We start from the raw sequence: 57671 nt of genomic DNA, 5'->3' as shown, positions 1-57671 counted from the left end.
CCAAGCGGACCGGCGATCGGCCTAAATCGTGTTCTGGGGCTGGACGCTGTCTCGGACGAGGTGAGAAACTGGATCCAGACCAAGGAGCTGCCCGAGCACAGTCCCGGATGGGCAAAGCTTACCCGCAGCGCGCCTTTTAGCAACCTCGATGCGCCGGTCAGTGAGCGCACCCGAAAAGTTCAAGGCGACGAAGCCCTGCTCTTCGGATCGATGATGTGCAAGGGTTTCAACTTCCCGCCAAGCTTGACCGCCCTCTGGTCCGCCATTGTGGGTAAAGAGGGCTGGTCGTGTTTTTTCGCTCTTGATGATGAAACGCCTATCGGCACCGGCGCCATGTACGTCTCGGGTTCATATGCGTGGCTCGGTGGCGGTACCACAGCCCCCGAGTTTCGGAATCGGGGCGTTCAAAAGGCGCTCATCCAGGCTCGCACCGACTACGGTATCGAACAGGGCGTTTTGACGTTCGTCGTCGAAACAGAAGTACCCTCGGCTGGCAAGCTCAATATCTCCTATGACAACCTCAGAAAAATAGGCTTCCAGCACGCGTACAACCGGAAGAACTTCAAGCTTTAGCACATCTGGCGATCTTCTTTCAGGCCAGCGGGTGATTTTCTGGATCGTCACACAAAAGCCTGTTCCTCAACGGTTTGAGGGCAACTACACCGCGTCCTGATCATCGCAGGTGATGATGCCTGGAGGTCTTCCCCGACGACATAGTGAACCGCCATCTCTCTTATGTTGCGCCTCAAGCCTCTATGCAGCACTCCGCTGGCCTCCCGCTTAGGGCGTAAGAGCGGAATAGTTACCGCTTCGCGCCCCCATGTCGGTCGTCACGTCAAATTCGATCGTTTCCTCGAAGCAGACGTAGATCAGGCACTTGAAATGCGCACTCTCTGATGCTCCTAGCCGATATTTGCGTCGATCCAAGCGCGCGTCTGCTCAAGAACCTCGTCAGACAAGTCAGGATCGTCAACTGCCCTAGCGAGGATGACGGCTCCGATCATGGCCGCCCAGCTCCCGATCGCCGCGCGGCGGGCACCGGCCGAACCCCCGTCCGGAAGCGCCTGCTCAATACGTGCGACTTGGGAGCGCAGTCCCTCGGCCATAACGGCTTTCGCCGCGGGCGTCTGGTGACGAATGGCAGCCGCCAGGCCTGCCGTCGGGCATCCATTACCGGGATTATCCCGGTGACGCGGCGCCAGATAGGAGCGGACGAAATCGCTGAACCCGCCACCTTCAAAACTGTCTGCGCCGAGGGCGTGCGCAAGGGTCTGCGCCACCAGATCGTCTTTTGAGGTGAAGTGGCCGTAAAAGCCACCATGGGTCATGCCGGCTGCTTTCATGACCTCCGCGACGCTTACAGCCTCGAACCCCTTGTCCTTAAACAACCGGCTGGCGACATCCAGAATTCGGCGTCGGTTTTCCGCCATCTGTTCTCGGCTGACCTTCATTTCAAAATTCTCCACGACGGCTGTTGACATTTACATGATGGTCATCATATTTAACTCAATCATGATGATTATCATGAATATAAGGTCAGTTAGAGAAAAGAGCAATCCAATGAGCCAAATTCCTACAGTCCTGATCACCGGCGCCTCCACGGGCATTGGCGCAACCTATGCCGAACGCTTTGCACGCCGCGGACACGATCTGGTGCTGGTCGCCCGAGACGTGGTGCGTATGGAGACGCTTGCGAGCCGTCTGCGCCAGGAAACCGGTGTGACGGTCGTTACCCTCCAGGCGGATCTCACCCAGGCGACGGATCTCGCCAAGGTCGAGACCAGGCTGCGTGACGATGCGCGCATCGGCATTCTCGTCAACAATGCCGGAACGGCGATCGGCGGGACCTTCATCGATCAGAGCATCGATGACATGACCAAGCTCGTTGCGCTCAACGCGACCGCACTTGTCCGGCTTGCCAGGGCCATCGCTCCGCGTCTTGCCGAGGCCGGTGAGGGTGCGATCGTCAATATCGGTTCGGTCGTTGGCCTTGCACCGGAATTCGGCATGACGGTCTACGGCGCGACCAAGGCTTTCGTTCTTTTCCTGTCACAGGGACTTGCGCAAGAACTTGGGCCGAAGGGTGTCTACATCCAGGCCGTTCTTCCTGCCACGACCCGGACCGAAATATGGGACCATGTCGGCGCTGACGTCAGCAAAATGAACAACGTGATGGAAGTGGGCGATCTGGTCGATGCGGCCTTGGTCGGGTTCGACCGCCGTGAGCCGGTTACTATCCCGCCGCTTCCTGACGCCGGCCAGTGGGACGCATTCGACCTCGCCCGCAAGACCATGATGGCCAACTTCGGTAATGCACTGCCTGGCGAACGTTACCGTAACCTTGCCTAAAGTGCGTGCGCCCATCCCGATAGATGGCCGTTTCTGCGGCAACAATATAGGTAAATCATGATCGACAAGACACTTTTCGAACCCTACGCTCTCGGCGGCATCACCCTTGCAAACCGTGTCGTTATGGCGCCTCTCACGCGCAATCGCGCCGCAGCGGGCCTCGTGCCGAGCGATCTCGCCACGGAATATTATGCCCAGCGCGCAAGCGCCGGACTGATTATCACCGAAGCGACGCAGGTTTCCAGGCAGGCCCAAGGCTACCAGGATACGCCCGGCCTCTACACGCCTGAGCAGATTGAGGGTTGGCGCAAGGTTACCGACGCGGTTCATGCCAAGGGCGGACGGATCTTCGTTCAGCTCTGGCATGTCGGTCGCGTCAGCCATGTTGATCTTCTTGGCGGTGACGCACCGGCCGCACCCTCGGCGATCCGTGCCGGGACCAAAACGTTCGTGAACAACGGTTTCGCCGACGTATCGGAGCCGCGTGCCCTTGAGCTTGATGAGCTTCCCGGCATCGTCAGCGATTTCCGCAAGGCCGCAGCCAATGCCATCGAGGCGGGCTTCGATGGCGTCGAGGTTCACGGGGCCAATGGCTATCTGCTGGAGCAGTTCGCAAAGGACGGCGCCAATGTCCGCACCGATGCCTATGGCGGTTCCGTCGAAAACCGCGCGCGCCTGATGCTCGAAGTCACCGCTGCGGTGGCGCAGGAAATCGGCGCTGAGCGCACCGGCATCCGGATTTCGCCAGTCTCACCCGCCAACGGTATCTCCTCCAGCGATCCCCAGACGCAATACAACTATATCGTTGATCAGCTCGATGCGCTCGGCATCGCCTACATTCATGTCGTTGAAGGTGCCACCGGTGGGCCGCGCGACGTCGCACCCTTCGATTACGGATCGCTGCGCGGCCGCTTCAGCAAGACTTATATCGCCAACAATGGCTATGATCTCGACCTTGCGACTTCGCATCTGGCCGATGACAAGGCGGATCTCATCGCCTTCGGTCGTCCCTTCATTGCCAATCCCGATCTCGTGGAGCGACTGCAAAGCGGCGCGCCGCTGGCTGAGATCAATCCGACGACGATCTACGGCGGAGGTGCTGCGGGTTATACCGACTATCCGCGCTTTACCGACACTTCGGGCATTTGAGCGATCAGGGGCCTCATTTCGGTGCGGCCCCTGTGATGCCGATCATCATTACCAATCCCTGACAATCAAAAGCAGCGCGGCCGGATGTCGCGCGCCAGATCGAGAAGAACGCTATGGCGGCCGTTGCATCGAAAGAACAGAAGACTGCATTCGTGACCGGCGCCTCCAGCGGTATCGGCAAGGCGGCGGCATTGGCGCTTAGCCGCGCGGGCTACCGGGTGATCGGCACAAGCCGCAAGGCGGCACCCGGCGAGATCCGCGATGGCATCAGAATGATCGCTTGCGACGTGACCTCGGTCGCTTCCGTTGCCGCCGCCGTGGCTCTGGCACATGTGGAACTCGGCCGCATCGACCTACTCGTCAACAATGCCGGCTACGCCGTATCCGGGGCCGCGGAGGAAAGTTCGATCGAGCAGGTTCGCGCGCTGTTCGACACCAACTTTCTGGGCGTCGTGCGGGTGACGAACGCAGTCCTTCCGATCATGCGTCAGCAGGGTGCTGGACGGATTCTGAACATCGGTTCGGTCGTTGGGCTTATTCCTGGCCCCTTCGGCGCGTATTACACGGCAAGCAAACACGCAATCGAGGGCTATTCCGAATCCCTGGACCATGAGGCGCGACCGTTCGGTATCCGGGTCGCCGTCATCGAGCCATGGGCGACGAAGACCTCCATCGAAGCCAACTCACCGCAGGGCGACCACCCGGTTGCCGCCTATCGCGAGGTATTCGCCCGCTACCAGGCCGCGTTCAATGCAGCGATGGCGGCTGGCGACACGGCGGAGGATGTCGCAGCGACCATCCTTGCGGCAGCGCAGGCCCGGAAGCCGCGGCTGCGCTACCCCTCTGGCAAGGCTGCCCGACAGACCTCGTTTGCCCGGCGTTTCCTGCCGCGTGCGCTGTTCGATCGCATCCTGCGCAAGCAGTTCAACATCGCCTGAGATTATCCATTCACGTACCGGCCCGCGTGCGGGCAAGGCAGAGCCATCATGACCTACGCATCGATCAAGACTGCATCGACATATCGCTACCGCGACGCTCCCAACCGCTTCATCATGGCAGGCAACATCCGCTTTGCCTATCGCGAGCTTGGCCCGCGCGGCGGCGTTCCGCTGGTTCTTCTCAATCACTGGGGCGCCGTGCTGGATAATTTCGACCCGCGCATTGTCGATGGGCTTGCTGTCTCTCACCATATCATTGCGCTGGACTATCAGGGGATCGGCCTTTCCAGCGGAACGGCGCCAGTCACGATCGATGAAATGGCCCGCGATGTCATCGCCGTCATCAGTGAGCTGGGCTTCACCACGGTTGACCTCATGGGCTTCTCACTTGGCGGCTTCGTCGCCCAGGATATTGTGCTGAAAACGCCCGACCTGGTGCGCAAGCTGATCCTCACCGGCACGGGACCTGCCGGCGGAACGGGTATTGCAAGGGTCGGAGCCGTCTCCTGGCCTTTGATCATCAAGGGCATGCTGACCTTGCAGGACCCCAAGACCTACCTGTTCTTCACGTCGTCAACCAATGGCCGCCGGGCAGCGAAGGACTTTCTGGCACGCCTCAAAGAGCGCCAGATCGATCGCGACGAGGAGCCGACACCACGCGCATTCCTGCGCCAGCTTAGCGCCATCAAGACCTGGGGCCGTCAGACACCGCAGGATCTGGGACGCATCCACATTCCCGTTCTTGTGGCCAACGGGGACAATGACATCATGGTGCCAACATCCAACAGCCGCGATATGGCGCGGCGCATCCCCAACGCCAAACTCGTGATATACGAGGATGCCAGCCACGGCGGGATCTTCCAATACCATGCCCAGTTCGTGCCGAAAGCCCTGGCTTTCCTGGCTGCCTGACCGAACACTCGTTTCACACTGGAGAAAGCCCGTGAAAGCCTTCGTTGTCGATAAATACAAGAAGAAGGGCGCGCTACGTCTGGCCGACATGCCCGAACCTCAGATCGGTGCCAATGATGTGCTGGTTCGCATCGAGGCCACCGCGATCAACCTTCTGGATTCCAAGGTGCGCGATGGCGAGTTCAAGCTCTTCCTGCCCTATCGACCGCCCTTCATTCTCGGTCATGATCTGGCCGGCACGGTCCTCCGTGTCGGTGCCAACGTCCGGCAGTTCAAGTCGGGCGACGAGGTCTACGCCCGTCCGCGCGATCTCAGGGCAGGCACCTTTGCAGAGTTGATTGCGGTCGATGCCGCAGACCTCGCGCTGAAACCGACAAGCCTCTCCATGGAGGAGGCCGCCTCGATCCCGCTGGTCGGACTGACCGCCTGGCAGGCGCTGGTCGAAGTGGGCAAGGTCAAGCCAGGCCAGAAGGTCTTCCTTCAGGCCGGTTCCGGCGGTGTCGGCACGTTTGCCATCCAGCTTGCAAAACATCTTGGCGCCACCGTGGCAACCACCACCAGTGCCGCCAATGCCGAGCTTGTCAAAAGCCTCGGTGCGGATGTGATCATCGACTACAAGACGCAGGATTTCGAGCAGTTGCTGTCCGGTTACGATCTGGTGCTGAACAGCCAGGATGCCAAGACGCTGGAAAAGTCGGTGAATGTGCTGAAGCCCGGCGGGAAGCTGATTTCGATCTCTGGACCCCCGGACGTTCCCTTCGCCAAATCCCTGAAACTGAACCTGTTCTTGCGCTTAGTTGTGCGAATGTTGAGCCGAGGCATTCTGAAAAAGGCAAAGAGCCGCAGCGTCGACTACTCCTTCCTGTTCATGCGCGCGCAAGGGCAGCAATTGAGCGAGATCGCCAAGCTGATCGACGCCGGCGCCATCCGTCCGGTCGTCGACAAGGTGTTCCCTTTTGCGCAGACGGCTGACGCCTTGGCTTATGTCGAAACCGGGCGTGCCAAGGGGAAGGTTGTTGTTGCCGTTGCACAATGACCGTCTCGCAAGCAGGCAGGTCGTTCTTTTCGAAGGATGATGTCCGCTTCGATGGCTCATGGTGTTGGTTTCCACGCGGAACTGAGCCGGTGGGGGGGCGGATAAAAAGTTGGACTGTTTTAAATACTCAGGCCGAGGCTCTTACGATATTCGACCGGGCTAAGTGATCCCAGTGATATTTTGATGCGCGTTTCATTGTACCATCGGATGTAGGCGTCCACCTCTGCCACGAACTGCTCGATCGTGATGACCTTCCAGTCTCGTGGATAGAAGAGCTCGGTTTTCAACCGACCGAAGAACCCTTCGCACGCGGCGTTGTCTTGCGAGCAACCCTTTCGAGACATCGAGCGAACCAGTCTTGCTTCGCTGATACGGGTTAACCAGCCGGGCCATCGATAATGGGCTCCGCGATCAGAATGGATGATTGGCCGTTCCTCGTCGTTGGCGACGGTTCCGATGGCTGCATCCTGTCAATCGGCATGGAATGTTGGCTCTGACTCAGTTTTGATGCAGTTGTAACGATGCTGCTTTGCTGGTTTCCACAAAGGAATCAGCCTGATGAGCACCAAGTTTCGCCCCTCTGATTTGGTACCGGCTGGTTTCATCGCCGAACGCATCACCCACATTGACGATGAGACCTGCATCTTGCTTTCCCGAGCCGGCGCTACCGCGTCATGTCCGGCATGCGGACGAATCTCGCGGACGGTTCGAAGCCGTTATTGCCGCCAGGTCGCGGACCTCCCTCTGTCGGGAAGGCGTGTCCGACTTCTCGTCCGCACACGTAGGTTCACCTGTGACGCGGTGCTCTGCGGCAGGCAAATATTCTCCGAGCGGTTCGGCGATGTGCTCCCTCCCTACGCCAGACGAACCGGGCGTCTCGAGCATCTCGTCCACCATTTAGCGCTTGCACTTGGAGGACGCCCGGCGGCGCGTTTTGCCCAGCGGTTGATGCTTCCCGTCAGTAACGACACCTTGCTACGAGTTATCCGCAGGCAAGGGTTACCGCCGTCGATCCCGCCGTCGGTGATCGGCATCGATGACTGGGCCTGGCGGCGCAATCATCGCTATGGCACGATCGTGTGTGACCTGGAGCGTCGGCGGCCGATCCGTCTGCTACCGGACCGTGAGCCAGCGACGGCAGAGGCCTGGTTGCGGGGAAATCCCCAAATCCAGATTATAGCGCGTGACCGCGGCGGCGCTTACGGGCTGGCGGCAGCAAAGGCGTTGCCCGATGCAGTGCAGGTCGCTGATCGATGGCATCTGATGGAGAATGCCAGCCGTGCATTCCTGGACACCGTTCGCAAATCTATGCGGCAAATCCGCAAGACGCTCGGTGCAACGCGCATCAATCCCAAGCTGCTGACCGCGGCCGAACGCCTTCAATACCAGGGCTATCTCCGGCGAGAACAGACCAACACGGTCATCATGGCGTTCGCAAAGGACGGTGCGACGATAAAGGAAATTGTGCGCCGTACCGGTCATAGCCGCGGCTTGGTCCGCCAAGTGCTCAGGGGACAACGCAACGACGTCTTTCGGTCAAGAGAGAGCTCGTTGGAGACCTATCTCGAATGGCTCGATGCTCAATGGACTGCTGGCAAGCGGAATGCTACTGAGCTGTGGCGGCGGTTGAGAACACGGGGCTTTCGTGGTTCGCGCCGGGTCGTAAGTGAATGGGCAACACGACGGAAGCGGGCCGACAAGGCGGATGCGGAAACGTTGAACCGCATTCCCTCTGCCCGAACGATTGCCCGCCTTTTGACAACCAGCAGAGACTATCTGACGAAATCCGAGACCGTCACCATCGCTGCAATAGAAGGCGGTGTTCCCTTGCTGGTTAAAGCTCGCGACATCATCGCCGACTTCCATCGCATGATCCGGCGCAAGGCGGAAAACGAGCTCGCGCCGTGGATAGACCGCGCTCGCGAAAGTCTGGTTGCCTCCTTTGGCAATGGCGTTGCGAAAGACATAGAGGCAGTCCGAGCAGCGATCATCTCACCGTGGTCCAATGGACAAACCGAGGGGCAGATCACCAAGCTCAAGCTGGTGAAGCGCCAGATGTACGGTCGCGGAAAGCTTGATCTGCTTCAAGCTCGCCTGATCGGCGCGACATGAGCGAATTGCACCAAATCTGCGTCAGAGCCAATATTCCACGCCGAAACACACCTTGCTCGCAAAGCGCTCAGGGCCACCAGGGTCGCGACGATCGAGTTTTTTAGCCGGCGAAGTCGCAGCGTTTATGTCGAGCTTCGAACGACAAGCTTTCCCCGGAGAGTTACGGTCTTCAAATCCGAGCGCTTCTTGATCATGCTCAAAATCGCATCAACCATTTCATCGCGCGGTTGCTCGTAGGTGGTAATGCCGTATCCGAATGAGCCCGATAATTCGTAATTGTCGAAGCCCACTATCGCGATATCTCCTGGTACCTCAAGGTGAAAGTTTCCCCTGATCTCATCCAACGCGCCCATCGCCAGAATGTCATTTTCGCACATCAGAACATCCACGCGCTCTAGCGGCGACGTCTCGCTTAAGTACTTCCTAACCGAGGTGGCGCCGGCGTCCAGGCTATATTTTTCGGCACTCATGTGGACGATGTTTTGCACGCCTCTTTCCTTCCAAAACTCCGTGAAGTAGTGGCCTCTCTTTAAAGCGGTGGACAAAGCGGCAGCACCGCTCATGAAGCCCGGGCGTTTGTATCCCTGTTCGTGAAGGTGAGCGACAATCTCCCTGAGAGCGTGTTCCGCGTCGCAAACAACTGCTGGAACGCCGTCGATCTGACTGTCGCGTGCAAGCACGAACATGGGAGGCATGCCGTGGCCGTGCTGCAGATCCGCAAGTTCTCGTCTCTGAACGCGGTTCCAAATAGAACTATGGCGTCGACCTGGCGCTGGTCGGCGTGGAGGAGGGCGTTAACATGGTCAAAATGATTATTGATGTTGATCAGCATCACCACCAGACCCGCGGCTTGCAGCTTCTCGGTCAGAGCTTCAAGAAATGGAAGTTTTTGGGGATTTGAGAAGTCGTCGACAAAAACCGCCACCTGTCCCGTTGAGCTTGTGGCAAGGCTTCGTGCAAGCAGGTTTGGCGTGTAGTTCAAAGCTGCAGCAGTCTCAAGAACCTTCCGCTTGCTTTCCTCGGTGATTGAAGCCCCGGGCGTAAAAGCTCTGATGACAGTCCACTTGGAGACGCCAGCAGCCTCCGCTACCTGTTTTGCCGTTGATCTCTTGCGCATGACTTCTCCTGCAAATGGAATATTCATTCCAATCTGAGATTCCAGTGAAATGAACGCTTGCTTTTATCGCATTCTGACATAACATGCACCCGCTTGCACCCGGTAGCAAACCAATTTGCACCCGGTAGCATTCGAATTGGTCGCCCAGAGGAGTGGGCGACATCGAGGAGGAAAAAATGAAATCCATTTGGAAGAAGTTCGCTTCTGCGGTTTTTGCTGTGTCACTGGCTGGCGCGTGGTCGGTTGGCGTCAAAGCCGACGAACAGCCCAGCATCATTGCTGTCACTCATGGACAAGCGTCTGACCCCTTCTGGTCGATCGTGAAAAACGGAATGATGCAGGCCGGCAAGGACATCAATGCCAAGGTCGACTATCGGGCGCCGGAGACCTTCGACATGGTCGCCATGGCACAGCTCATTGAAGCAGCGGTCAATCAGAACCCGGCGGGTATCGTGATTTCCAATCCCGATCCGGATGCGCTGGGCCCGGCGATTGCTAAGGCCATCGCGGCCGGTATCCCCGTCATTTCCATGAACTCCGGCATTGCAGCAACTGAAAAGCTTGGCATCAAGCTCCATGTTGGCCAGGACGAACTGACGGCAGGTGTCAAGGTCGGCGAAAAACTCAAGTCGCTCGGCATGAAGCACGTGCTTTGCGTAAACCAGGAGGTCGGAAATGCCGCCCTTGACCAGCGCTGCGCGGGTACCGAGAAGGGTTTCGAAGGTGGAAAGGTTACGATCCTGCCGACGACCGCCGACCCGGCGGAAATTGAATCAAAGATTCAGGCTGCCTTGACCTCTGATCCTTCCGTCGATGTCATACTTGGCCTATCGGCACCCCTCGTTGGTGAGCGGGCTGTCGTTGTTGTCGATAAGATGGGCAACGGCGAAAAGGTCAAGGTCGCTTCTTTTGATCTTTCGGCCAATTTCCTGAAGGCTGTTTCGGAAGGCAAGGCACTTTTGCCGTGGATCAGCAACCCTATCTCCAAGGTTATCTGCCAGTCACTTTCCTTGCACTGAATGCAAGATATGGCACGATTCCTGCTGGAAACGTCGCCTCGGGTCCGAGCTTCGTCGAGAAGGATACCGCAGCTTCGGTGATTGAGAAATCCTCCCAGGGTATCCGCTGAGCGGTACCCATCCAGCAGCTTCCGCACCTCCAGCGGGGGCTGCCCTCATCGCCAGACATCCGATCCGCAGGACGCGTGAACGGCAGCCGATGGCGCACGTAAAACAACTTACATCTGAGGTACGACCATGACGCTGGCAAACGAACAGAACGGGTCGCCGACTCGATCCGACGAGCGCCTGAAAAAGGTTTCGACTCTGACCGCGCTCGCGCGACGTCCGGAACTCGGCGCAGTCGCAGGACTGGTGCTCGTCACAATATTTTTCATACTGACCGCCAACCCCGCCATGTTCACACTTGCAGGCGTTGTAAACTTCATGGCGCCAGCTGCTCAGCTGGGGATTCTTGCGGTTGGCGCGGCACTCTTGATGATCGGCGGCGAGTTCGATCTGTCGATCGGCTCGATGGTCGCGTTCGCGGGGCTGGTTTTCGGCACGGCCCTCGTCGTCCTTAATCTTCCGCTCAGCGTCGCGATCTTGATCGCGCTTGCTTTCGCCGTGGTCATCGGTGTCACCAATGCCCAACTCACCATGCGCACCGGGCTTCCATCGTTCATAGTAACGCTCGCGTTTCTCTTTATTCTTCGCGGCCTTACACTCGTCGGGCTGAAATGGGCGAGCGGTGGTTCAACCCAGCTTCGTGGGATGAGGGAAGCTGTGGCGGACAGTCCCCTTGCGCCGCTGTTTTCGGGTGATGCATTCCCGGGCCTGTTTACATGGCTCGGAAATGCCGGGATTATTGAGACCTTCCCGAACGGAACGCCGAAAGTTCCCGGTATCCCCGTAGAAATCCTCTGGTTTGTGCTGATTGCACTCGTCGCGACCTGGGTTCTGCTTCGCACGAGGTTTGGAAACTGGATCTTTGCATCCGGAGGCGACCCGAAGGCAGCGCGCAAGTCGGGTGTTCCTGTCGCGCGCGTAAAGACCACCCTTTTTATCATCACCGCCATGTGCGCCACGCTTGTCGCGATTCTTACCGTGCTCGATGCGGGTTCAACGGACGCCTGACGGGGATTTCAGAAGGAATTCGAAGCCATCATCGCGGCCGTCATCGGCGGATGTCTCCTGACTGGCGGATATGGTTCGGCAATCGGTGCGTTCTTCGGATCGATCGTCTTCGGCATGGTTTTGATCGGCCTCACCTATACGTCAATCGACCAGGATTGGTACCTCGTCTTCCTCGGAGGCATGCTGCTGACTGCCGTTATTTTCAACAACATCATTCGCAAGCGTGTGACGGGAGAACGCTGATGAGCACGACCCAGACACCACTCGTCGAGGTCAAGAACCTCGTAAAGCACTTCGGCTCGATTATCGCACTCAACGGCGTTTCGCTGAGTGTTCACGCAGGAGAGGTTCTGTGCCTCCTCGGAGATAACGGAGCCGGAAAATCAACTCTGATTAATACTCTTGCCGGCGTTCACAGACCGACATCCGGCGACTTCCTCGTCGAGGGGAAACAACATCTCTTTACGGGGCCAAGAGACGCGCTCGATGCCGGGATTGCTACCGTCTACCAGGATCTGGCGATGATCCCGCTGATGTCTGTCACTAGAAACTTCTTCATGGGTCGCGAGCCGTTGAAGGGCTTCGGTCCGTTCAAATACATGGACATGGAATTCGCGGATCGCGTGACCAGCGAAGAAATGAAGAGAATCGGCATCGATGTTCGTGAACCCGGGCAGGCCGTCGGCACGCTCTCCGGTGGCGAACGTCAATGCGTGGCGATCGCACGCGCCGTGTATTTCGGGGCGAAAGTCCTCATTCTCGATGAACCGACATCTGCACTCGGTGTTGCGCAAACCTCGATGGTCCTGAAGTACATCGATCAGGTTCGTCGCAAAGGTCTGGGCGTGATTTTCATTACCCACAACGTCCGACACGCTTTTGCCGTCGGCAACCGTTTTACAGCTCTGAACAGGGGAAAGACGCTTGGCACATTTGCCAAACATGAAATCAGCCTCGATGGCCTGCAGAACCTGATGGCCGGCGGCAAAGAGCTCCAGTCGATCTCCGCGGAGCTGGGCGGCACCATCTGAAGACACTTGGAAACATGAATTTTGGCCCGGCGCGTTCGCCGGGCCTTGGGACAGTCATATCCAAAATCCAGGGAACCACCCCAAATGAGCAGTACGAATAACACCCCGTTTCCGTTAGCCGCCTGCGCGGAGATGCTGTGGCGGGACAAGCCTATCGAATGGCGCGCTTCCCGATTGAAGGAGCAGGGATTTGGCGTGGGCCTCTGGAATTGGCCAGAGCACGACATCGCCAAGCTCGAAGCCACAGGTGCGACCTTCACAATTATGAACGGTTACCTGACCGGGCGCCTTACGGATGAAGAAGGTGCAGCCGAACTTTTGAGAACCGCGCGCGAAACAGCTCAGATCGGTAAACGTCTTGGCGTGCAGCGCCTCAACCTTCACGGCACTGGCCTCGGGGATCGTGGACTACCGATTCAGCCTGTCGAGGTCGTCACGGGAGCCATGTGGCTGAAGGCTCAGGATACGCTACGCCGAGTCGTCGACCTCGCGGAAGAAGAAAACGTGGTTTTCACGCTGGAAAACCTCAATCTTCCCGTCGATCACCCCGGCGTTCCGTTCGGGCGCGCCGAAGACACGTTGGCACTCGTATCGAGCATCGACCATCCGCGCCTGCGTTTGAACCTGGACCTCTACCACGCGCAGATCGGTGAGGGGAACCTGATCGAACTTTGCCGCAGGAGCCTGCCGTGGATCGGTGAGATTCAGGTGGCCGATGTACCCGGGCGATTTGAGCCGGGTACCGGCGAAGTGAACTGGAAGGGGATCGCAAGAGCCCTGAGCCACATGGGCTACTCCGGCCCGATCGGGATGGAAGCATGGGCATCCGGAGATGCTGACGCCGCGCTTGCTGCCTTCCGCGAAGCCTTCACTCTCTGATTTCAAAAACAGGACTAAAAATCATGACCAAGGTCAAAACAGTCAACGTCGGACTTATCGGGGCAGGGCGCATCGGTTCGTTTCATGGTGAGAGTGTCGCAAAAAGGCTCGTGGACGCGGAGCTGATAGCCGTCGCCGACCCCGCCCCCGGAGCCGCTGCAAAGCTTGCGGAGAGGCTGGGCGCCGACGCTTCTTACACCGACGTTGCAGAAGTGCTTTCTCACCCCGGTCTGGATGCGGTCATCATTGCGACACCCGCACGCTTTCACACCAATATCCTCGTGCAGGCTGCGGAGGCCGGCAAGGCGATATTCTGCGAGAAGCCAATGGCGCTCACGCTTGAAGATGCGGACCGCGGCATTGCAGCCGCAAAGGCCGCAGGCGTTCCGCTGCAGGTCGGTTTTAATCGTCGCTGGGACCAGGCATTTGCCGAAGGCCGCGAAGCGATCGATGCCGGAAAGGTCGGCGCAGTTCAACTCATCCGGTCGCTAACGCGTGATCCTGGTCCGTTCGGCGGCGACCCAGGCAGGATTCCTTTGTGGACCATCTTTTATGAAACGTTGATCCACGACTTCGACACCCTGCTTTGGTTGAACGCCGGCGCAAAGCCTGTAGAAGTGTTCGCAATGGCAGATGCGCTGGTTCGCTCGGACGCACGCAATACAGGCTTCCTCGATACCGCCGTCGTCAATATTCGTTTTGACAACGGCTCGATCGCGGTTGCGGAAGCAAACTTCTCTGCAATGTACGGCTACGATATTCGCGGCGAAGTATTCGGCTCCGGCGGAATGGTTGCGATGGGCGACGTACGACGTTCTAGCATGACGCTGTTCGACGCTACTGGCGTATCCAACGACACATGGCGGCGCGATACGGACCACTTCGTTCAGGCCTATACGGCGCAGCTTGCTTCCTTTGTCGATGCGGTTCGTAGCGGCGTTGTTCAGAATGCACCAACAGGAGCTGATGCTCGCAACGCTCTGGCGATTGCACTTGCTGCGATTGAATCCGTGTCGAAAAAACAGCCGGTTCCTGTGATTTGAAGGCATAGATGGCAGGGGCCGATATTGCTCCTGCCATCACATAGGTATTGGAAAAATCAGCCACTCAGAAACGCATCGGCGGGGCGAAAGACAATCGTCATGGCAACGAAATCAACAGTTCAGAAGCCCAAAACAGTATTTGATTTGAGAAACATGCTTGAGGTCAAAAGCTTGAGGCTATCGAGCCATCAAGAGAGAGTAGCGCGAACTGCTATCGCTTGCCCGGAAGTCGTCGCCTTCGGGACAGCAAATTCCCTTGCTGTTTGTTGTTCCGTCACCCAATCGACGGTGGTTCGGTTGGCGATCTATCTTGGGTTTGAGAGTTACCGCGAATTCAGACGCGTTTTCCGGCAGCACGTGAAACTCAACGCAACCTACAGATAGGATATCGATTCCTGAGTCTCGCAGTACACCTACCGTGAGGGAAAGCTGCTATTGCCGAGTTTGTTGGCTCGTGTCTCGCCGCTCGGATATTCGGAAACTTCACGGCTTGTCTCGGACACATTTGCTTACCTTCAGCTCCGAGTGCGGAGAGTCGATAACTGTGCGACTGAAGGGCAAGACACTGACCAGCCCCGAAACGTCGAGGCGATCGGCCCGAAGGGCCCGGTTTACCGCTTTGGTGGTCACGCGCTTGCATAAAAAGTGTCCGACGCAACCCGCGGATTGCGACGCGGACGGATCATCGCCGGTGCCAGCAATCAATGTTGCGCTAGATGTTTGTCGCAGAATAAAACTCAAAGGGAATAATGTGCTGAGAAAGAGTCGTTGGTCTATCAGCGTCAAGCGCTTCTGCCATGGCTCGGACCAGAGTCTCCGCCAGTAGCCTTGCAGGATGGGATAGGACCACCTTGATCAACCCCTCCGCAAGACCTGCCCTCGTTTCATTCGTCAGCTCGTGAGCAATGACGACCAGGCGTTCTGCCACAGGCCCGCCGTTCTCGCGAAGGGCTTGCATCACGCCGGTGATGCCGCCGCCGGCGACGTAAAGTCCGACCAAATCCTGTTCGGTTTGGAGAAGACGGCAAGTGGCTTCATATGCGATTTCGGGTTCCTCAAGAGTGGCGACCGTTTCCAGCATTTGAAAGCCGGGCGCGCTTTCTCGAAAATACGACCGGAATCCCATTTCGTTAAGCTCTTGGGCCAAATACCTATGGCTACCAACGAAGACAGCGACCTTGCCGCCGTTGGCATTGAGTCCCGCTATGAACCAAGCCGCGGTCCGACCCTTCTTGACGCAGTCGTTGCCGACATAGGCCGCGCGCGCGGCAGTTGAGAGGTCGGAGATCATCGTCACGACGGGAATGCCTTCGGCGGCAAGACCGTCTACGGCGTGGTTCACCTGCGGATGATCTGACGTAATTATCCCAATCACGTCGGCCTCCCGGCTGAGGGAGTAGATTGCCTCTGCAGCTTTGTCTGGTGCGAGATCGTTCATAAACCTCACGATCGGTCGCCCATGCGCATCCGGAAAAGCTTCTACGGCCGCCGTCAGCAGCTCCCCCCACATCTGGTAAAGCTTTCGATGCGACTGCTTGAGAAGGAAACCGAACTTGATAACTGGCTTGTCGTGTTCCAACCGCCGCTCAATCGCCGTGACTCCGTGATAGCCTATCTCCCGGGCGGCATTGAGAACCCGCTCGGCGGTCTGCGAGCGGACTGGGTCGCGGCCATTCAAAACGCGATCGACCGTTGAGATACTCACGCGGGCAGCTTTGGCAAGATCTGGGATCGTCGGTCGGGACATCGAAGCCTCTCATAAAATGAAATTAATTATGAGAGTATTTGAGAGTAAAATCCATCCATAAGTTGACAATCAGGTCAGTTTTAGTGATTTGTTCGTCATGAAATACCGCCGTTAAGGCAGAGAGGACTTGGGAGAGTCCTTTCATTTGGAGGAAAACCTTTCATGTCCGCGACCTTGAAGGTGGCGCCGCTGTCGGGCGGCGACGGCGCTCGCGCGCCTATAAATGACGAAAACGACTTTGTCCTTGAGATGCGGTCGATCACCAAGGCCTTCCCCGGTGTGCTCGCGCTTGACGAGATGAACCTCCAGGTCCGTGCCGGCACCGTGCACGTGCTCGTTGGCGAGAACGGCGCGGGCAAATCGACCCTTATGAAGATTCTGAGCGGTATGTACGCGATCGATGGCGGCGAGATCTATTTTCGGGGCGAAAAGCTGGATCATCAGAATGCTGCAGCGGCACTCGATCGCGGCATTTCCATGATACATCAGGAGCTTAGCCCGGTGCTCGATATGACGATCGCCGAAAACATCTTTCTCGGTCGCGAACCTGTCCGCGCCGAAACCGGGCTTCTGTCCAAGTTCGTCGACTTCGACAGGATGAACAACGAAACAAAGGTCCTGCTCGCCCGCGTAGGCCTGCGTTACAGCCCCGAAATGAAAATGCGCGAACTGTCGATCGCGACCATGCAACTCGTCGAGATCGTCAAGGCAATCTCGCGCGAAGCCTCTCTTGTCATCATGGACGAGCCGACATCAGCAATCAGCGACACCGAAGTCGCGATGCTCTTCCGGCAGATCGCCGAGCTGAAAGCCGCTGGTGTCGCCATCATCTATATCACGCACAAGATGGATGAGATCTTCCAGATAGCCGACGACATTACCGTCATGCGCGACGGTCAATATATCGCCGCGGGACCGGCTAGTGAATACAATACAGGCACGCTTATCTCTCAGATGGTCGGGCGGACGATTTCCGAGGTATTTCCCAAAGAAGAAGTGCCGATCGGTGAGGTCGTCCTGTCGGTCGAAAACCTGACCCGCCACGACGTCTTCGAAAACGTGAGCTTCAATGTTCGTGCTGGCGAGATTGTAGGCTTATCGGGTCTCATAGGTGCCGGCCGAACCGAGGTCGCACGCGTGATTTTTGGACTTGATGGCGCCGACGCCGGAGTGGTCCGACTGAACGGCGCTGCTTTGAAGCTTGGCTCGCCGAGGGACGCGATCGCCAGCGGCATTGCCATGGTGTCCGAGGATCGCAAGTCGGAGGGCCTGGTTCTGTGCCGGTCCGTGGGCGAAAATATCTCTTTGGCAAACCTCCAGAAGTTCACCTCGCGGCTGTTCATCAGCAAACGGCAGGAGGAAAGCGCTGCGCAGCGCATGATCAAGATGCTGCAGATCAAAACGCCCAACACAGCGATGACTGTGGAGAACTTGAGCGGCGGCAACCAGCAAAAGATCGTTCTTGCGAAATGGCTGCTGGGCGATCTGAAGCTTCTCATTCTCGATGAGCCTACGCGCGGGATCGACGTGGGATCCAAATCGGAAATTCACAAGCTCATGACCGAATTCGCCCGCCAAGGGCTCGCGATCATCATGATCTCATCCGAGCTGCCCGAAATTCTCGGGATGAGTGACCGCGTGGTGGTGATGAGCGGAGGCCGGGTGACCGGTGAACTTACAAGGAGCGAGGCGACGCAGGAAAGCATCATGCGCCTCGCCACGGGAGGACATTGATGAGTATAGATCCAGTAGCAGGAGCAGAAAAGCGGGAGGGACGGGTGTTGCGGGGTCTACGGGAGATGAGCTTCTCCCAGATCTACCGCAAGTACGGCACCGTCCTGATCTTCGTCGGCATCTGCATCTTGGCCTCGATGTTGAGCCCGACGTTTTTGACGGAAGCAAATCTCACTAACGTTCTGAGACAGGTGGTCGTTGTCAGTCTTTTGGCCTGTGGCATCACCTTCGTCATCATCCTGGGGCATATTGACGTTTCCCTCGGCTCGGTTCTTGCTCTTTGCGGGGTAATCGCGGCAAGCGTGATGTCGATGACCGGCAGCATCGTACTTGCGGTGGCAGCCGGTCTTGTCGTGGGTGTCATAACTGGCACGATCAACGGCTTCGTAATCACGTTCTTCCGAATCCCCTCGTTCATTATGACGCTTGCCATGACGACGGTCGCACGTGGAACCGTACTGCTCTATACGGGCGGATCGCCCGTAACTGGCCTCGGTGACTTCAAGATCATAGGACAGGGTTCACTAGGCCCAGTCCCCATCTCCGTGCTCATTCTGGCGGTAGTGGTCGTCCTGTCGTGGCTTCTGCTCAACAAAACTAAGTTCGGTCGATACGTCTATGCCGTCGGCGGGAATCAGCGCGCCGCACTTGCCTCTGGAATCAACCCCGACAGCATCGTCATCAAGGCGTTCATTTTCAATGGCGTCCTCTGTGCCGTCGCCGGCATTGTTCTGATGTCGCGCATCAATTCCGGCCAGCCCGCAGGCGGCGTTGGCTATGAGTTTGACGCGATCACGGCCGTGGTTGTCGGTGGTACCAGTCTGATGGGGGGGACCGGAACCATCACCGGTACGATCATTGGCTCCATGATCATCGGCGTTATTAACAACATCCTCAATCTCATGAATGTCAGCTCCTACTGGCAGCAGATCATTAAGGGTCTGATCATTGCGATCGCGGTGATCCTTGATGTTTGGACGAAATCAGCCCGCGGCAAGAAGAAGGCATAAACCCGTTCCAGGGACCTTCGGTCCCGGAAATAACTCTGTGTCGGCGGGATTTCCGCCCCTGCACCAACACACACCCTTTGGGAGGAAACCATGAAAATTATCGCAAAATTTGCTTTCGCCTGCGCAGTCTCTCTGGCCGCGCTTTCCGCAACCGCCGCAACCGCCGAAACAGCAGCCGACAAGTTTGTCGTCGGTTATGCCAACATGGCCGACACCGACGTGTTCGTCATGGCACGTAAGAACGCCTTCATCGAGGCTGCCAAATCTGACCCGGCAGTGACGGTCAATTTCTCTGACGCGAATAACGATGTCAGCAAGCAGCTCGACCAGATCGATAACTTCATCGCGCAGAAGGTCAATGCCATCGTTGTCGTGCCGGTCGACTATCAGGGCATTGTGCCTGGAGTTGAGAAGGCCAATGAGGCGGGCATTCCCGTGATCGCTCTCGGGATCCAGTCTGCTGGCGGCAAATATACATTTGTGGGTTCAAAGAACATCGATGCCGGCCGTCTTCAGGGCGAATACATGAAGGCGAATCTGCCGAAAGATGCGAAGATTCTCTATCTCGAAGGCACGCCGGGTCTCTCCCACACGCAGGAGCGGAAGAAGGGGTTTGAGGATGCGCTCGGCCGATCGGATGTTACGACGCTCGCAAGCCTATCGGGCAACTATGATCGCGCCGAGGGCATGAAGGTCACGGAAGACTGGATCCAGAGCTTCCCGAACTTCGATGCCATCGTCGCTGCCAACGATCAGATGGCGCTTGGTGCTCTCGAAGCCCTGCAGGGAGCCAATCGCCTTAAGGGCGTACTGATCTCGGGCGTCGACGGCACGGCCGACGCGCTTAACGCCATCAAGGCCGGCACGATGTCCCAGACGATCTTCCAGGATGCAGCAGGGCAGGCCAAGGCTGCCTTTGAGGTTGTTGAGGGCCTGAAGAAGGGCGAACAGGCGCCGGCGGAAAAGCTGGTTCCGTTTGCTTCGATCACCAAGCAAAACGTTGATCAGTACGCAAAGAAATAACCCTCCCAAGGGAAGCGCGTCGGGAAACGAGGCCCGGCACGCAACGATACAGGCCGGTGCTCTGCTTGCGCCGGCCATCCCTTTCATCAGTTACAGGACGATCATAGAAAATGAGTACCAGGATCGCAATCATCGGGGCGGGATTGATGGGGGCAGACCATGCAAAGATCGTGGCGGAAGATCTGCCGGGCGCAACGCTCCAGGTCGTGTGCGACATGGACTCTGATCGGGCGAGGAAAGTCGCTGACCGCTACGGCGCTCGCGATGTAGATGTGAATCCGGATGGTATCGCGGCACGACAGGACGTCGATGCGATCATCATCGCCAGCCCGGACTTTACGCACGCGACCCTTTCGTTGTCCTGCATCAAGGCGGGCAAGCGGGTCCTTTGTGAAAAGCCCCTTTCGCAATCGTCATCGGAGTGCCTCGATATCCTCAAGGCGGAGGAGCAGGCTGGTGAACGCTTCATCATGCTTGGCTTCATGCGCCGCTTCGATCAGTCGTACGTCGAGATGAAGCGAGCCGTGCAGGATGGCGCGATCGGCCGAGCCCTCATGATGCATAACTTCCACCGCAACGTGGCGACCCCGGCTGCCGACTTTACCGGTGCGATGGCTATTACCAATTCGGCACCCCATGAATTCGACGTGGTGCGCCATGTCCTTGGCACCGAATACATTTCGATTTCTGCGTTCCAGCCGAAGCGCTCCGACTCCCTCGTCGCGCCCGTTCATATGGTGCTTGAGACGGCGGATGGCCAGCTTGTCAACATCGAGATCAACAACAACGCAGCCTATGGCTACGATGTTCGCGCCGAACTGGTGGGCGAAAAGGCGACCATAGCGATGAACCCGGTGAACTACACGCGGGTGGACCGCGATCTGGGACAGAGCACGAGTTACGAGGCCGACTGGCGTGGCCGCTACCATGAGGCCTACCGGCGTCAGAACAGGGCATTCCTGCGCTTTGCGGAGAGCGGCTTGTTCCCAGAGACGGCGTCCAGCAGCTGGGACGGGTACTGCGCCGCCGTCGTCGCCGAGGCGGGGGTGCAAGCGCTGAACAAGGGACACAAGATGCCCGTGGAGATGATCATGAAGCCGGAGTTCTACGCATGAAGCTGGGTTTTGTTTCAGACAGTCTGGGCGGCCTGCCGTTCGATGAGATGCTCGACCATGCCCGCCGGCTCGGGGTTTCCGGAGTAGAAGTCAACACCTGCGGCTGGTCCACCGCTCCGCACTTTGATCTGCCGGGGATATTGAAGGACGGCAACGTGCGGAAGGACTTCCTCGCATCCTTCGCTGACCGTGGACTGGAGGTCATTAGCCTCAACGCCAACGGAAACCCGTTGCATCCGACTGACCCCGCGCAAGGGCAGGGGCTTGAGGATACGATCCGAGCGGCCGGCGAGCTCGGGATTAGTACTGTCTGCTCCATGTCGGGCCTCCCCGCCGGAAACGCAACGGACACCATGCCGAACTGGGTGGTTTCCTCCTGGCCTCCCGAAACGCAGGCCATACTCCGGTATCAATGGGAGGAGAAACTTATCCCGTACTGGACGAGGATCGCTGCGCTGGCAAAAGAACACGGGGTCGAACGCATCGCGCTGGAACTTCATGGCAACCAGTGCGTCTATAACGTTCCGTCCCTGCTCAGGCTGCGTGAGGCGGTAGGCCCGGTCATCGGTGCAAACCTGGACCCCTCCCATCTTTTCTGGATGGGTGCCGATCCTCTTGTGGCGGCGGAAGCGCTCGGCGAAGCCGTCTATCACGTCCATGCCAAGGACACATTCCTGAACTCCCCGAAACAGGCCGTAGGCAGCCTCCTGGAGAATGGAAGCCTGATGGATATTCCCGCCAGGAGCTGGTCCTATATCACGCTCGGTTTCGGCCACGGAGAGGAATGGTGGCGGCAATTCTGCTACAGGCTGAAGATGGCAGGCTACGACGGCTGGCTTTCCATCGAGCATGAAGACGTCCTTCTGAACAGCCTGGAAGGTCTGGAGAAGTCTGTGGCACTGCTCCAAGCCGTCATGCCAGTCGCCAAGAGCGACTTCAAACCACAGGCGATCTAGGCGTCGCCAGTCGGACCCCTGCTCAAGATCAATTCGCTGCCGGCGGCATCCACCCTCTAACCATTGAGGTTTTGACCGCGGAGCCCGTGCGAAGACGGCGCAAGCCGCGTGCCTGGTCGGATGACGAAGAGGCACGGATCGTCGCCGCGACGCTGCAGCCTGGGGCGAATGTCGCGGCGGTTGCCCGGTCTGAAGGCCTGGATCCCTCGCAGCTTTATGGGTGGCGTCGCAAGGGCACTGTAAACTTATCTGTTGGTTTCCACGCGGAACTGAGCCGGTTTATACAGCCATCACCCTTTATTTTCGGCGCCGTCTTCCCGCACTACCTCCTCGTGGGGCTGTGCCTTTAATCCAGCCACTTCGGTCTCCAGCCGGGCCAGCCGTTTTTCCAGCGCGATGAGGGAGTCTCCCTGCGGATCGTCGATACCCAGGACGGCATCTTCCCACGATCGCCATATTTCTCGAAAACGCTTCAACATTTCAAATCTCCATGGCCATCAATTTTACAAATCGGCGCTTGCAGGCCCACAGTATGAGCGAGCATCACGCCATTCGCTCCGAAAGGCGGATCACCTCTGCCGGTTTCCTCAAACCTGTGGCGACGACTGAAACTCTCAGCCGCCCTTCAAGCGCGTCATTGAATGTCGCGCCGACGACGATATTGGCGTCGTCATCGACTTCCTCGCGAACACGTGTCGCGGCTTCGTCGACATCAAAAAGGGTCATGTCCGGTCCGCCGGAGATCGAGATGAGAAGGCCTTTCGCTCCCCTGACGGGCGCTTCATCGAACAGCGGATTGGCAATCGCTGCCTCGGCGGCATGTCGGGCGCGGGCGTCTCCCGTTGCCTCGCCCGTGCCCATGACCGCTCGGCCCATGTCACGCATGACTGACCTTACATCGGCGAAGTCGAGATTGATCAATCCTTCCTTGACGATCAGATCGATGACGGAACTGACCCCGGCATGCAGCACATGATCTGCCATTTCGAATGCATCCGCGAAGGTCGTCTTCGCATCGGCAACCCGGAACAGGTTCTGATTGGGGATGACGATCACCGTATCTGCGCATTCGCTGAGACGCTCGATCCCCTGCCGCGCTGTTCGCATTCGCTGGGTACCTTCGAATGTGAAGGGCATGGTGACGACGCCGACCGTCAGTATGCCTGCCTTGCGCGCAGCATGGGCGATAACCGGTGCGGCACCTGTTCCCGTTCCGCCCCCCATGCCCGCCGTCACGAAACACATATGGGTTCCGTGGAGGTGATCCATGATCTCGTCAATCGACTCTTCGGCGGCCGCCTGTCCAATATCGGCCAATGACCCGGCACCAAGTCCTTCCGTGACGGTCGGGCCAAGCTGGATAAGCCGTGGTGCTTTTGACATGGACAAAGCCTGGGCATCGGTGTTCGCAACGATAAACTCCGCGCCCTCGAGATCGTGCATGATCATGTTGTTGACAGCATTGCCGCCGCCACCGCCGACGCCGATGACGGCAATCCTTGGCTTGAGGAGCGTTATGCCGGGCGCTGAAACGATAGTCGTTGGTTGCATGGTGGGAGCGTCCTGGTGGAGACTTTGTTCAAAGGGGATTATGCGCGGGGGTTAATCAGCTAATGGCGTACGATTGCCTCTCCTCGGCCAGCGTCGAAACACTGCGCTGGCATTGACGCCACCGAAGCCGAAGCCATTGGATATCGCATATTCAACATCGAGGGGTCGGGCATCGTTTGCGACAAAGTCGATGCCATTGGCCTCAAGGTCCGGTGAACTGAGATTCAAGGTCGGGGGCGCGATCTGGTGCTGGAGCGCCAGGATCGTAAAAATAGCCTCAAGGCCGCCGGCGGCCCCCAGCAGGTGCCCCGTCGCCGACTTCGTGCCGCTGACCGCGATCGACTTCCTTTGGCCGAACAGGCTCTTGATCGCTCTGAGCTCTCCGAGATCTCCAACCGGGGTCGAAGTCGCATGTGCGTTTAGATGGCCGATTTCGTGCGGCGCGATACCCGCCTGGGCGATGGCGATTTGCATTGCCCTGCGGGCGCCGCTTCCATCTTCCGGACCGGAGGTAATGTGATGGGCGTCGGCCGTCGTTCCATATCCAACGAGTTCTGCTATCGGCGTCGCACCGCGGGCGAGGGCGTGGCTTAAAGCTTCAATGACGAGGATGCCTGCGCCTTCACCCATCACGAAGCCGTCGCGCGCGGTGTCGAAAGGACGTGACGCCTTGGCCGGGGTCTCGTTAAAGCCTGTCGATAGTGATCTTGCCGCCGCGAAACCACCAAGGCTGACAATGTTCATACAGGCCTCGGTGCCACCGCAAACCGCAATGTCGGCTTCATTGGATCTGATCAGCCGTGCTGCATCGCCAATCGCCTGAACGCCGGCGGCACATGCCGTCACCGGGGCTCCCAGCGGGCCTCTAAAGCCATGCCGGATAGAGACTTGTCCGGCGGCGAGATTCACAAGAAAGGATGGAATGGTGAATGGCGAAAGGCGGCGGACACCGCGTTGGTCGACGGTACGCACCGCCTCCGTTATCGCGGGAAAGCCACCGATGCCCGATGCGATGATTGTCGCCGTTCTCAGTTTTTCTTCTTCGGAAGCTGGCTTCCAGTTCGCTTGGGCCAAAGCCTCTTCCGCCGCTGCCAGCGCAAAGATGATGAAGCGGTCGACCTTTCGTTGATCCTTCGAGGGCAGTGTCCGGTCAGGATCGAAACCTCCTTCAGGATCTTCAGCCAGAGAAGGGACCACGCCTCCGATTTTTGAAGGCAAATCCCCGACGATGTCGTCACCCAGCCGACGGATCCCGCTTTTGCCCGCAAGAAGCCGCGACCAGGAGACATCGACATTTGCACCAAGGGGGCTGACGGCTCCCATTCCTGTTACAACGACACGACGCATTTGCATTCCACCTGTCTATGATCAAAAATTTGGCATGCCTTCGGCATCCGACCGAATGACTGGTCGTAAACTTGGGACATGCGGTTTGCGCTATACTCTTCTGATACGCGTGCGGCTTTCGCTGAGCTGTGACAGCTATTGACGACGAATGCCCAAAATCTGTCCGTTAGTCGCTACCATCGCGGCCAGCAATGCGCCGGACCTCGCTCGCTGCCGCATCGAGTACACTCGTCGATAGCGGTTCATCCTCGATGATCCGGGACAGCGTCACCGCACCGACCATCATGGACAATATTGCCATGGCCTTTCCGCTTCGAGCTCTATCGTCACCCTCTCCGATGAGTTCTTCGAGCACCTGGAAATGCGCTCGGATACCATCCTCAAACGGGCGCCGAACTTCGGCAGTTTGACGCGCAGCGTCGGAGCCGAGAGCAACAAGCGGGCATCCTTCTGCCTTCTCGCCGCTATGATCTTTGGAGAGGTAGAACCTGATGATCGATGCCAGCGGATCTGACGTGTCTGCTGCGGCGTCAGACCACCTCCTCGTGGCGCTCTCGAGAGCACGCCGTGATGCGAGCGCCGCAAGATCGTCCTTGGATGCGAACTGCTTGTAGAATCCACCCTGGGTGAGGCCTGCACCCTTCATCAGGTCTTTCAGGCCGATCCCGTCGAATCCATGCTCTCGAAACAACCGGCTGGCGACGTTGATTACCCGTTCCCGGTTTTCCTCTGCCTGTACGCGGCTCACTCTCATGTGGACCTCCAATTAGATTTCATTTGACATCTATATGCCTTTTAGAGTTAAGATGCAATCTAATATTTTTGAACAAGCCGTCAAGAAGGGACGATGAAATGAAACGGAAACTTGTTGTCACTGCAGCAGCAGTGCTGGCGCTGGCCGCAGGCGGAGCCGCGGCACTGCTGCTTCCGGCGCAGGCACCAGAGGCAAAGGCTGCCGATCCCCGGACCTTGGCGCCACTGGTCAACCTCGCGACGGCCAGGCTTCCTGGCAATTCGAGCAGCAGCTTTACCGGGACCGTTGGTGCCCGGGTCCAGAGTAATCTCGGCTTTCGCGTTCCCGGCAAGATCGTTGAACGTTTTGTCGACGTCGGGGAGCAGGTAAGCGCCGGACAGCCATTGATGAGGCTTGACGAGACCGATCTTCGCCTTGCTCTGACCGCCAAGCGAAACGCCGTCATTGCGGCACAGGCGACATTTGTCCAAGCGAAAGCCGATGAGAAACGCTTCGCCGTGCTGGTGAAGACCTCTGCCGCCTCGACGCAGCAATATGAACGATCGAAGGCCCTGCTGGATACGGCGACGGCACAGTTGGCTGCCGCTCAGGCTGAGGCAAATGTTGCCGAAAACGAGGCCCGATATACAGTTCTTGTTGCCGATGCAGATGGAACCATTGTCGAGACGCTCGGTGAACCGGGCCAGGTGGTAACCGCCGGGCAGCCGGTTGTCCGGCTCGCAAAGTCTGGTCCGCGCGAAGCGATTGTCTGGCTTCCCGAAACCATGCGTCCTGAAATCGGAGCTCAGGCTTCCGCATCGGTTTATGGCAGAAACGATGCAGAAAAGGCCAAGCTGCGCCAGATTTCCGATTCTGCCGATCAGCAGACCCGCACCTATGAAACGCGCTGGGTGCTCGAAGGGAATGCTGCAAATGCGCCCCTGGGGGCGACCGTCACCATCGAAATCGAGAACAGGGATGTGCAGAATCATGCGGAACTGCCGATAGGCGCTCTGTTGGATGACGGGACGCGGACGGGCGTCTGGGTGATCGATCAGCAATCGTCCGTCGTGAAGTTTCGTGATGTGAAAGTGGAGCGGGTGAGCGAAGAGAATGTGGTTGTCACTAATGTCAAGCCGGGAGAGGAGGTCGTTGCGCTTGGCGCACATCTTCTGAAGGATGGAGCGCAAGTTCGCACCAGCGTTGCTACAAAAGAGGCGGCAAACTGATGAACCTCAATCTGTCCGCCCTTGCGGTTCGCGAACGCGCCGTGACGCTGTTCTTCATCGTCCTTCTGTCGCTTGCCGGCGTCTATGCCTTCGTCAAGCTGGGACGCGCTGAAGACCCCTCCTTTACCATCAAGACGTTGACGGTCACGACTGTCTGGCCGGGCGCAACCGCGCGCGAGATGCAGGATCTCGTTGCCGAGCCGCTGGAGAAGCGCATTCAGGAATTGGCCTGGTACGACCGGGTCGAGACAACGACGCGTCCCGGCTTTGCCTATCTTACCGTCACGCTCAAGGACAATACGCCGCCAAGCGCCGTCGCTGAAGAATTTTATCAGGCGCGCAAGAAGCTCGGCGATGAAGCCAGAAACCTGCCGCAGGGTGTTCTGGGACCGTTCGTGAACGACGAATATTCCGACGTCAGCTTCGGCCTCTACGCTCTCAAGGCGCAGGGCATGCCGATGCGTGATCTCGTCCGGGAAGCCGAAAAGATCAGGCAGGACATGCTTCATGTTCCCGGCGTCAAGAAAATCAACATTCTCGGCGAACAGCCGGAGCAGATATTCGTAGAGTTCTCCTACGAGAAGCTCGCTACGCTCGGCATATCACCTCAGGACATTGCCGCAGCGCTTCAACGGCGCAATACCGTTACGCCCGCTGGCTCGATAGATACGCAGGGTCCGCAGGTCTTCATTCGTCTCGACGGTGCCTATGACAGTATTCAGTCTATCGCTGATACGCCCATCGTCGCTTCCGGCCGTGCGTTCAAGCTTTCCGATATTGCTGAGGTACGCCGGGGTTATCAGGAGCCGGCAAGCTATGTCATCCGTCATGACGGCGAGCCGGCCATCATGCTCGGCGTGGTCATGCAGCAGGGCTGGAATGGTCTGGAGCTTGGCAAGGCGTTAGAGCAACGCTCCGGCCAGATTGCACAGTCATTACCCCTTGGCATAACACTGACGAAGGTCAGCGATCAGGCCGTCAACATTGACGCGGCGGTGGGTGAATTCATGGTGAAGTTCGCCATGGCCCTCGGCGTCGTGCTCTTCGTCAGTCTCATTGCGCTCGGCTGGCGGGTGGGCATCGTCGTGGCTCTGGCCGTTCCGCTGACGCTCGCTGTGGTCTTCATCATCATGCTCGAGACGGGGCGGTTCTTCGACCGCATCACGCTCGGTGCATTGATCCTGGCACTTGGCCTGCTTGTCGATGACGCCATCATCGCCATCGAGGTGATGGTCGTGAAGATGGAAGAGGGCATGGACCGCATCAAGGCGGCTGCCTATGCCTGGAGCCATACTGCGGCACCGATGCTGTCGGGCACGCTTGTGACCATAATCGGCCTGATGCCCGTCGGTTTTGCCGCCTCTGCGGCGGGTGAATATGCCGGTAACATCTTCTGGATCGTCGGTTTCGCACTGATTGTTTCCTGGTTCGTGGCGGTGATCTTCACGCCCTATCTCGGTGTAAAGCTGTTGCCCGATATCAAGCCGGTAGCAGGCGGTCATCATGCGATTTACGATACGCCGAACTACAGACGCCTGCGCGGTGCGATCGAATTCACCGTCAAGCACAAGTTCCTGACCTGTGCCGTGGTCGGCGTCGTCATGGCGCTGTCGGTCGTCGGGATGGGCGCGGTGAAGCAGCAATTCTTCCCCACATCGGACCGCCCTGAGGTTCTTGTCGAAGTTCGCATGCCTGAAGGCACGAGCATCGAAACGACGACAGCCACGGTCAAGAAGCTCGAGGCCTGGTTGAAGCAGCAGCCCGAAACGAAGATCGCGACCAGCTACATCGGCCAGGGTGCGCCCCGCTTTTTCTTCGCCATGGCGCCCGAACTGCCCGATCCTGCCTTTGCGAAGATCGTTGTGCTGACATCCGACGCACATGAGCGTGAGGCGCTGAAACTGCGTCTGCGGGAAGCCGTTGCGCAAGGGCTGGCGCCCGAGGCATTCGTCCGTGTGACGCAACTCGTCTTTGGCCCCTACACGCCATTCCCCGTCGAGTTTCGGATCAAAGGACCGGACGCCGAAGAGCTGTACAAAATCTCCGAGCAGGCACTTGCTCTCATGAGCTCGGTACCTGACGTCAGAAATGCCAACCGTGACTGGGGTAACCGTACACCTGTTGTCCGGTTCGTTCCTGATCAGGATCGCCTGAACCTCATCGGCATGTCGTCCGCCGAGGCTGCCCAGCAGATACAGCTCCTGCTGAGTGGTGTTCCCGTCACGCAAGTTCGTGAGAACATCCGAAACGTTCCTGTCGTGGCGAGAAGTGCCGGTGAAATCCGCCTCGATCCTGCAAGGCTAGCCGACTTCTCGCTCGTGACAAGAGACGGCCGTGCGATCCCGCTCGATCAGATCGGCCACACGGAGGTGCGCTTCGAAGAGCCGATCCTCAAGCGTCGTGACAGAACGCCTGTGGTGACGGTCCGATCCGACATTAACGAGGCGACCCAACCGCCGGAGGTTTCGCAACAGGTGATGACCTCTCTTCAGCCGCTCATTGCATCTATGCCCGCTGGTTACACGATCGAGATGGGTGGCAATATAGAGGAATCACTCAAGGCGAATACTGCCCTGGTGAAGGTGTTCCCACTGATGATCGCAGCGACCCTGATCGTCATCATCCTTCAGGTCCGCAGCCTGTCGACGATGACGATGGTGATGCTGACGGCACCGCTCGGTCTTGCAGGCGTCGTGCCGACCCTGATCCTGTTCAACCAGCCTTTCGGGTTTAACGCGATCCTGGGTCTTATCGGCCTGGCGGGCATCCTCATGCGCAACACGTTGATCCTCACCGAGCAGATCAAGGAGAACAAGGCCGCGGGTCTGGACGACTATCATGCCGTGATTGAAGCCACGGTGCAGCGAACGAGGCCCGTCATCCTGACAGCGCTTGCCGCGGTCCTTGCCTTCATTCCCCTGACGCATTCGGTTTTCTGGGGTTCGATGGCCTACACGCTTATCGGCGGAACGGCGGTGGGCACGCTCATCATCCTGCTCTTCCTGCCGGCACTCTATGCTGCATGGTTCCGCGTCAAGCCGCCCAAGGCAGAAATGCATCCGACGGAGCACGGGAATACGGAAACAGCTCAACATTCGCTTGCTGCGGAATAGCCAACCCGCGCCTCCGCAGCAGATGATGCTGCGGAGGGGTCATACTGCTTTGGCGAGAGTGGCGTGTGTTTTGTGTGCCCACTGAACCCTTTCGGAAGCCATGTCTTCGTCCCGCTTCAATCCTGCCAATGAGGAGCCTTTACATGAACCCTATCGTCTCAATTTTTAAAAATCCTCCGGATGGGGGCAGAGGATACCACCGCGATATGCGTGTAAGATGGGCTCTTGAGGAAGTCGGACAGCCTTACACTCTACGGCACCTGACTTTTTCCGAGATGCGCCGCCCCGAATATCTGGAAATGCAGCCGTTCGGCCAGATGCCGATCTACCAGGAGGGCGATCTCATTCTTTTCGAATCCGGTGCGATCGTGCTTCACATAGCACAGCGTTTCGCCGGCCTCCTTCCCGATGAAGCGAATGCGCGCTCGCGTTCCGTCATGTGGATGTTTGCAGCGGTTAATACGATCGAACCCTGTATCGCCTCCGGCAGCGTTGGTCATCTCAGTCAGCGGCTCCAGCAACTGGGCGATACGCTTGGAGGGAAAGAGTGGCTTGAGGGGGCTCAGTTCAGCGCCGGTGATCTCATTATGGTGAGCGTACTGCGGCCGCTCAAGCACTCTGATATTCTGCTGGATAGCCCTGGCTTGCAGGACTACGTCGAAAGAGGCGAGCAACGGTCCGCGTTCCAGCGTGCGCTGGACAATCCACCAGCGGACAGGCGAACGGCGTGACTTGACGCCATAAGCATCCGTCACACCTGTTACTCTTCAGGCGAGAACCGCCGCATTAACTCGACCGATGTTTCCTGCGTCGAGACGACTCACCCATGTGTCGTGTGGACTGACCATCCGCCTCCTCAATTTCTGCAAATGCGTTTTATTTCGCTTGCAATCTAACTGAGTTATAGATTACAAACGAAATCTAAATTGATTTCTAATCCAACGCTAATTTTGGAGAGCGTAGATGTCCACAGACAAGATTGTTGTGGTGACCGGAGCATCCTCCGGTATAGGGCAGGCGACCGTGAGGTTGCTGTCACAGAATGGGTTCAAGGTATTTGCAGGATCACGCAATCCGGACAAAAGTGGACCGGTTCCTAGTGTTGAGTACGGACGTCTCGATGTGGACAATGACGAGTCGGTGAGGCAATTCGTCGATTGGGTTCTGTCCCGTTCAGGTCGGATTGATGTCGTGGTGAACAATGCAGGCGTCTCTCTTGTCGGGCCGGTCGAAAGCACGTCGGACGATGAGGCGAAGGCCCTTTTTGAAACCAATCTCTTTGGCCCACTGCGCATGATAAGAGCGGTATTGCCTGCGATGCGGCAGCAGAACTCCGGTCTGATCGTCAATGTCAGCTCGGTCCTCGGCTTCCTCCCCGCACCTTATATGGGCCTTTATGCCAGCAGCAAGCATGCCCTGGAGGGACTATCTGAAACGCTTGACCACGAAGTTCGGCAATTCAACATTCGCTCTGTCCTGCTTGAGCCGACGTTCACGAGGACAAGTCTCGATGTCAATGCGAAGCGGACGGAGACGCGCATTGACGACTACGCTCACCAATTAGCCAAATCCAATGAGGCCGTTCTTTCCGCCATTAGGACAGCAAGCAGTCCTCAGACTGTCGCTGCCGAAATCATGGCAGCGATCACAGGCCCTCACAAAATGCGCAGGCCGGTTGGAAAGCAGGCTACGCTTCTCAGTCGCCTGAAACGATTTGTTCCAGCCAAGGCATTGGATAGCGGCATCAGGAAGACGTTTGGGCTCTCCCGGCCGTAAGCATTCGCGGAACTCGCGCGCCACAAGAAGAAAGTAGGGCGTACGGCGCAGCATTTGCAGCCCGCTGCCATCCATTAATGCCGCATGTCCTTTTTGAAGGCGTCGACGGTTCGGCCGAAGATCAGCTCATGGCGGTGGGATCATCCCTGTTTCGCAAGCTGTTGCGCCCGGACGTTCGCAGTGTCGAAGCCATGGTCACGGCCGATGTCAAAAGTCGTTGAGCAAGATCCATTACGAAGCCGGTCCCGCCCATATGATCGCCCAAATTGAGGCCCTGCTGCGTCAATTGCATGCGAAGGTGCTTCTGAATGTGCCTGATCCTGTCCAGTCTGCCCGCCTGTTTGCCGCGCTTTTCAAAGGCTTTGATCTCCTGATTATCGCACGCTTCGATGAGGCGAGAGCAGAGGACGACAACGAAATCGAATCCTATTGCCGGTCGGCCGTCGCCATGTTCATGGCCGCGCACGGTGGCAACGACCGCATGGACGCATAGCCTGGTTAAGAGCAGATCGGAAAAGGAAGGATGTGAGCATGGCAGAGCAAAATGCCGATCAGACTGCCGACTGGAAAGGACAGAGGGGGGTGCCCTGGGGGCATCTATCAGGTCCGGCTCGATGCCATGATGGCACGATTCGGCCAGGCTGCGATCGAAGCTGCCGCGCCCGCCACGGGCGAACGCGTGCTGGAAGTCGGCTGCGGCGCGGGGGCGTCCAGCCGAGATCTGGCCGCTCGCGTCGGCGCGGAGGGCTATGTGCTGGGCGTGGACATATCCGAACTGATCGATAGAGCGCGCGTGCTAGCGCAGGATACACCGGTCCTGTTATGAGTGGCTGACGCCAGCAGCACCGAATTTCCTAAGGGCGCCTTCGACATCCTGTTCTCGCGGTTTGGAGTGATGTTCTTTGACGATGCTGCAGCGGCGTTTACCCATATGCGCCACGCGCTCGCGCCGGGAGCGCGAGTTGCTTTTGTCTGCTGGCGCGACATCGCCAAATGGGAACACGCTGAACGTTTCGTTGAAGCCAACATGGATTGGCGAATGGACGGCTTATCATCCCAAGATTGTTGTTACAGCCTAGGGATCGACGTTTGCCCGCGAGATCGTAAAGCTAAACCTTGCGGATAAGTCGTTGATCGGTTGGATGTTTGCCAATTTACAAGTCTCCGCGCACTCAGGCCCCCGCAACCAATATTAAAACAAAACTCCCGTGGCAAACGCTCCGGGAGTTTTTTGTTGTCACGTGGAATTCCGGACGATCATTTTACCGGGCAAGGTGACTGTTTCGGCTTCAATGGCTCCGGTGATCATTCCGATGATGGCCTCCACCATTTCGTGGCGCGGTTGTTCATACGTGGTGAGACCGTATGCGGGTGAACCTCCGAGTTCATAATTGTCGAAGCCGACGATAGCCATGTCTTCAGGCACTCTCAGGCCGAAGTTACCGCGAATTTCATCCATGGCGCCGAAAGCCAGGATATCGTTCTCACACATAAGGACGTCGACGCGTTCGGAAGGTGCAGTTTGCGAGAGATATTCGCGGACGGAGGCTGCTCCCGCTGCGGCGCTGTATTTTTCGGCAGACAGGAGCTCGATCTCGCCGACGCCTTTTTCCGCCCAGAAATCCGTAAAGTACTGCCGGCGTCTGAGCGCCGTCGAAAGCGCCGTCGCGCCGCTCATGAAGCCGGGCTTTCGATATCCCCGTTCGTATAAATGGTTGACGATGTCTCTCAGCGCCAGTTCGGCGTCACATACGACGGCGGGCACGCCGTCGATCTGGCTATCTCGTGCCAGAACGAACATGGGCGGCATTCCGTGGCCGAGCTGACGGTCTGTCAACGTTTCATCGCGAAATGCGGTGCCAAAAAGAATGATGGCGTCAACCTGACGCTGGTCGGCATGCAGCAGGGCGTGCACGTGATCGAAGTGGTTATTGATGTTGATGAGCATGGCAACGAGGCCGGCGGCCTGCAGACGCTCCGTCAGCGTTTCAAGAAACGGCAGCTTCTGGGGATTGGCGAAATCATCGACGAAGACAGCGACCTGATGGGTCAGATTGGTGGCAAGGCTCCGGGCAAGAAGATTTGGCGAGTAATTCAGGGCAGCCGCCGATTCCAGCACGCGCCGTTTGCTTTCCTCGGTGATCGACGCGCCGGGTGTGAAAGCCCGGATAACGGTCCATTTCGATACGCCGGCTGCGGTCGCCACCTCTTTTGCCGTCGCTCTCCTGGTTGTTTCCCGCTTGCGCATAGTGCCTCCGACCGAAATGGAACGAACATTCCATTTCGGATTCCGATGAAATGAACGCTTGCTTTTAACCCATTCGCGGCTATGATGCACCTGTTTGCACCCGGTAGCAAGATATTTGCACCCGGTAGCATTCACATTTTGCCGGCTTAAGGAGTGGGCCGGTACAAGGAGGAGGACCACATGAAATCTATTCTCAGGAAACTCGCCCATGGCGCACTCGTCGCCGGAATAGCCGTGTCATGCTCTGCAACGGCCAGGGCGCAGGATCAGTTGACCATCATCGCGGTCACCCACGGTCAGGCGTCCGATCCTTTCTGGTCTATTGTCAAAAATGGCATGATGCAGGCGGGCAAGGACAGCAATGTCCGGGTCGATTATCGCGCGCCCGAGACCTTCGACATGGTTGCGATGGGTCAACTCATCGATGCGGCTGCAAACCAGACCCCGGCGGGGATAGTGATTTCCAATCCCGACCCAGATGCCCTTGGTCCAGCGATTGAAAAAGCAGTTGCCGCGGGCATTCCGGTCATCTCGCTGAATTCCGGCATCTCGGCCACGGAAAAGCTCGGTATCAGGCTGCATGTCGGTCAGGATGAACTGCCTGCCGGCGTCAAGGTTGGGGAGAAGCTGAAGTCTCTCGGTTTGAAGCATGTTCTTTGCGTCAACCAGGAGGTGGGCAATGCGGCTCTGGACCAGCGCTGCGCCGGAACGGAAAAGGGTTTTGCAGGCGGCAAGGTAACGGTGTTACCGACGACAGCCGACCCGGCGGAAATCGAAGCCAAGATTCAGGCGGCGCTCACCTCAGATCCCTCGGTGGATGTTGTTCTCGGCCTTTCTGCGCCGCTGGTCGGCGAACGCGCGGTTGCAGTCGTCGAAAAGCTGGGTGTCGGCGACAAGGTCAAGGTTGCATCCTACGATCTGTCGGCGGGTTTTCTGAAGGCGGTCGCGGACGGGAAGGCACTCTTTGCGGTTGATCAGCAACCTTTCCTGCAAGGTTATCTACCTGTGACATTTCTTGCGCTGAACGCACGTTACGGCACCATTCCGGCGGGCAACGTTGCCTCCGGCCCAAGCTTCGTCGAGAAGGACACGGCCGCCGCAGTCATCGAAAAATCCTCCCAGGGCATCCGCTAGGCCGGATGGAAGCGTGGCTCCCGCCAAAGCGGGAGCCACCCCGAACGCAACTTTTGCCTCGATGCGCGACCTTTTCGGCCGAACGCCGTTGCGCGCAAAGATGACACCCAATCTGAGGAACGAACCCATGACGCTGGCCAACGAACAGAACGGGTCCCAGACCCGATCCGACGAGCGGCTAAAAAAGGTTTCGATGATGACCGCTCTCCTGCGTCGTCCGGAACTCGGCGCTGTTGCCGGGCTGGTGCTCGTCACCATCTTCTTTTTCTTCACCGCCAATCCGGCTATGTTCACGCTGGCCGGCGTGGTCAATTTCATGGCCCCGGCTGCCCAGCTCGGCATTCTTGCCATCGGCGCCGCTTTATTGATGATCGGCGGTGAATTTGATCTGTCGATCGGATCGATGGTCGCCTTTGCCGGTCTCGTATTTGGCACGGCGCTGGTGGTTCTCAATCTTCCGCTCAGCGTGGCGATCCTGATTGCGCTCGGATTTGCCGTGGTCATCGGCGTCACGAATGCCCAGCTCACGATGCGAACGGGTCTTCCCTCGTTCATCGTCACGCTTGCATTCCTCTTCATTCTGCGTGGCCTCACGCTGGTTGGCCTCAAATGGGCAAGCGGCGGAGCGACACAGCTTCGCGGCATGAAGGAAGCCGCCGCCGACAGCCCGCTTGCCCCGATTTTTTCCGGCGACGCCTTTACCGGCCTGTTCTCCTGGCTCGGCAGCCGGGGCATCATCGAGACATTTCCAAATGGAACACCGAAGGTCCCCGGCATTCCGGTGGAGATCCTGTGGTTCGTCCTGATCGCCCTGCTTGCTACCTGGGTGCTTTTGCGGACGCGTTTCGGCAACTGGATCTTTGCTGCCGGCGGTGACCCGCGTGCGGCGCGCAAGTCGGGCGTGCCAGTGGCGCGCGTGAAGACCACCCTGTTCATCATAACGGCCATGTGCGCCACACTCGTAGCGATCCTCACCGTGCTGGATGCCGGCTCCACGGATGCCCGCCGTGGATTTCAGAAGGAATTCGAGGCCATCATCGCGGCCGTCATCGGCGGCTGTCTTCTGACAGGCGGCTACGGTTCGGCGATCGGCGCGTTCTTCGGCTCGATTGTCTTCGGCATGGTGCTGATCGGTCTTACCTACACGTCGATAGATCAGGATTGGTATCTCGTGTTCCTCGGCGGCATGCTGCTAACGGCCGTCATTTTCAATAATGTGATCCGCAAACGCGTCACGGGAGAACGCTGATGAGCACATCTCAGACGCCAATCGTCGAGGTAAGGAACCTCGTCAAATATTTCGGCTCCATCATCGCGCTCAACGGCGTATCGCTGAGTGTCAATGCCGGCGAGGTTCTCTGCCTTCTCGGAGACAATGGCGCCGGCAAATCCACCCTCATCAATACCCTGTCCGGCGTGTTCAAGCCGACATCGGGAGAATTCCTCGTCGAAGGTCAGCCACGCATATTCGACGGTCCGCGGAATGCGCTCGATGCCGGCATCGCGACCGTCTATCAGGATCTTGCGATGATCCCCCTGATGTCGGTGACGCGGAACTTTTTCATGGGCCGCGAACCTCTGAAGGGTTTCGGTCCCTTCAAGAGCATGGACATGGATTTTGCCGACAGGGTCACGCGTGAGGAGATGCGCAAGATCGGTATCGATGTGCGCGAGCCGGATCAGGCGGTGGGCACCCTGTCGGGCGGTGAACGGCAATGCGTCGCCATCGCGCGCGCTGTCTATTTCGGGGCGAAGGTGCTCATCCTCGATGAGCCGACGTCGGCGCTCGGCGTTGCGCAGACCTCGATGGTTCTCAAATATATCAACCAGGTCCGCAATAACGGGCTCGGCGTCATTTTCATCACGCATAATGTCCGCCACGCCTATGCCGTCGGCAACCGGTTTACGGCGCTGAATCGCGGCAAGACCCTCGGGACCTATTCGAAGAGTGAAATTGGCATCGACGATCTGCAGAACCTGATGGCAGGTGGCAAGGAGTTGCAGTCCATCTCCGAGGAGCTGGGCGGAACCATCTGACTAGACATTCCCGAACGAATATCCGGTTCGGCGCAATCGCGCCGCGCCACGACCCCTCATATTCATCAGCAAGGTATTACCCATGAGCGCTTCTGCGAACTCCTTCCCACTGGCGGCGTGCGCCGAGATGTTGTGGCGTGACAAGCCGATCGAATGGCGCGCTTCCCGGCTCAAGGATCTGGGCTTCGGTGTCGGCCTGTGGAACTGGCCGGAACATGACATCAGCAGACTTGAAGCGACCGGTGCGACCTTCACCATCATGAACGGTTATCTCACCGGCCGGCTCACGGATGACGAAGGTGCGGAGGAGCTGCTCAGCACGGCCCGGCAGACCGCCCGGGTGGGCAAACGTCTTGGCGTTCAGCGGCTGAACCTGCATGGCACGGGCCTTGGGGATCGCGGGCTGCCGGTGCAGCCTGTCGAGGTGGTCACGGGCGCCATGTGGCTAAAGGCGCGTGACACTCTTTGCCGTATCGTTGACCTCGCGGAAGAAGAGGATGTGGTTTTCACCCTGGAGAACCTCAACCTTTCCGTCGACCATCCCGGCGTACCGTTTGCGCGCGCGGAAGATACGCTGGCTCTGGTTTCCAGCATCAACCACCCGCGTCTGCGCCTCAATCTCGATCTTTACCACGCCCAGATCGGCGAAGGAAACCTGATCGAGCTTTGCCGCAGGGCCCTGCCGTGGATCGGGGAGATTCAGGTCGCCGACGTGCCCGGCCGCTGCGAGCCCGGTACGGGCGAAGTCAACTGGAACGGCATTGCCCGGGCGCTGAAAGCGATGGGCTATGCCGGGCCGGTCGGCATGGAGGCCTGGGCATCCGGCGATGCCGACGCAGCGCTCTCGGCTTTCCGCGCCGCATTCACAATCTGACAACATAAACCCACAGGACGATCCCCATGCCCAAGACAAAACCCGTCAATGTCGGCCTCATTGGCGCCGGCCGCATCGGCTCTTTCCACGGTGAAACCGTCGCCCGGCGACTGGTCGATGCCGAACTCGTCGCCATTGCCGATCCCGCACCGGGTGCGGCAGCAGGTCTTGCGGAAAAACTCGGCGTCGACGCCGCCTATACCGACATTGCCGCATTGCTTGCACATCCCGGTCTCGACGCCGTCATCATCGCAACGCCGGCCCGTTTCCATACCAATGTTCTTGTTCAGGCTGCCGAGGCGGGAAAAGCGATTTTCTGCGAAAAGCCGGTGGCGCTAACGCTGGAGGATGCCGATCGGGCGATTGCCGCGGCACGCTCGGCCGGTGTTCCCCTCCAGGTGGGCTTCAACCGCCGGTGGGATCAGGCCTTTGCGGAAGGCCGGGCCGCGATCGACGCCGGCAAGGTCGGCGCGCCGCAGCTCATCCGCTCGCTGACGCGTGATCCCGGCCCATTCGCCGCAGACCCCGGCCGTATTCCGCTCTGGACGATTTTCTACGAGACCCTCATCCACGATTTCGACACGCTATTATGGCTGAACCCCGGCGCCAGACCCGTCGAAGTCTTCGCCATGGCGGATGCGCTTGTCCGCCCTGACGCAAAAGGTGAAGGCTTTCTGGATACGGCGGTGGTCAATATCCGTTTCGACAACGGCTCCATAGCTGTTGCGGAAGCCAATTTTTCGGCGCTCTACGGCTATGACATTCGCGGTGAGGTTTTTGGATCGGCCGGCATGGTGACGATGGGCGATGTGCGTCGTTCAAGCATGACGCTGTTCGATGGCTGCGGCGTCTCGAATGAGACCTGGCGTCGCGATACCGATCACTTTGTCCATGGCTACATGGCGCAACTCGCCTCTTTCGTAACCGCCGTCCGTCAGGGGGCAATGAGTGAAGGGCCGACGGGCCAGGATGCACGGAACGCACTGGCGGTCGCCCTCGCCGCTATTCAATCGGTATCCCGGAAACAGCCGGTTGCCCTGAATTGAACTCCATGCGCGCTGGCTTACCGGCGTGCTTTCCGATCGACAAGGAGCAGGCTCCATGCGTACGCGGCAGACCTTTAAAACGCCGACCAGCATTCAGGACATGAAGGGTCTGATCGTAACGGGGAGCCTGCGATTGTCGGAGCAGCAGGACCATGTCGCGCGAACCATTCTGGCCCGTCCGCATATCGTCGCCTTTGGAACGATCGGTTCCCTCGCCAGCGAATGCGCCGTGTCTCCATCCACAGTCGTCCGTGTCGCCAACTCGCTGGGCTTTGATAGGTTCAGCCAATTCAGGCGGGTTTTTCGCACGCACGTACTGTCGGAAGGAAAGGGGCGTAACATAAAGAATTTTCTATAGATTTTGCCCTGTGAAAGTGAAAGTCGCAGGTTCTGCGCGGTGGAGAAGAAAAATGAATATTACCGAGATTTTGCCGGCGGGGGTCCGGCTCGCCGTCAGCCCGCTTTCCTGGTCGAATGCCGTTTTGCTCGTCCGGTCCTCGGACGATCCGTTTAAGAGGTTCCGATGCAATCTTAAGGGCCAGCGGTCCCACGCTTTCCGGGCCAGGCTGTCAGCGCGACGTCGACCAAAGCCTTCAACCTGGCCGTACATGCGCCGTCGCAAGCCTGCGCAGACATGCCCTGAATGATGGCGCCGTAAAAGCGTGCGAGCGTATCCGTGTCGGTTTGCGTGGGTAGTTCGCCCTCGCTGACGGCGCGGTCGAACCGCGTCTTGAGAATCTGTATTGCCGCCTCGCGCAATTCTGCCGTTGTGCGGGCGACAGAGGCGTTTGCTTCCGAATGCTGGAGAATGGCGGTGGAAACGATGCATCCGCGCGGCTTGTCGGGCTGGGTATGTCCTTCAGCAATATCGTAAAGGTAAGAGGCAAGCGCCTCATAGGCGGGTATTTGCGCCTGCAGCACTTTGGCGCGGCGTTCGCTTTGCTGCGCAATGCTATGATCAAGCGCCAGCCGGAATAATTCTTCCTTTGAACCGAAGGTCGCGTAGAGGGACGGCGGGGTGATGCCCATCGCATGGGTGAGGTCCGCTATTGAGGTTCCCTCATAGCCGTGTTCCCAGAACAGCCGGGCTGCGACATCGAGCCCGGCATTCCGATTAAGCAGGCGCGGTCTGCCGCGTTGTTTTGGCGTCATTTCAGACATTTTTGTATCGATCACTATAAAAATATTGACAGGTCATGGCCGGGTTTTATTATAACGATCGCTAGTTAAATCGCAACGGAGTGATCCATGTCTCAGAAACTATCGAACAAAGTCGCCCTCATAACGGGCAGTTCACGCGGTATCGGCCGTGCGGCGGCCTTGGCGTTTGCGAAAGAGGGTGCAGGTCTTATCGGCGTCCATTATGGCGCGAACCCCGAGGCGGCACAGGCAACGGTCCGCGAGATCGAGGCTCTCGGTTCGAAGGCGGTCGCTCTCAATGCCGATCTGCGGGCCGGGAAAGCGGCGACGGACAGCTTGTGGGAGCAGTTCAGGGAAGCCGCGGTCGCTTTCACCGGCTCACCATCGCTTGATATTCTCGTCAATAATGCGGGCATTGCCCCGGCGATACCGTTGAAAGAAACAACGGAAGCCGCGTTCGACGAGTTGATGACGATCAACTTCAAGGCGCCGTTCTTTCTCATTCAGGCGGTTGCCGATCATCTCCGCGACAATGGCCGCATCATCAATGTCTCTACCGGCTTCACGCGCATCGCGGCGCCGACACATCCCGCCTATGCGGCATCCAAGGGGGCGCTTGAGACATTGACGCTGGCGCTCGCCCCGGAATTCGGCCGGCGCGGAATTACGGTCAATTCGGTTCTGCCGGGTGTTACTGAAACCGACATGAACGCCGGATGGCTGGCAGCGCCGGACGCCCGCGCAGGCGCTGAAGCCCTGTCCGTCTTTTCACGTATCGGTCGCGCCGACGATATTGCGGACGTCATCACATTCCTTGCCTCGAACGATGCCCGTTGGACTACTGGACAGATGATCGATGCGACGGGCGGTGCGCGGATTTGATCCAGGCATAGCAAATATCCCTGGGCGAGCGGCGTCGGGCAGTTTCGCCTGACGCCTGCCGATACTAGCCGTGTTTGCGTGCCCACCGCAGATTCTGGGTTTGCCCGCCATAACCATAGGCATCGCCATCGACGGCGTGAACCAGCACATAACTCGCCTCGTGCACGGGGCCCAGCAGGGCGTTCATCTCGTTATAGACCCGCCGGACCCATTCGGTCGTCTCGTCCTTTATGTTGGTGTGTTCCGTAATCGAAACCTCGACATAAAAGCTTCCGACCTTCTGGTCGGCGACGCTCACTCCGGCGATGATCCAGTCATCGGGATCGGCGCTCTCGACGAGAACCGCGGTGACAGCCGGGTCTTTGTGCAGGATTTCCGCCGTGAGGCGAGAAAGCAGAGCCGCGACTTCCAGCTTTGGGTCGCGTCCGTTCCGGGGTTTGGTGTAGCGCGCTTTGATCATGGGCATGGTCTTGTCTCCTTGTTGCAGAGACACCTTGCGCAAATTTATTCATAATGAGAATATGGTATTGGATATTCCATACATAGCGATTTTATATGATTGACCTCGAAAGCGTTCGCCTGTCATTTTCTCTGTCGAACTCGGCAGCCTGACAAAGGCGGCGGAGGCGGCAGGAACCGTGCAACCGGTCGTCAGCCAAAAATTGAAGATGCTGGAGCAGCGTGTCGGCAGGCGGCTGATCGACCGTTCGCCGCGGCATCTGCGGCTCACGGAGGATGGCCAGGTGTTCCTGCCGAAGGCTCGCGAGCTGCTCGCCAAACACGAGGAAGCACTGACCTTCGGTCATGAATCGCCGCTGCACTTTAGCCTGGCCGCTAGTGACCATGCGATCGGGGGCCGCCTTTCGATGGCCATACGGGCGATGCGCGCGGCACTCCCCGCCAATGCGGTGATTGAAGTGAATATCGGCTTTTCCCGGCACGTGAAGGAAAGTTTCGCGTCCGGACAGGCCGACGCGGCCATTATCCGGCGTAACGGCGGTGGCTCAGACGGCGAAATCCTGCGTACCGACAGGCTGGGATGGCGGGCCGCCCCGGACTGGCGGCCACGCTCCAACAGCGCCATTCCGCTGGTGTCGCTGGGGTCTGCGTGCGGTGTCCGGGAAATTGCGGTGTCGGAGCTTAGAAGAACCGGCGTGGAGTGGCGCGATGCTTTCACTGCCGGAAGCTGTTCGGTACTCCATGAAGGAATTCTTGCAGGCGCGGGTGTCGCGCCAATGGGCGATATTAGCGCCCGTGGCCTACCTGACAGGGGTGTGGAACTGGGGTTACCTTCGTTGCCGCCTTCCGATATCGTTCTTCTTTCCCGCGCAAGAACGCCCGCACATGCATCGGCGATCAGAGCCCTGGCCGCAGCCGTATCCGGCACCGGCGACTAGGTGAATTAGCGGTTCCCCGCTGTCATTCGGTGTTGCCGCCCCAGCCCATCAACAAGTTCGCCACGTCGCGCGCGCGAATGATGACGTCAGCCCGCATTGCTCAAATCCATGTAAGCGGGTTCAAATTCGTGGCCATCGGGATCTGCGAAGGTGCGGAGATACATGAAACCCAGATCCTGCGGTTCCCGGACATCCGCTTGCCCGTCCGCTTTTGCCGCGGCGTCAACCATGGCGTCGACCTCTTCGCGGCTGTCGCGCGAAAGGGCGATCAGCATGCCGTTTGTCGTATGGGCATCGGCGATCGGTTTGGCGGTGAAGGTCTTGTAATAATCGTGCCGCAGAAGCTGGAAGGTGATGGTCTCCGACCACACCATCGAGCTTGCGTCTTCGTTGGAAAACTCTTCGTTCTTCACGCAACCGATCGCCTCATAGAAGGCGGTCGAAACGGCCAGGTCTTTCACCGGCAGGTTCAGGAAAATCATTTTGGCCATTGTCTTTCTCCTCATGGTGGAACGGGGTTACAGGAAGGTCTGCTGAAAGGTCTCGCTCGGATGGATGCAGATGATCTCCAGCCGGTCAGTGCCGATATTTTCGAAGCGATGGGGGATATTGGCAGGCCCAACGACGATGTCTCCCGACGAGCCGCGCGCCCGCTGATCGCCGATTGTGAACTCGGCCTCGCCTTTGCGCACCACCCAGGTTTCGGCATAGGGGTGAACATGCAGATCAGGGCCGCGACCCGGATCGGCATTGACGAGAAAGATGGATACGGCGCTTCCGTATTCGCATCCTTCATAACGCACCGTCCGGCTCTGGCCGGGGTTCGGTTCCTGATGACGGCGGATGGAAAACATCTGGTCTCCTCCCTGAGACAAAACTATCTTCTCGAGAAGATATATGTGCGATTTATCTTCCTGTCAAGATATCTATCTTCTCGCAAAGATATATTCACGGAGCAGGCAAAGCTGTATATGGTTTTCGAAGTGCTGATGGGGTGATGAGATGAAGCAGGCGATGCCGGACACGACGACGGATCGGGCGATGGAAGCTGACGGGGAAGATCATGTCGACCGTCTCCGTGGCCAGTGGGCGCGGGAACTGCCTGATATCGATACGGAACCGATGGCTGTCTTCGGGCGCGCCAAACGGCTCAGCAACCTTCTGGCGCCATCAATCGAAGAGACATTTGCCGTCTTCGGTCTCGACCGCGGCGAGTTCGATGTCATCGCGACATTGCGCCGGTCCGGACCACCCTACCAGCTGACGCCGACGGAAATGTATACGACGCTGATGCTCTCCTCAGGCGGCCTGACGCACCGGCTTGATCGATTGGAAAAGGCCGGCCTCATCGAGCGCAGAAAATCGAAGCTCGATGGGCGCAGCGTCGTTGTGTGCCTCATGCCGGCGGGCATCGAGCTGGCGGAAAAGGCGTTTCGCCAGGACATGGCGAGCGAGCAGACTTTCCTGCAGGGGCTCACTCCGGACGAGCGCGATAACCTCGCGGCGCTGCTGAAAAAGCTGGTGCTGGATATCGAGGCCCGTCTTTAGCTTCTGGCGCAGTTCTTTCATTCGAGCGATCTGCAAATCAGAGGCTGTTTGCCAGCACCTACGGTTCGCGCCGCCATTGGCCGCAGCATGCCCTAGAAGCATCTCTCTCAAGCGATCACTGTGTTTTCCAGGTCTCGAGCAGCATCCGCACAAATTTTTCGGCGGCTGGGGAAAGAGCGCTGCTTCGCCTTTGCACGATGCCTATCGTACGGGAGACGACCGGGTTGACGATTGGCCGGGTGATGAGGAATGGGTGCTCGTCCTGCGGCGTTGCCAGCCGCGGCAGGACGGAAATGCCAAGTCCGGCTTCGACGAGACCGAGCGACGTGTTGAGATGCGTCACCTCATAAAACCAATTCAATTTTAGATTGTGCCGCGCAAGCGCGCTGTCGAGAAGCGTCCTGTTGCCGCTCGAACGGTCCACGACGACCAGCGGATAGGCCTCCAGCTGGTCCCACTCGATCGTTTCGAAAGCTGCCAGAGGGTGGTCTTTCCTCATTGCCAGCACGAAGGGGTCATCGATGAGGGGCTCGAATGAAAGCTCGGGATCGGAATTGCCCATCAGGTTGATGCCGAATTCCACCTCGCCTCTGGCGACCGCCTGCAGACCCTCATTGGCTGTCAAATCCCTGATCCGCAGCCTTATATGGGGATATTGCTGGCTGAAGGTCTTGATGACGGTGGGAAGAAAGTAAAAGGCGGCGGTGGGAACGCAGGCCATGGTGATAAGCCCGCGCCGTTGCGCGCCGTCCTTCATGGCAAAAAGCGATCCGTCAAATTCCTCGAGCATACGCCGAACGAGCGGCATGACTTCCTGCCCCATGGCGGTGGGTGCGACGTGGCGCGTCGTTCTTTCAAGAAGTGGCGCGCCAATCGCCTGCTCCAGTTTCTGGATACGACGGGTGAGCGCCGGTTGCGAGATATGCAACGCCTCGGCGGCCCTGTGGAAACTGGCCAGTTCAACCACCGCTTGAAACGCCCGCAAATCCAGAATTTCACAATTGATGCTCATACCGCAATAAAACTCCAAAACATTGCATTTAACAGATTAGACTCTTTTGCTCATATTGCAACAACACGGCGCATTGATCCGCCAAATGCAATATTGAGGCAACCCATGAACGATCTGCTGAAGATACCCTGTGTGCTGATGCGCGGTGGAACGTCGCGTGGACCGTTCTTTCTCGCATCCGATCTTCCCCGTGATCGGGCAGACCGGGACGCGGCCCTTCTTTCCATCATGGGGTCTGGCCATCCATTGCAGATCGACGGCATTGGCGGGGGCAATCCGGTCACGTCCAAAGTTGCGATTATCGGCCCTTCCACGGTCAAGGGCGCCGACATCGACTATCTGTTCGCACAGGTTCGCACCGACAGGCAGTATGTCGACTATTCGCCAAACTGCGGAAATATGCTGGCCGCCGTCGGGCCCTTTGCCATCGAAGCAGGGCTTGTCGAAGCGCAGGGCAAGGATACTCTTGTGCGAATCCATAACGTGAATACCGGCAAGCTGATCGAGGCGAAGGTTCCGACACGCGGCCGCGAGGTTATTTATCTCGGCGACGCCTCGATCGACGGTGTTCCGGGTCTGGCGGCGCCCATCGCATTGACATTCATGGATGCGGCGGGTGCGAAAACCGGCAAGCTGCTGCCCACCGGAAAGCCGGTCGATCTGATCAATGGCGTCAATGTGACGGCCATAGACTGCGCCATTCCGATGATTCTCATCCGCGCCGCCGATCTCGGCGTGACGGGATACGAGGATCCGCAAACCCTGAGCGCTCACAAGGATCTCATCGCACGGATGACCCGCATCCGCATCGAGGCCGGAAAGTTGATGGGAATGGGTGATGTGAAAGACATGGTCATTCCGAAACCGGTGCTCATTGCACCGGCCCGCAGAGGCGGCACTCTCTCTGTACGGTATTTCATGCCCAACGAGTGTCATCCTGCACTGGCGACGACCGGTGCCGTTGGCATCGCAACCGCGGCTGTCACCAAAGGCTCCATCGCTTATGATGCGGCCGGAGGCCTTTCGGTGCCGACCCAGATCCGCATCGAACATCCCGCAGGCTGCCTCGACGTGCAGCTGGAGATGCGAAACGGCGCAATAACGGCCGGACTCGTAAGAACGGCGCGCAGGCTTTTCGAAGGCTTCGCCTTCGCCAAACCAACCGCTGCGATTGAAGACGCAGCCTAGACGCGGCCATAGTGGCGCAAAATATAGTCAAACCGGGAGGAGACCCTTATGCGTAAATATCTGCTTGCAACCGCGGCGCTCTGTGCGCTGGCGGCATCTGCCAATGCCGAATCCGTCAGGATGAGCGTTGGCTCGTACAACCTCAACAACCTGCCTTTCCCCGTGGCGGCGAGCCTTGGCTTCTACAAGGAGGAGGGCCTTGATGTAACGACCGAGAACTTTGCCCAGGGCGGATCGAAGGTTCTGCAGGCGCTTGTTGCCGGTTCCACGGACGTTGCCGTGGGCTTCTACGATCATACGATCCAGATGCAGTCGCAGAACAAGCACGTGGTCGGCTTCGTGCAGCTTGCCCGCAACTCGGGCCTGGTTCTCGCCGGCAAGAACGACACGGATTTCGACCCGGCCAAGCCCGAGACGATCAAGGGCAAGAAGGTCGGCATCACGTCGCCTGGCTCCTCTTCGGACTTCTTCATTCGCTATTACATGAAGCAGCATAATCTCAGCGACAACGACATTTCCATCATCGGCGTCGGTTCGGGCGCTGCGGCCGTTGCAGCCCTGCAGCAGGGCAAGATCGATCTGCTCGTCAATTACGATCCTGCCGCAACCATCGTCGTGGAGCGCGGGCTGGGCAAGATCCTCATCGATGCCCGTAGCGATCAGGGCGCAAGGGATGTCTATGGCGGCATTTATCCCACATCGGTCCTTTACGCCACGCAGGACTATATCAATGCCAATCCGGAAGTGATCCAGAAGGTCACCAATGCGACGGTTCGGGCGCTGCACTGGATGAAGCAGCATTCTGCGGAGGAAATCGTCGCAAAGCTTCCCGATGATTTCGTGTCCGGCGACAAGCAGACCTACATCAAGGCTGTTGAAGCGGCCAAGGCGATCTTCTCCGAAGACGGCAAGTTTGAGCCTGCCGATCTCGAAACGCCGCTGGCCGTTCTGAAAAGCTTCAATGACGCGGTCGCCAAGGCGACGATCGATCTCAACACCACCTACACCAACAAGTTCGTCGAGGCTGCGGCCTCGAAGGCCGCAAACTGAGAGGCCGCCATGTCTTCGCCAGCCAGAAAGCTAGAACCCGTGACGGAACTCGAACCCAAACCGATGGTGGCAATCGACGACGTGACCATGGCGTTCGGTTCGTTCGTTGCCGTGCAAAACGTAAATCTCAAGGTCGGCGATGGCGAGTTTCTCTCCATCGTTGGGCCGACGGGATGCGGAAAGTCCACCATTCTCAACGCCATCGCGGGCCTGTTGAAGCCAGCGCAGGGCAGGGTTTCCATCGACGGTTCGCTCGTCAAGGGCGTACAGAACAACATCGGATATCTGTTCCAGCAGGACGCGCTTCTTCCGTGGAAGACAGCGTTTCAGAATGTCGAGCTTGGTTTGATGTTCCGGGGCGTTCCCGAAAATGAGCGGCGCGCCAAGGTTCAGGCCTGGCTTGAAAAAGTTGGCCTGAAGGGCTTCGGAGATCGCTTTCCGCACCAGCTCTCCGGCGGACAGCGCAAACGCGTGCAGATGGCGCAGGCGCTCATCGCCGAGCCGAAGGTCATCCTGATGGACGAGCCCTTCTCGGCGTTGGATATCCACACCCGCCATCTCATGCAGAACGAGTTGCTGCGCCTGTGGCAGGAGGACCGCCGTGCGGTGGTCATGATCACCCATGATCTGGAAGAGGCGATTGCGCTCGGAGACCGGGTTGTCGTTCTCGCCGCAGGCCCGAAGAGCCGCGTCATCGAGAGCTTCCCTGTCGATCTCGAGCGGCCCCGCAACGTCGCGGAAATCAAACTCGATCCAAAATTCATGACGCTCTATCGCGATATATGGGCGTCCCTGCGTGGCGAAGTGGAGAAAAGCTATGCAAGCCGTTAATGTTCGTATCATCCAGATCGCTCTTCTGGTCGTGCTTTTGGGCGGGTGGCAGCTCGGTGTGACCTCGGGCGCCATCGACCGCTTCTTCTTTCCCGCACCCTATGACATCGTTAAACAGGTGATTGACTGGGTTGCCGATGCTGGTTTTTACAAGCATGTCGGCATCACGCTGAGCGAAACGGTGCTGGGCTATCTCATCGGCACAGGTCTCGGCGTCGGCGCCGGCGTCTGGCTGGGCCTCAGCCCCTTCGTCGCCCGGGTGCTCGATCCGTTCATCAAGGCCGTGAACGCCATTCCGCGTGTCGTTCTGGCCCCGATCTTCGTGCTCTGGCTCGGTCTTGGCCTGTGGTCGAAGGTTGCGCTTGCGGTTACGCTCGTCTTCTTTGTCACCTTCTTCAATGCCATGCAGGGCGTGCGCGAAGTGAACCCGGTCGTGCTTTCCAATACCCGCATTCTGGGCGCCAAGCGTTCGGATTTGCTGCGTCACGTCTATTTCCCGGCGGCGGCGAGCTGGATTCTGTCGTCGCTGCGCACGTCCGTCGGATTTGCAGTGGTCGGCGCAATCATCGGCGAATATCTGGGAGCTTCCGCCGGCCTCGGTTATCTGATCGCCCGCTCGGAAGGCAACTTCGACGCGGTCGGCGTCTTCGCAGGCATCATCATCTTGGCGGTCTTCGTTCTTGTTATTGACCTCATTCTGGATTTTGCGGAGAAGAGGTTGATTACCTGGCGACCCAATGCAGGCGAGGAGCGTCCCGCGTAAGCGGACTGCAACAAGATTATTTCCGTTGGGGCGGTCCGTGATCGCCCCTTTTTAAATGGCTGAGCCTTGCAAGCGAAATGGGGACGTCCAAATCCTTCATTCGTTGGACAAATTGCACATGCTGGACATCTACTACGCTGATTTCGACACCACCGTCATACCCTCGGATCCGGGCTGCCTGGAACTCGCCGGCTCCATCGATCTTGATGCGCACCGTTTACTTGCGGCCCTGTTCGACAAGGCCCGGCAGGCCGGCGCCGATCTCAGATATTTCGACGATACGCTGCTTGAACCGGAGCAGGTCGCGATATTACTGAACATTCTCATGACAAACGAACATGTTCTTGAAGGTAACGAACACGCGCTGGCCGCGTTCAATTCGATGCGTGATCTCCTGGAACGGGCTACGAAACGAGGCGTGGGGCTCGTGGCTTTTGCTGATTGAGTGCCGGGTCGGTGTTGTGTTCCTGGCGGTGAGATTTGTAAAAGTGCCGGGAAAAGTCTCCTCACATATCTCGACACGGGGGGTTCTTTGGTGCTCCAAGGAAGGACGTATCCGCTGAGGAGCCATTCATGAAAACAGTCACAAGTTCGTCTCCCCTGCCACTGGATGGTCCGCAATGGGCGAGATTCCGTCAGCAGGATGAATTGCGAAAGGCGATGCTTGAACGGCGTTTCGACGAGGTCGAGCGTATACTCGCGGCGCTTGAGGCGGCATGGTGGCAGTCCGACGATCTGGCGGACGATCACTATATCCATCTTTCGACCGACACGGGCCTGTTCGACAGCGCCAGCGTCGACGCGGCCCTCAGACTGGAACTGCTCGATGCCTGGAGGCAGGCATACCCGGCTTCATATCATGCAAGGCAGGTCGCGGGTCACTATTACTTCCGCCGGGCCTGCGACATCCGAACGGCGACCTGGGCATCGGATGTTGGGGAAGACCAGTGGGCCGCCGCCCACATGGCCTGCATAATTGCGGCAGAGCATTTGCTGAAGGCGATGGCCCTTTCCGCGCGGCCTGCTCTTGCCGCGGAAACCATGATGGAGATGAGCCAGTATCTCGGGCAGCCGGATTTCGTCGATGCGCTGTTTCTGGGTACGCCCGCTGAAAAGACGGTAGCGCGAGATGAGTTGGAACCGGAGCTTTACGAAGCCGCATGCGCCCGGCTTGCCAGACACGGATTGAAGCCGCCCGGCGTCATAACGGCGACGCTTCCTGCCTCGCTACCGCCCCTGCAGCAGGGGGACGCCGAAAATCCCGGCTATTACTGGTTGCGCTACTGCCTTTCGCTTCGGCCCCGTTGGCCGGAAATCCTGGTTTCTTACGCGCAATATTTGAGCCCGCGATGGGGTGGCGATGATGGCGAGGTCGAAAAATTCGCCAAAGGCCCCTTATGTTCCGCGCTGAGCGAACAGGAGCGCAATTCCGTGCGCTGGCCGGGGGTGCAGGATGCATTGACCATCCCCGATTATCCCGAACCCGGCGATACCCGCGAAATTGCCGCCCGGGAGAGGATTTTCAAGAATTGGCTGGCGCGGGATCTCACAGATCGCCTGCGTTTCGTTTCCCTCGGAAAATACGCCAATTTCACCCATTATTCTCTCCAGGACGAAAACCTGGCGCACCAGCGCCATGTCGAATCCATCCGTTACTGCAAGGCGCCTGGAACCTATCCGGCCATTGACGGCCCGTTCCGGGACTTCACCAATCTGATGTTGATCCAGCATTTCGAGGATCACGACGGCGCCTATGCAAACGTGCTGCAAACGGCCGTCCGTCGTTTCGACGAGCCGACCATGCTGACCATGGCGGCATTCGCCTGGCAGTTCGGCATGTGGGGAATAGAGACGAACCCGGCCATCGCCACGCAGCTGGTCGACCGGGTCGCGCAGCTCGAACCGCTCTACGAGCCCGATGAGTTCACGCCGATGCATGCTTGCCGGATGATCTGGGATGGAGGCTTCCAGCAGGAGTCGGCCTGGTTGACCCGCGCATTCGCTGAACGGCGCGTCTATTCGGCCGCGGCAAGCATGTATGACATAGCAACGGGATTCCGGCCCGATACAGACCCGCAACTGCTCAACGGCGACGAAGCGGGGCGCTGGCTTCAGCAGGCAGTCGAGGAAGGTGAACCGGTCGCGCTTTATAACTATGCCTGGCGGCTGGAAAATGTCGACAATCTCGATCTGTCGCTCCGGGAAAATTTCGAACGGGTTCAGGAATATTACCGTGGCGCGATGGAAGGCGGCGTGGATATGTCCCTCATTCGACTGGCGAGCGTTGATCGCCGGCACGGCACTGCGGAGGAAAAACAGCAGGCCGTCGCCAATATGAAATCCCTCATCGACTATCATGACGACCACATTGCCGGAGAGGCCTATGGCCAGGTCGTTCTCGCCTATAAATACGGCGATGGCGTTCCCAAAAGCGAGTTTATCGCCATGCAATGGTTCGACCGTTACAAGGAACTCTTCCCCGATCATTCGTCACTGGAGTGGATGGAAACGCAAGTTTATGGATCGAGCGGATTGCAGATGGCCGGGCGGGCGTTGAAGGCCTTCTTCCTCGGCAAGAAACTTTCAAGCGACCATCTTCCACCGAAATAAGCGTCGGCATGGCGAGCCCCCTCCAGTCACCGCGCGAAGGCAGATGGCGAGCCCTGGCCTGGCTCGCTTTTGGCGACATGTTCTTGTTGGTAAGCGGCCTTACGCTGATCCTGTCGCCTCTTTTGCTTGTGTTGCTGGTGCCTTCGCGGCTTCTGCTGGTGCTTCTTGCCTTGCCGGCGCTGTCATGGGTCTTTTACGGGCTGTTGGTCCTGCGAGCCTATGCGGCAGTGCCGCCCCCACCGGTTTCGGATGGAATATTGCTGGAGGCCGACAGGGTTCCCGCCCTTGCCGAAGAGCTTGAACGGTTGCGCCTCGCCTGCGATGCGCCAGCCTTCACGGCCGTCTATATCAATGCCGAGCTTAACGCGTCCATCTATCAGACGGGCTCCCGTGGCGGCCAGCCGAGGCATGTTCTGGTGCTCGGCCTGCCGCTTCTCGCCCTGTTGACGGGACGGCAGGCCGCGGCCGTCATCGCGCATGAATACGCCCATATTTCCCGGTTGCACGGTCATTTCGCGCGCTGGGCCTATGTGGCTCGCCAACGCTGGGCGGCGCTCGGTAAACTGCATGAGCGCAATCACCGGCTGGTCACCGCGCCGCTCAGATTGTTTCTTGCCTGGTATGTACCGCGCATGATGCGCGAGACGCTGGAGTTTTCCCGTCGCTGCGAGGCGGTTGCCGATGCGCGGGCGATCACGGTCTGCGGCGCCGACATCGCATTTGAGACGGAAATCGCTCTCACATTGCGGCAAAGAGCCCTGTCCAGCCAATTCTGGCCGGATATGTTTGTTGGGGCAGACAAGGATGACATCGCCGAGGCGCGACCCTTTGCCCTGATGTTGGCGGAGCCGGAGAACAGCCGCCCGCGAGATGGCGCGCAGGCGGCCGTCTGGCTGCATGAAGACCTCTGCCAGAAACCGGATAGTCATAGCACCCATCCCGTTTTGTCGGAGCGCATTGCCGCGACGGGGTTTGATCCGGCAGGCCCGCTTCCCGATCATCTGCCCTGGCGTCTCGAAGAGATCTCCGCCGCCGCCGAATGGCTGGGGAAAGAAGCCCCCGGCATCGCGGCACGGCTTGATGCAGACTGGCGCGACAATGCCGCACGAGGCTGGCAGGACGCAAAAGACTGGCATATCCGTCAGCGCAGCGACTTCTCAAGGCTCCTGCAGCGTCGCGAACAACAGATGTTCGACGAGCAGGACTGGCTGCAACTGGCGCTGCTTTCAGAGAAATTCGATCCGTCAGGCATGCTGCGCGCCGAGGCGATCGCGGAAGGATTGCGGTATTCACCTGAAGAGGCGACGCTTCTACAGCTACGGGCAGAGGATATGGAGAAAGCCGGAGACATACACGGGGCGATGTCCTTGTGGCACCGTATCGGACGGAATCCCTCTTTCTCCAGGTATCGGCTCCATCGCCACCTCTGCGAACTCTGCCTGCGAGTGGGAGACAGGCCGGCGGCGGAGCAGCATCGGCAGATCGCCGACCGTCTGTGGACGAGCGAAGATGCCGTCCGATCCGCCGCCAACCATACCGGTCTCCATCCTCACGGGTTGGAAGCATCCGAACTCGCCTTGCTGCAAGGCACGCTTCATCCGCTGTTTCAGCATGCACACGCCATCTGGCTCTGCCGCGACACGCCGCCCGGTGCGCCGGACCCGACACGCTGGTTCCTTTATGTGCAGGCCTATGACGGCTGGTTCATGCGCCTCATCGGCAAATTGACCGGCGACGAGGACAGGAACGCTTCCGCCTGCAAGCGGCTGTTTGAGCGTTTGCAGGCGCGGCTGCATCTTCATCTGCAGCTTCGTTTTATCGGGCCGAACGATACAGTCCCGGCCCATTGCAGGCATGATAGCCTGATTGCCCGAGTGGGCACGGCCGTTGTCGCGTAGGTTACAGGCTTGCATAACGGCGCCGGCTGCTGCCAGGCTTAAAAACGATGCTCGAACCGGTCTGCGGCGTGGCGAATTGTCAGCACTTGCCTATCCCGGGTAACACTTCATTTAGTGATTTTGTGAAATCTAAAATACGCAGGTTCCAAGGTTTCATCGGCGGAGCCGGTAGAACAAGCGGACCCATGACGACCCGCCCGGCGGCGGTTCGAAAAAAGGCATCCGCTTGTCGCCCTATGAGGAGGGGCAACAGCTACCCGCGATGTTTCATTATATATTCCCCGGCCTCCTGAGAGGGCGGCTGGAGGAGTGCTTGCCTTGAGGCCATTCATGTCTTTCCTGAACAATACCAAGATAAAAACGAAGGTCGTTTTTGTCATCTCGTTGATGAGCCTGATGTCGCTTTCCGGAATAAGCTACGTCAGCCTGCAATATAAAGGCACCGACAGCGTCTATAGCGATTTCATCGGCCATGAGGCCCTTGCTGCGGTTCTGAACGCCAGAACCAGCGGAAACCTCAACGCACTCGGCATGCAGATGCTTCGCGCCAGCCTTAACGATCCGGCCAGCGCTGATTTCGAAGCTGCCGTCAAAACCTTCAGAGCCGACCGTAAGCAGCTCGAGGAACGCCAGAACAAGATCATGGAGCTGGTGCCGGCGCGCACGGATGCCGCCCGCGATATCCTCAAGGGTGTTGTCGAAGTCGAGGAGATCGGCAATCAGGTCATCGCCCTCATGCAGGCAGGGCAACGCGCTGAAGCGCAACAGATGGCGCTCAACGTGCTTCGGAAAATTGCCGAAGTCTCGCCAAAGATCAGCGCCGGCAATGAGCAGCTCATCCAGGTGATGAATGAGGGGAGAGAACGCCTTACAGCCAGCACCAATACGACGATCTGGACGGGCCTGATTACGCTCGCGCTCGTTTCGCTGGCCGTGATCGCACTTGGCCTGCTCATTTCCTCCCGGGGCATCACCACCCCGATTGCGCGGCTTCGCGCGCGCATGGAGTCGCTCGCGGCCGGTGATACGGCAAGCGAAATTTCCGGGATGGATCGCAGGGATGAAGTCGGCCAGATGGCTGCTGCGGTTCAGGCGTTTCGCGAAAGCGCAATCGAACGCCTCCGGCTTGAGAATGAAACGGAGGCCAACCGGTCGACTTCCGAAAAGGACCGGATCGAGCGCGAGAAACAGAAGGCCAGGGAAGCTGCCGACGTGCAGTTTGCCGTCGACAATCTTGCCACGGCCCTTTCGAAGATCGCCCAGGGCGACGTTACTTACCGGATCGTTCAGCCGTTCGTTTCCGGTCTTGACGGTATCCGCGGCGATTTCAACCGGGCTGCGGAACAGTTGCAGTCGACCTTGAGCCAGGTGGCGCAGAACGCGCGCGGCATCGACGCTGGCGCCAACGAGATAAGGTCTGCGGCGGACGATCTGGCGAGACGCACGGAGCAGCAGGCTGCCGCGGTTGAAGAGACTGCGGCTGCGCTGGAAGAGATCACCACGACGGTGAAGGACGCCACGAAGCGGGCGCAGGAAGCGGGTCACCTCGTCGGCCGTGCTAAAGTCGGCGCTGAAAAATCCGGAGAGGTGGTGCAGCAGGCCGTCGCGGCAATGGAGCAGATCGCGACGTCCGCCAATGAGATTTCCAACATCATCGGCGTGATCGACGAGATCGCGTTCCAGACCAACCTTCTGGCGCTGAATGCGGGCGTGGAAGCTGCCCGTGCGGGTGAGGCGGGCAAGGGCTTTGCCGTCGTTGCGCAGGAGGTTCGCGAACTGGCGCAACGCTCCGCTGGTGCGGCCAAGGAGATCAAGAACCTGATCACGACATCCAACGGTCAGGTTCAGCAGGGCGTGCAGCTGGTTGGTGAAACCGGCAAGGCGCTGGAACTGATCGTGACGGAGGTGCAGGAAATCAACCGGCACGTTGCGGCCATCGCGGAATCGGCACAGGAGCAATCCTCCGGTCTTCAGCAGATCAATACGGCCGTGAACCAGATGGATCAGGACACCCAGAAGAACGCTGCCATGGTGGAGGAAAGCACCGCCGCCAGCCACGGGCTTGCACGCGAGGCGTCTTCGCTCAACGGGCTGATTGCGCAGTTCAAACTGTCCGAAGGCGGTTATGGCGAGGCCTCCGCGCCCGTACGCACGGCATCGATTGTCGACAGGCCCGCAGCGTCTCCCGCGCGTGCGCTTGGCGGCAGGATAAGGGCGGCGTTTTCAGGCAATGCCGCGTTGAATACCGCCCCCGACAACTGGGAGGAGTTTTGATCCTTGCCCTGCCTTTACGTCGCCTTCAATTGAGGCGCTGAGAGCATCGCTCTAAATATTGACACCGGGGATCGGAGATCCCCGGTGTCCTGCTTTTGGGCGATATCCGCCCGTTGAGGGCATGAGCGGCTTTCCGCTTCGGCGCTTGCAGCGACCGCCTTGCCCCGTGCGAAACAGTCGACGCTTCGGCCCAAATACGCGAAAGCATTTCTCAAAATATACGGCTTTTGGAATGAGCGTCTTTGATAGCCTATTAAAAACATAGAAAATACACACAAAAGAAGGGCGAACGGATATGAAGATCCTCGGCATTTCCGGTAGTGTGAAGCGGCCATCCCGCACGGCGCATGTCGTTGAACGAATTGTTGCGGCGATCGGGCGGACGGCGAAGGTTGAAACCGACCTCATCGATCTTGCCGATGCCGCGCCGGTTCTATTTCGGGCATTGCGCGCAGATGAGCTCGACCAGGCCGGGCGTGCGATTGTCGATGCCGTCGAGGCTGCCGATGTGCTCGTCGTCGGTTCGCCGGTCTATCGCGCCTCCTATACGGGCGCGCTCAAACATTTATTCGATCTCGTCGATTTCCGTGCCCTGCAGGGTCGACGCGTGATCCTTGCCGCGACCGGCGGCTCGCCGTTGCATGGCCTGATGCTGGAACACCAGTTCCGTCCGCTGTTCGGCTTCTTCGGCGCTGTCACCGTGCCGACCACGGTTTATGCCGTCGAGGCGGATTTTACCGGATACACGCTTTCAAACCCGGCCGTCGAAGCGCGCATTGAGCGCGCCGTCGCCGATCTGTTCGAGCTTTTACCCGCCAAAGCGCTTGGCGGCGGCGATCACCATCCGACCCTTTCCGTCGTTTCACGCGAAGCGGCTGCCAACTGAGATTGCAAGAGAGGAATTTATCATGACCGCACGCACAGCCGAGCCCGTTAAATTCGCCTATTGGGTGCCGAATGTTTCCGGTGGCCTCGTCATCTCGAATATCGAGCAACGCACCAGCTGGACCATCGACTATAACCGCAAGCTCGCGCAGATCGCGGAAGCGAGCGGTTTTGACTATGCGCTGAGCCAGATTCGCTTCACGGCTGGTTACGGCGCCGAGTTCCAGCATGAATCCGTGTCTTTCAGCCATTCCCTGCTGGAGTCGACAAAGACGCTGAAGGTCATCGCCGCCATTCTGCCGGGGCCGTGGAACCCGGCGCTCGCTGCAAAACAGATCGCCACGATTAACCACCTCACCAATGGTCGCGTTGCGGTCAACATTGTCAGCGGCTGGTTTCGCGGCGAGTTCCATGCCATTGGCGAACCGTGGCTCGACCACGACGAGCGCTATCGCCGCTCGGAGGAGTTCATCCGGGCACTGCGCGGCATCTGGACGGAAGACAGCTTCACCTTCCGCGGCGATTTCTATCGCTTCAACAATTATTCCCTGAAGCCGAAGCCGATCGATCCGCAGCCTGAAATCTTTCAGGGCGGTTCTTCGCGCGCAGCCCGCGATATGGCGGCCCGCGTTTCCGACTGGTATTTCACCAACGGTAACACCGCGGAAGAGATCGCAAGGCAGGTCGATGACATCCGTGCCAAGGCGGCTGACAACAATCATTCGGTCAAGGTCGGCGTAAATGCTTTCGCCATCGTGCGTGAGACGGAGGAAGAGGCAAAGGCCGTGCTTGCCGAAATCATCGAGAAGGCCAATCCGG

At 58.6% G+C, this 57671-nt stretch carries 50 protein-coding genes and 7 pseudogenes (2 of these 57 cut by a window edge); 43 read left to right on the top strand and 14 right to left on the bottom strand.

The window, feature by feature from the left end:
- Positions 1-573, top strand: the 3' portion of a protein-coding gene (locus tag L901_RS10170; RefSeq protein WP_349642984.1) for a GNAT family N-acetyltransferase. It extends 3 nt beyond the left edge of the window; only the last 573 of its 576 coding nucleotides appear in the window; its start codon lies off the left edge, out of view; its stop codon occupies positions 571-573.
- Between the two features lie 329 nt (positions 574-902).
- Here L901_RS10170 and L901_RS10165 read toward each other — a convergent pair whose 3' ends face one another.
- Positions 903-1451, bottom strand: a complete 549-nt coding sequence (locus L901_RS10165; RefSeq protein ID WP_059756174.1) for a TetR/AcrR family transcriptional regulator — start codon at positions 1449-1451, stop codon at positions 903-905.
- A gap of 109 nt (positions 1452-1560) precedes the next feature.
- Between L901_RS10165 and L901_RS10160 the strand changes: the two genes are divergently transcribed.
- From L901_RS10160 to L901_RS10140, 5 genes are all read left to right on the top strand, one after another.
- Positions 1561-2349: an SDR family oxidoreductase gene (locus L901_RS10160; RefSeq protein ID WP_082710574.1), complete on the top strand. Its 789-nt coding sequence runs from the start codon at positions 1561-1563 to the stop codon at positions 2347-2349.
- A 57-nt stretch (positions 2350-2406) separates the two neighbouring features.
- Positions 2407-3498 (top strand): alkene reductase, encoded by a 1092-nt coding sequence (locus L901_RS10155; protein WP_059756172.1) that lies wholly within the window; start codon positions 2407-2409, stop codon positions 3496-3498.
- Positions 3499-3611: 113 nt separating this feature from the next.
- Positions 3612-4436, top strand: coding sequence for an oxidoreductase (locus tag L901_RS10150; RefSeq protein WP_003504083.1), 825 nt, complete (start codon positions 3612-3614; stop codon positions 4434-4436).
- 48 nt (positions 4437-4484) lie between these two features.
- A complete protein-coding gene (locus L901_RS10145; protein ID WP_003504084.1) occupies positions 4485-5348 on the top strand; it encodes an alpha/beta fold hydrolase in 864 nt (287 codons plus the stop codon).
- 31 nt (positions 5349-5379) lie between these two features.
- Positions 5380-6384 (top strand): NADP-dependent oxidoreductase, encoded by a 1005-nt coding sequence (locus L901_RS10140; RefSeq protein ID WP_059756170.1) that lies wholly within the window; start codon positions 5380-5382, stop codon positions 6382-6384.
- A gap of 119 nt (positions 6385-6503) precedes the next feature.
- On the opposite strand, the pseudogene L901_RS10135 reads toward L901_RS10140, so the two are convergent.
- A pseudogene (locus L901_RS10135) lies at positions 6504-6851 on the bottom strand (transposase); the annotation flags it as partial.
- A gap of 91 nt (positions 6852-6942) precedes the next feature.
- Here L901_RS10135 and L901_RS10130 point away from each other — a divergent pair.
- Positions 6943-8496, top strand: a complete 1554-nt coding sequence (locus L901_RS10130; protein WP_059756167.1) for an ISL3 family transposase — start codon at positions 6943-6945, stop codon at positions 8494-8496.
- A 122-nt stretch (positions 8497-8618) separates the two neighbouring features.
- Here the strand turns inward: L901_RS10130 and L901_RS10125 are convergent.
- A pseudogene (locus tag L901_RS10125) lies at positions 8619-9613 on the bottom strand (LacI family DNA-binding transcriptional regulator).
- 176 nt (positions 9614-9789) lie between these two features.
- Here L901_RS10125 and L901_RS10120 point away from each other — a divergent pair.
- The 5 genes and pseudogenes from L901_RS10120 to L901_RS10100 all read left to right on the top strand — a co-directional run bounded on the left by L901_RS10120 (position 9790) and on the right by L901_RS10100 (position 14701).
- Positions 9790-10742: pseudogene (locus L901_RS10120) on the top strand (substrate-binding domain-containing protein).
- A gap of 127 nt (positions 10743-10869) precedes the next feature.
- Positions 10870-11991: pseudogene (locus L901_RS10115) on the top strand (ABC transporter permease).
- On the top strand, positions 11991-12779 hold the full coding sequence (locus tag L901_RS10110; RefSeq protein WP_059756165.1) for an ATP-binding cassette domain-containing protein: 789 nt from the start codon (positions 11991-11993) through the stop codon (positions 12777-12779). Before L901_RS10115 ends, L901_RS10110 begins: the two are co-directional and overlap by 1 nt.
- 84 nt (positions 12780-12863) lie before the next feature.
- Positions 12864-13658: a TIM barrel protein gene (locus L901_RS10105; RefSeq protein ID WP_059756162.1), complete on the top strand. Its 795-nt coding sequence runs from the start codon at positions 12864-12866 to the stop codon at positions 13656-13658.
- A 23-nt stretch (positions 13659-13681) separates the two neighbouring features.
- The gene (locus L901_RS10100) at positions 13682-14701 is read left to right on the top strand and encodes a Gfo/Idh/MocA family oxidoreductase (protein WP_059756159.1); all 1020 of its coding nucleotides are present in this window, start codon (positions 13682-13684) and stop codon (positions 14699-14701) included.
- A gap of 712 nt (positions 14702-15413) precedes the next feature.
- On the opposite strand, the gene L901_RS10095 is transcribed toward L901_RS10100, so the two are convergent.
- Positions 15414-16448: a LacI family DNA-binding transcriptional regulator gene (locus L901_RS10095; protein ID WP_059756158.1), complete on the bottom strand. Its 1035-nt coding sequence runs from the start codon at positions 16446-16448 to the stop codon at positions 15414-15416.
- A 162-nt stretch (positions 16449-16610) separates the two neighbouring features.
- Here L901_RS10095 and L901_RS10090 point away from each other — a divergent pair, with 162 nt between their 5' ends.
- From L901_RS10090 to L901_RS27380, 6 genes are all read left to right on the top strand, one after another.
- Positions 16611-18182 carry a sugar ABC transporter ATP-binding protein gene (locus L901_RS10090; RefSeq protein WP_059756156.1) on the top strand — a complete coding sequence of 524 codons (1572 nt, stop codon included), beginning with the start codon at positions 16611-16613 and terminating at the stop codon, positions 18180-18182.
- Positions 18182-19192, top strand: a complete 1011-nt coding sequence (locus L901_RS10085; protein ID WP_059756155.1) for an ABC transporter permease — start codon at positions 18182-18184, stop codon at positions 19190-19192. Before L901_RS10090 ends, L901_RS10085 begins: the two co-directional genes overlap by 1 nt.
- Before the next feature lie 204 nt (positions 19193-19396).
- Positions 19397-20215, top strand: coding sequence for a sugar ABC transporter substrate-binding protein (locus L901_RS10080; protein ID WP_245289637.1), 819 nt, complete (start codon positions 19397-19399; stop codon positions 20213-20215).
- A 110-nt stretch (positions 20216-20325) separates the two neighbouring features.
- Positions 20326-21330 (top strand): Gfo/Idh/MocA family protein, encoded by a 1005-nt coding sequence (locus L901_RS10075; RefSeq protein ID WP_059756149.1) that lies wholly within the window; start codon positions 20326-20328, stop codon positions 21328-21330.
- A complete protein-coding gene (locus L901_RS10070; protein WP_059756141.1) occupies positions 21327-22286 on the top strand; it encodes a sugar phosphate isomerase/epimerase in 960 nt (319 codons plus the stop codon). Before L901_RS10075 ends, L901_RS10070 begins: the two co-directional genes overlap by 4 nt.
- 86 nt (positions 22287-22372) lie before the next feature.
- On the top strand, positions 22373-22636 hold the full coding sequence (locus L901_RS27380; RefSeq protein WP_245289636.1) for a transposase: 264 nt from the start codon (positions 22373-22375) through the stop codon (positions 22634-22636).
- Here L901_RS27380 and L901_RS10065 read toward each other — a convergent pair.
- The 4 genes from L901_RS10065 to L901_RS10050 all read right to left on the bottom strand — a co-directional run bounded on the left by L901_RS10065 (position 22577) and on the right by L901_RS10050 (position 25938).
- Complete coding sequence (locus L901_RS10065; RefSeq protein ID WP_059756138.1) at positions 22577-22765, bottom strand: hypothetical protein; 189 nt, start codon at positions 22763-22765, stop codon at positions 22577-22579. The two genes, L901_RS27380 and L901_RS10065, sit on opposite strands and share 60 nt — an antisense overlap.
- A gap of 64 nt (positions 22766-22829) precedes the next feature.
- Complete coding sequence (ftsZ, locus tag L901_RS10060; RefSeq protein ID WP_059756136.1) at positions 22830-23837, bottom strand: cell division protein FtsZ; 1008 nt, start codon at positions 23835-23837, stop codon at positions 22830-22832.
- A gap of 51 nt (positions 23838-23888) precedes the next feature.
- Positions 23889-25184, bottom strand: coding sequence for a beta-ketoacyl-ACP synthase II (gene fabF, locus L901_RS10055; protein WP_059756133.1), 1296 nt, complete (start codon positions 25182-25184; stop codon positions 23889-23891).
- 166 nt (positions 25185-25350) lie between these two features.
- Positions 25351-25938 carry a TetR/AcrR family transcriptional regulator gene (locus tag L901_RS10050; protein WP_059756130.1) on the bottom strand — a complete coding sequence of 196 codons (588 nt, stop codon included), beginning with the start codon at positions 25936-25938 and terminating at the stop codon, positions 25351-25353.
- Between the two features lie 98 nt (positions 25939-26036).
- Here L901_RS10050 and L901_RS10045 point away from each other — a divergent pair, with 98 nt between their 5' ends.
- The 6 genes and pseudogenes from L901_RS10045 to L901_RS10020 all read left to right on the top strand — a co-directional run.
- On the top strand, positions 26037-27146 hold the full coding sequence (locus L901_RS10045) for an efflux RND transporter periplasmic adaptor subunit (RefSeq protein ID WP_059756128.1): 1110 nt from the start codon (positions 26037-26039) through the stop codon (positions 27144-27146).
- A complete protein-coding gene (locus tag L901_RS10040; protein WP_059756126.1) occupies positions 27146-30259 on the top strand; it encodes an efflux RND transporter permease subunit in 3114 nt (1037 codons plus the stop codon). The genes L901_RS10045 and L901_RS10040 overlap by 1 nt, the downstream gene beginning before the upstream one ends.
- A gap of 143 nt (positions 30260-30402) precedes the next feature.
- Positions 30403-30990, top strand: coding sequence for a glutathione S-transferase family protein (locus tag L901_RS10035; protein WP_059756200.1), 588 nt, complete (start codon positions 30403-30405; stop codon positions 30988-30990).
- A gap of 232 nt (positions 30991-31222) precedes the next feature.
- Complete coding sequence (locus tag L901_RS10030; RefSeq protein WP_059756123.1) at positions 31223-32035, top strand: oxidoreductase; 813 nt, start codon at positions 31223-31225, stop codon at positions 32033-32035.
- Between the two features lie 44 nt (positions 32036-32079).
- A pseudogene (locus L901_RS10025) lies at positions 32080-32528 on the top strand (TetR/AcrR family transcriptional regulator C-terminal domain-containing protein); the annotation flags it as partial.
- Between the two features lie 38 nt (positions 32529-32566).
- Positions 32567-33029: pseudogene (locus L901_RS10020) on the top strand (class I SAM-dependent methyltransferase); the annotation flags it as partial.
- Positions 33030-33272: 243 nt separating this feature from the next.
- Here L901_RS10020 and L901_RS10015 read toward each other — a convergent pair.
- The gene (locus L901_RS10015; protein ID WP_183044082.1) at positions 33273-34283 is read right to left on the bottom strand and encodes a LacI family DNA-binding transcriptional regulator; all 1011 of its coding nucleotides are present in this window, start codon (positions 34281-34283) and stop codon (positions 33273-33275) included.
- A 180-nt stretch (positions 34284-34463) separates the two neighbouring features.
- Here L901_RS10015 and L901_RS10010 point away from each other — a divergent pair, with 180 nt between their 5' ends.
- The 6 genes from L901_RS10010 to L901_RS09985 all read left to right on the top strand — a co-directional run bounded on the left by L901_RS10010 (position 34464) and on the right by L901_RS09985 (position 39732).
- Positions 34464-35417 carry a sugar ABC transporter substrate-binding protein gene (locus tag L901_RS10010; RefSeq protein ID WP_059756117.1) on the top strand — a complete coding sequence of 318 codons (954 nt, stop codon included), beginning with the start codon at positions 34464-34466 and terminating at the stop codon, positions 35415-35417.
- A 127-nt stretch (positions 35418-35544) separates the two neighbouring features.
- A complete protein-coding gene (locus L901_RS10005) occupies positions 35545-36666 on the top strand; it encodes an ABC transporter permease (RefSeq protein WP_059756198.1) in 1122 nt (373 codons plus the stop codon).
- Positions 36666-37454: an ATP-binding cassette domain-containing protein gene (locus L901_RS10000; RefSeq protein ID WP_003523955.1), complete on the top strand. Its 789-nt coding sequence runs from the start codon at positions 36666-36668 to the stop codon at positions 37452-37454. The genes L901_RS10005 and L901_RS10000 overlap by 1 nt, the downstream gene beginning before the upstream one ends.
- Before the next feature lie 82 nt (positions 37455-37536).
- The gene (locus L901_RS09995; RefSeq protein WP_059756114.1) at positions 37537-38328 is read left to right on the top strand and encodes a TIM barrel protein; all 792 of its coding nucleotides are present in this window, start codon (positions 37537-37539) and stop codon (positions 38326-38328) included.
- 26 nt (positions 38329-38354) lie between these two features.
- Entirely contained in the window at positions 38355-39374 is a 1020-nt protein-coding gene (locus L901_RS09990; RefSeq protein WP_059756111.1) for a Gfo/Idh/MocA family oxidoreductase, read from the top strand.
- 55 nt (positions 39375-39429) lie between these two features.
- Positions 39430-39732 carry a MurR/RpiR family transcriptional regulator gene (locus L901_RS09985; protein WP_059756109.1) on the top strand — a complete coding sequence of 101 codons (303 nt, stop codon included), beginning with the start codon at positions 39430-39432 and terminating at the stop codon, positions 39730-39732.
- Positions 39733-39905: 173 nt separating this feature from the next.
- Here the strand turns inward: L901_RS09985 and L901_RS09980 are convergent, their stop codons facing one another.
- On the bottom strand, positions 39906-40526 hold the full coding sequence (locus L901_RS09980) for a TetR/AcrR family transcriptional regulator (RefSeq protein ID WP_371259713.1): 621 nt from the start codon (positions 40524-40526) through the stop codon (positions 39906-39908).
- Positions 40527-40622: 96 nt separating this feature from the next.
- Here L901_RS09980 and L901_RS09975 point away from each other — a divergent pair, with 96 nt between their 5' ends.
- Positions 40623-41396 carry an SDR family NAD(P)-dependent oxidoreductase gene (locus tag L901_RS09975; RefSeq protein ID WP_059756106.1) on the top strand — a complete coding sequence of 258 codons (774 nt, stop codon included), beginning with the start codon at positions 40623-40625 and terminating at the stop codon, positions 41394-41396.
- A gap of 64 nt (positions 41397-41460) precedes the next feature.
- Here the strand turns inward: L901_RS09975 and L901_RS09970 are convergent, their stop codons facing one another.
- On the bottom strand, positions 41461-41862 hold the full coding sequence (locus L901_RS09970; RefSeq protein ID WP_059756104.1) for a 4-oxalocrotonate tautomerase family protein: 402 nt from the start codon (positions 41860-41862) through the stop codon (positions 41461-41463).
- Between the two features lie 89 nt (positions 41863-41951).
- Here L901_RS09970 and L901_RS09965 point away from each other — a divergent pair.
- Positions 41952-42793: pseudogene (locus tag L901_RS09965) on the top strand (LysR family transcriptional regulator).
- An 86-nt stretch (positions 42794-42879) separates the two neighbouring features.
- Here L901_RS09965 and L901_RS09960 read toward each other — a convergent pair.
- Together L901_RS09960 and L901_RS09955 are read right to left on the bottom strand one after the other, a co-directional pair.
- Positions 42880-43284 carry a VOC family protein gene (locus L901_RS09960; protein ID WP_059756101.1) on the bottom strand — a complete coding sequence of 135 codons (405 nt, stop codon included), beginning with the start codon at positions 43282-43284 and terminating at the stop codon, positions 42880-42882.
- 27 nt (positions 43285-43311) lie between these two features.
- On the bottom strand, positions 43312-43647 hold the full coding sequence (locus L901_RS09955) for a cupin domain-containing protein (protein WP_003523945.1): 336 nt from the start codon (positions 43645-43647) through the stop codon (positions 43312-43314).
- A gap of 148 nt (positions 43648-43795) precedes the next feature.
- Here L901_RS09955 and L901_RS09950 point away from each other — a divergent pair, with 148 nt between their 5' ends.
- Positions 43796-44341 carry a MarR family winged helix-turn-helix transcriptional regulator gene (locus L901_RS09950; protein WP_059756099.1) on the top strand — a complete coding sequence of 182 codons (546 nt, stop codon included), beginning with the start codon at positions 43796-43798 and terminating at the stop codon, positions 44339-44341.
- Between the two features lie 115 nt (positions 44342-44456).
- Here the strand turns inward: L901_RS09950 and L901_RS09945 are convergent, their stop codons facing one another.
- The gene (locus L901_RS09945) at positions 44457-45353 is read right to left on the bottom strand and encodes a LysR family transcriptional regulator (protein WP_059756096.1); all 897 of its coding nucleotides are present in this window, start codon (positions 45351-45353) and stop codon (positions 44457-44459) included.
- Between the two features lie 105 nt (positions 45354-45458).
- On the opposite strand from L901_RS09945, the gene L901_RS09940 reads away from it, so the two are divergent.
- From L901_RS09940 to sfnG, 10 genes are all read left to right on the top strand, one after another.
- Positions 45459-46541, top strand: a complete 1083-nt coding sequence (locus L901_RS09940) for a 4-oxalomesaconate tautomerase (protein WP_059756093.1) — start codon at positions 45459-45461, stop codon at positions 46539-46541.
- 48 nt (positions 46542-46589) lie between these two features.
- Positions 46590-47591, top strand: coding sequence for an ABC transporter substrate-binding protein (locus tag L901_RS09935; protein WP_003523942.1), 1002 nt, complete (start codon positions 46590-46592; stop codon positions 47589-47591).
- 9 nt (positions 47592-47600) lie between these two features.
- Complete coding sequence (locus L901_RS09930; RefSeq protein ID WP_082710572.1) at positions 47601-48422, top strand: ABC transporter ATP-binding protein; 822 nt, start codon at positions 47601-47603, stop codon at positions 48420-48422.
- Positions 48409-49185 carry an ABC transporter permease gene (locus L901_RS09925; protein ID WP_003523941.1) on the top strand — a complete coding sequence of 259 codons (777 nt, stop codon included), beginning with the start codon at positions 48409-48411 and terminating at the stop codon, positions 49183-49185. Before L901_RS09930 ends, L901_RS09925 begins: the two co-directional genes overlap by 14 nt.
- A gap of 118 nt (positions 49186-49303) precedes the next feature.
- Positions 49304-49630 carry a hypothetical protein gene (locus tag L901_RS09920; protein ID WP_059756090.1) on the top strand — a complete coding sequence of 109 codons (327 nt, stop codon included), beginning with the start codon at positions 49304-49306 and terminating at the stop codon, positions 49628-49630.
- 128 nt (positions 49631-49758) lie between these two features.
- The gene (locus tag L901_RS09915; RefSeq protein WP_059756087.1) at positions 49759-51795 is read left to right on the top strand and encodes a DUF4034 domain-containing protein; all 2037 of its coding nucleotides are present in this window, start codon (positions 49759-49761) and stop codon (positions 51793-51795) included.
- An 8-nt stretch (positions 51796-51803) separates the two neighbouring features.
- Positions 51804-53693, top strand: coding sequence for a M48 family metallopeptidase (locus L901_RS09910; RefSeq protein WP_059756085.1), 1890 nt, complete (start codon positions 51804-51806; stop codon positions 53691-53693).
- Positions 53694-54023: 330 nt separating this feature from the next.
- Positions 54024-55967 (top strand): methyl-accepting chemotaxis protein, encoded by a 1944-nt coding sequence (locus L901_RS09905; RefSeq protein WP_059756082.1) that lies wholly within the window; start codon positions 54024-54026, stop codon positions 55965-55967.
- A 295-nt stretch (positions 55968-56262) separates the two neighbouring features.
- Complete coding sequence (gene msuE / locus L901_RS09900) at positions 56263-56853, top strand: FMN reductase (protein WP_020811337.1); 591 nt, start codon at positions 56263-56265, stop codon at positions 56851-56853.
- Between the two features lie 22 nt (positions 56854-56875).
- Positions 56876-57671 carry the 5' portion of a dimethylsulfone monooxygenase SfnG gene (gene sfnG, locus L901_RS09895; protein WP_059756079.1) on the top strand. The gene runs 308 nt beyond the window's last position, so 796 of the gene's 1104 nt are visible here — the first part of the coding sequence; the start codon lies at positions 56876-56878; its stop codon lies off the right edge, out of view.

It is taken from the genome of Agrobacterium sp. D14 (genome assembly GCF_001526505.1).
GTDB lineage: Bacteria > Pseudomonadota > Alphaproteobacteria > Rhizobiales > Rhizobiaceae > Agrobacterium > Agrobacterium leguminum.
Note: the sequence above shows the minus strand (reverse complement) of the source record. Positions and strands in the feature narration are given on the sequence as shown.

Excerpts from the sequence above, each read along its gene's own strand:
- L901_RS10165 (WP_059756174.1), bottom strand. The coding sequence starts at position 1,451 with ATGAAGGTCAGCCGAGAACAGATGGCGGAAAACCGACGCCGAATTCTG.
- L901_RS10085 (WP_059756155.1), top strand. The coding sequence starts at position 18,182 with ATGAGTATAGATCCAGTAGCAGGAGCAGAAAAGCGGGAGGGACGGGTG.
- L901_RS10010 (WP_059756117.1), top strand. The coding sequence starts at position 34,464 with ATGAAATCTATTCTCAGGAAACTCGCCCATGGCGCACTCGTCGCCGGA.
- L901_RS09950 (WP_059756099.1), top strand. The coding sequence starts at position 43,796 with ATGAAGCAGGCGATGCCGGACACGACGACGGATCGGGCGATGGAAGCT.
- L901_RS09940 (WP_059756093.1), top strand. The coding sequence starts at position 45,459 with ATGAACGATCTGCTGAAGATACCCTGTGTGCTGATGCGCGGTGGAACG.
- L901_RS09930 (WP_082710572.1), top strand. The coding sequence starts at position 47,601 with ATGTCTTCGCCAGCCAGAAAGCTAGAACCCGTGACGGAACTCGAACCC.
- L901_RS09915 (WP_059756087.1), top strand. The coding sequence starts at position 49,759 with ATGAAAACAGTCACAAGTTCGTCTCCCCTGCCACTGGATGGTCCGCAA.
- L901_RS10015 (WP_183044082.1), bottom strand. The coding sequence starts at position 34,283 with ATGCGCAAGCGGGAAACAACCAGGAGAGCGACGGCAAAAGAGGTGGCG.
- L901_RS09980 (WP_371259713.1), bottom strand. The coding sequence starts at position 40,526 with ATGACGCCAAAACAACGCGGCAGACCGCGCCTGCTTAATCGGAATGCC.
- L901_RS10100 (WP_059756159.1), top strand. The coding sequence starts at position 13,682 with ATGACCAAGGTCAAAACAGTCAACGTCGGACTTATCGGGGCAGGGCGC.
- L901_RS10050 (WP_059756130.1), bottom strand. The coding sequence starts at position 25,938 with ATGAGAGTGAGCCGCGTACAGGCAGAGGAAAACCGGGAACGGGTAATC.
- L901_RS09910 (WP_059756085.1), top strand. The coding sequence starts at position 51,804 with ATGGCGAGCCCCCTCCAGTCACCGCGCGAAGGCAGATGGCGAGCCCTG.
- L901_RS10090 (WP_059756156.1), top strand. The coding sequence starts at position 16,611 with ATGTCCGCGACCTTGAAGGTGGCGCCGCTGTCGGGCGGCGACGGCGCT.
- fabF (WP_059756133.1), bottom strand. The coding sequence starts at position 25,184 with ATGCGTCGTGTCGTTGTAACAGGAATGGGAGCCGTCAGCCCCCTTGGT.
- L901_RS09960 (WP_059756101.1), bottom strand. The coding sequence starts at position 43,284 with ATGGCCAAAATGATTTTCCTGAACCTGCCGGTGAAAGACCTGGCCGTT.
- L901_RS10155 (WP_059756172.1), top strand. The coding sequence starts at position 2,407 with ATGATCGACAAGACACTTTTCGAACCCTACGCTCTCGGCGGCATCACC.
- L901_RS09945 (WP_059756096.1), bottom strand. The coding sequence starts at position 45,353 with ATGAGCATCAATTGTGAAATTCTGGATTTGCGGGCGTTTCAAGCGGTG.
- L901_RS09955 (WP_003523945.1), bottom strand. The coding sequence starts at position 43,647 with ATGTTTTCCATCCGCCGTCATCAGGAACCGAACCCCGGCCAGAGCCGG.
- L901_RS10030 (WP_059756123.1), top strand. The coding sequence starts at position 31,223 with ATGTCCACAGACAAGATTGTTGTGGTGACCGGAGCATCCTCCGGTATA.
- ftsZ (WP_059756136.1), bottom strand. The coding sequence starts at position 23,837 with ATGCAACCAACGACTATCGTTTCAGCGCCCGGCATAACGCTCCTCAAG.
- L901_RS10080 (WP_245289637.1), top strand. The coding sequence starts at position 19,397 with ATGGCCGACACCGACGTGTTCGTCATGGCACGTAAGAACGCCTTCATC.
- L901_RS10150 (WP_003504083.1), top strand. The coding sequence starts at position 3,612 with ATGGCGGCCGTTGCATCGAAAGAACAGAAGACTGCATTCGTGACCGGC.
- L901_RS10000 (WP_003523955.1), top strand. The coding sequence starts at position 36,666 with ATGAGCACATCTCAGACGCCAATCGTCGAGGTAAGGAACCTCGTCAAA.
- L901_RS10040 (WP_059756126.1), top strand. The coding sequence starts at position 27,146 with ATGAACCTCAATCTGTCCGCCCTTGCGGTTCGCGAACGCGCCGTGACG.
- L901_RS10110 (WP_059756165.1), top strand. The coding sequence starts at position 11,991 with ATGAGCACGACCCAGACACCACTCGTCGAGGTCAAGAACCTCGTAAAG.
- L901_RS10070 (WP_059756141.1), top strand. The coding sequence starts at position 21,327 with ATGAAGCTGGGTTTTGTTTCAGACAGTCTGGGCGGCCTGCCGTTCGAT.
- L901_RS10105 (WP_059756162.1), top strand. The coding sequence starts at position 12,864 with ATGAGCAGTACGAATAACACCCCGTTTCCGTTAGCCGCCTGCGCGGAG.
- L901_RS10065 (WP_059756138.1), bottom strand. The coding sequence starts at position 22,765 with ATGTTGAAGCGTTTTCGAGAAATATGGCGATCGTGGGAAGATGCCGTC.
- msuE (WP_020811337.1), top strand. The coding sequence starts at position 56,263 with ATGAAGATCCTCGGCATTTCCGGTAGTGTGAAGCGGCCATCCCGCACG.
- L901_RS09995 (WP_059756114.1), top strand. The coding sequence starts at position 37,537 with ATGAGCGCTTCTGCGAACTCCTTCCCACTGGCGGCGTGCGCCGAGATG.
- L901_RS10145 (WP_003504084.1), top strand. The coding sequence starts at position 4,485 with ATGACCTACGCATCGATCAAGACTGCATCGACATATCGCTACCGCGAC.
- L901_RS09975 (WP_059756106.1), top strand. The coding sequence starts at position 40,623 with ATGTCTCAGAAACTATCGAACAAAGTCGCCCTCATAACGGGCAGTTCA.
- L901_RS09925 (WP_003523941.1), top strand. The coding sequence starts at position 48,409 with ATGCAAGCCGTTAATGTTCGTATCATCCAGATCGCTCTTCTGGTCGTG.
- L901_RS10045 (WP_059756128.1), top strand. The coding sequence starts at position 26,037 with ATGAAACGGAAACTTGTTGTCACTGCAGCAGCAGTGCTGGCGCTGGCC.
- L901_RS09990 (WP_059756111.1), top strand. The coding sequence starts at position 38,355 with ATGCCCAAGACAAAACCCGTCAATGTCGGCCTCATTGGCGCCGGCCGC.
- L901_RS09920 (WP_059756090.1), top strand. The coding sequence starts at position 49,304 with ATGCTGGACATCTACTACGCTGATTTCGACACCACCGTCATACCCTCG.
- L901_RS09970 (WP_059756104.1), bottom strand. The coding sequence starts at position 41,862 with ATGCCCATGATCAAAGCGCGCTACACCAAACCCCGGAACGGACGCGAC.
- L901_RS09935 (WP_003523942.1), top strand. The coding sequence starts at position 46,590 with ATGCGTAAATATCTGCTTGCAACCGCGGCGCTCTGTGCGCTGGCGGCA.
- L901_RS10075 (WP_059756149.1), top strand. The coding sequence starts at position 20,326 with ATGAGTACCAGGATCGCAATCATCGGGGCGGGATTGATGGGGGCAGAC.
- L901_RS10095 (WP_059756158.1), bottom strand. The coding sequence starts at position 16,448 with ATGTCCCGACCGACGATCCCAGATCTTGCCAAAGCTGCCCGCGTGAGT.
- L901_RS10005 (WP_059756198.1), top strand. The coding sequence starts at position 35,545 with ATGACGCTGGCCAACGAACAGAACGGGTCCCAGACCCGATCCGACGAG.
- L901_RS09905 (WP_059756082.1), top strand. The coding sequence starts at position 54,024 with ATGTCTTTCCTGAACAATACCAAGATAAAAACGAAGGTCGTTTTTGTC.
- L901_RS09985 (WP_059756109.1), top strand. The coding sequence starts at position 39,430 with ATGCGTACGCGGCAGACCTTTAAAACGCCGACCAGCATTCAGGACATG.
- L901_RS10160 (WP_082710574.1), top strand. The coding sequence starts at position 1,561 with ATGAGCCAAATTCCTACAGTCCTGATCACCGGCGCCTCCACGGGCATT.
- L901_RS10035 (WP_059756200.1), top strand. The coding sequence starts at position 30,403 with ATGAACCCTATCGTCTCAATTTTTAAAAATCCTCCGGATGGGGGCAGA.
- L901_RS10130 (WP_059756167.1), top strand. The coding sequence starts at position 6,943 with ATGAGCACCAAGTTTCGCCCCTCTGATTTGGTACCGGCTGGTTTCATC.